Annotated in this window: 42 protein-coding genes, 2 tRNA genes and 2 pseudogenes; 11 read left to right on the top strand and 35 right to left on the bottom strand. The window is 63.1% G+C overall.

Annotation, left to right across the window (positions count from 1 at the left end; all coding sequences use genetic code 11):
- Positions 1-130: 130 nt before the first annotated feature.
- From dnaB to rnr, 7 genes are all read right to left on the bottom strand, one after another.
- The gene (gene dnaB, locus ACK1VC_RS01340) at positions 131-1,528 is read right to left on the bottom strand and encodes a replicative DNA helicase (protein WP_023046912.1); all 1,398 of its coding nucleotides are present in this window, start codon (positions 1,526-1,528) and stop codon (positions 131-133) included.
- Between the two features lie 113 nt (positions 1,529-1,641).
- The gene (gene rplI, locus ACK1VC_RS01335; RefSeq protein ID WP_012316464.1) at positions 1,642-2,088 is read right to left on the bottom strand and encodes a 50S ribosomal protein L9; all 447 of its coding nucleotides are present in this window, start codon (positions 2,086-2,088) and stop codon (positions 1,642-1,644) included.
- A 20-nt stretch (positions 2,089-2,108) separates the two neighbouring features.
- On the bottom strand, positions 2,109-2,972 hold the full coding sequence (locus ACK1VC_RS01330) for a hypothetical protein (RefSeq protein ID WP_016489435.1): 864 nt from the start codon (positions 2,970-2,972) through the stop codon (positions 2,109-2,111).
- A 33-nt stretch (positions 2,973-3,005) separates the two neighbouring features.
- On the bottom strand, positions 3,006-3,236 hold the full coding sequence (rpsR, locus tag ACK1VC_RS01325) for a 30S ribosomal protein S18 (RefSeq protein WP_003249563.1): 231 nt from the start codon (positions 3,234-3,236) through the stop codon (positions 3,006-3,008).
- Positions 3,237-3,264: 28 nt separating this feature from the next.
- Positions 3,265-3,690: a 30S ribosomal protein S6 gene (gene rpsF, locus ACK1VC_RS01320; protein WP_003249557.1), complete on the bottom strand. Its 426-nt coding sequence runs from the start codon at positions 3,688-3,690 to the stop codon at positions 3,265-3,267.
- Between the two features lie 304 nt (positions 3,691-3,994).
- On the bottom strand, positions 3,995-4,741 hold the full coding sequence (gene rlmB, locus ACK1VC_RS01315) for a 23S rRNA (guanosine(2251)-2'-O)-methyltransferase RlmB (RefSeq protein WP_016489436.1): 747 nt from the start codon (positions 4,739-4,741) through the stop codon (positions 3,995-3,997).
- Positions 4,738-7,323: a ribonuclease R gene (gene rnr / locus ACK1VC_RS01310; RefSeq protein WP_070086515.1), complete on the bottom strand. Its 2,586-nt coding sequence runs from the start codon at positions 7,321-7,323 to the stop codon at positions 4,738-4,740. The genes rlmB and rnr overlap by 4 nt, the downstream gene beginning before the upstream one ends.
- 272 nt (positions 7,324-7,595) lie before the next feature.
- Here rnr and ACK1VC_RS01305 point away from each other — a divergent pair.
- The 4 genes from ACK1VC_RS01305 to ACK1VC_RS01290 all read left to right on the top strand — a co-directional run bounded on the left by ACK1VC_RS01305 (position 7,596) and on the right by ACK1VC_RS01290 (position 10,618).
- Positions 7,596-7,682: transfer RNA gene (locus tag ACK1VC_RS01305), tRNA-Leu, on the top strand.
- Positions 7,683-7,769: 87 nt separating this feature from the next.
- Positions 7,770-7,856 (top strand) — tRNA-Leu (locus ACK1VC_RS01300).
- Between the two features lie 183 nt (positions 7,857-8,039).
- Positions 8,040-9,053 carry an extracellular solute-binding protein gene (locus ACK1VC_RS01295; RefSeq protein ID WP_016489438.1) on the top strand — a complete coding sequence of 338 codons (1,014 nt, stop codon included), beginning with the start codon at positions 8,040-8,042 and terminating at the stop codon, positions 9,051-9,053.
- Complete coding sequence (locus ACK1VC_RS01290; protein WP_016489439.1) at positions 9,053-10,618, top strand: ABC transporter permease; 1,566 nt, start codon at positions 9,053-9,055, stop codon at positions 10,616-10,618. The genes ACK1VC_RS01295 and ACK1VC_RS01290 overlap by 1 nt, the downstream gene beginning before the upstream one ends.
- 97 nt (positions 10,619-10,715) lie before the next feature.
- Here ACK1VC_RS01290 and ACK1VC_RS01285 read toward each other — a convergent pair.
- The 13 genes and pseudogenes from ACK1VC_RS01285 to ACK1VC_RS01225 all read right to left on the bottom strand — a co-directional run.
- Positions 10,716-11,231: pseudogene (locus ACK1VC_RS01285) on the bottom strand (methyl-accepting chemotaxis protein); the annotation flags it as partial.
- 342 nt (positions 11,232-11,573) lie between these two features.
- Positions 11,574-11,834, bottom strand: a pseudogene (locus tag ACK1VC_RS01280) (HAMP domain-containing protein); the annotation flags it as partial.
- A 1,075-nt stretch (positions 11,835-12,909) separates the two neighbouring features.
- A complete protein-coding gene (locus ACK1VC_RS01275; protein WP_016489441.1) occupies positions 12,910-14,202 on the bottom strand; it encodes an adenylosuccinate synthase in 1,293 nt (430 codons plus the stop codon).
- Between the two features lie 56 nt (positions 14,203-14,258).
- The gene (locus ACK1VC_RS01270; protein ID WP_016489442.1) at positions 14,259-15,446 is read right to left on the bottom strand and encodes an ATP phosphoribosyltransferase regulatory subunit; all 1,188 of its coding nucleotides are present in this window, start codon (positions 15,444-15,446) and stop codon (positions 14,259-14,261) included.
- 301 nt (positions 15,447-15,747) lie between these two features.
- A complete protein-coding gene (hflC, locus tag ACK1VC_RS01265; RefSeq protein ID WP_012274454.1) occupies positions 15,748-16,617 on the bottom strand; it encodes a protease modulator HflC in 870 nt (289 codons plus the stop codon).
- Positions 16,617-17,798: an FtsH protease activity modulator HflK gene (gene hflK / locus ACK1VC_RS01260; protein WP_016489443.1), complete on the bottom strand. Its 1,182-nt coding sequence runs from the start codon at positions 17,796-17,798 to the stop codon at positions 16,617-16,619. Before hflK ends, hflC begins: the two co-directional genes overlap by 1 nt.
- A 96-nt stretch (positions 17,799-17,894) precedes the next feature.
- Complete coding sequence (gene hflX / locus ACK1VC_RS01255; protein ID WP_016489444.1) at positions 17,895-19,196, bottom strand: ribosome rescue GTPase HflX; 1,302 nt, start codon at positions 19,194-19,196, stop codon at positions 17,895-17,897.
- A gap of 12 nt (positions 19,197-19,208) precedes the next feature.
- The gene (gene hfq, locus ACK1VC_RS01250; protein WP_016489445.1) at positions 19,209-19,469 is read right to left on the bottom strand and encodes an RNA chaperone Hfq; all 261 of its coding nucleotides are present in this window, start codon (positions 19,467-19,469) and stop codon (positions 19,209-19,211) included.
- 94 nt (positions 19,470-19,563) lie between these two features.
- On the bottom strand, positions 19,564-20,535 hold the full coding sequence (gene miaA / locus ACK1VC_RS01245) for a tRNA (adenosine(37)-N6)-dimethylallyltransferase MiaA (protein WP_023048022.1): 972 nt from the start codon (positions 20,533-20,535) through the stop codon (positions 19,564-19,566).
- 1 nt (position 20,536) lies between these two features.
- Positions 20,537-22,435: a DNA mismatch repair endonuclease MutL gene (mutL, locus tag ACK1VC_RS01240; protein WP_060516842.1), complete on the bottom strand. Its 1,899-nt coding sequence runs from the start codon at positions 22,433-22,435 to the stop codon at positions 20,537-20,539.
- Complete coding sequence (locus ACK1VC_RS01235) at positions 22,432-23,862, bottom strand: N-acetylmuramoyl-L-alanine amidase (RefSeq protein WP_016489448.1); 1,431 nt, start codon at positions 23,860-23,862, stop codon at positions 22,432-22,434. Before ACK1VC_RS01235 ends, mutL begins: the two co-directional genes overlap by 4 nt.
- Positions 23,863-23,873: 11 nt before the next feature.
- Entirely contained in the window at positions 23,874-24,347 is a 474-nt protein-coding gene (gene tsaE, locus ACK1VC_RS01230; RefSeq protein ID WP_016489449.1) for a tRNA (adenosine(37)-N6)-threonylcarbamoyltransferase complex ATPase subunit type 1 TsaE, read from the bottom strand.
- The gene (locus ACK1VC_RS01225; protein ID WP_191087041.1) at positions 24,335-25,195 is read right to left on the bottom strand and encodes an NAD(P)H-hydrate dehydratase; all 861 of its coding nucleotides are present in this window, start codon (positions 25,193-25,195) and stop codon (positions 24,335-24,337) included. Before ACK1VC_RS01225 ends, tsaE begins: the two co-directional genes overlap by 13 nt.
- A 65-nt stretch (positions 25,196-25,260) precedes the next feature.
- Here ACK1VC_RS01225 and queG point away from each other — a divergent pair, with 65 nt between their 5' ends.
- Positions 25,261-26,325 carry a tRNA epoxyqueuosine(34) reductase QueG gene (queG, locus tag ACK1VC_RS01220; protein WP_016489451.1) on the top strand — a complete coding sequence of 355 codons (1,065 nt, stop codon included), beginning with the start codon at positions 25,261-25,263 and terminating at the stop codon, positions 26,323-26,325.
- A gap of 40 nt (positions 26,326-26,365) precedes the next feature.
- On the opposite strand, the gene ACK1VC_RS01215 is transcribed toward queG, so the two are convergent.
- Both ACK1VC_RS01215 and orn read right to left on the bottom strand, forming a co-directional pair.
- Positions 26,366-26,977: a trimeric intracellular cation channel family protein gene (locus tag ACK1VC_RS01215; RefSeq protein ID WP_003249516.1), complete on the bottom strand. Its 612-nt coding sequence runs from the start codon at positions 26,975-26,977 to the stop codon at positions 26,366-26,368.
- Between the two features lie 91 nt (positions 26,978-27,068).
- Positions 27,069-27,611: an oligoribonuclease gene (gene orn / locus ACK1VC_RS01210; protein ID WP_016489452.1), complete on the bottom strand. Its 543-nt coding sequence runs from the start codon at positions 27,609-27,611 to the stop codon at positions 27,069-27,071.
- Positions 27,612-27,763: 152 nt separating this feature from the next.
- Here orn and rsgA point away from each other — a divergent pair, with 152 nt between their 5' ends.
- The gene (gene rsgA, locus ACK1VC_RS01205; RefSeq protein WP_016489453.1) at positions 27,764-28,795 is read left to right on the top strand and encodes a small ribosomal subunit biogenesis GTPase RsgA; all 1,032 of its coding nucleotides are present in this window, start codon (positions 27,764-27,766) and stop codon (positions 28,793-28,795) included.
- A 174-nt stretch (positions 28,796-28,969) separates the two neighbouring features.
- On the opposite strand, the gene motB is transcribed toward rsgA, so the two are convergent.
- Complete coding sequence (gene motB, locus ACK1VC_RS01200; protein ID WP_016489454.1) at positions 28,970-30,004, bottom strand: flagellar motor protein MotB; 1,035 nt, start codon at positions 30,002-30,004, stop codon at positions 28,970-28,972.
- Positions 30,005-30,007: 3 nt separating this feature from the next.
- A complete protein-coding gene (motA, locus tag ACK1VC_RS01195; protein ID WP_016489455.1) occupies positions 30,008-30,859 on the bottom strand; it encodes a flagellar motor stator protein MotA in 852 nt (283 codons plus the stop codon).
- Between the two features lie 130 nt (positions 30,860-30,989).
- On the opposite strand from motA, the gene ACK1VC_RS01190 reads away from it, so the two are divergent.
- From ACK1VC_RS01190 to asd, 3 genes are read left to right on the top strand one after another with little or no spacing between them, the layout of a single operon-like run.
- Positions 30,990-32,525: an HDOD domain-containing protein gene (locus ACK1VC_RS01190; RefSeq protein ID WP_023048988.1), complete on the top strand. Its 1,536-nt coding sequence runs from the start codon at positions 30,990-30,992 to the stop codon at positions 32,523-32,525.
- Positions 32,526-32,569: 44 nt separating this feature from the next.
- Entirely contained in the window at positions 32,570-33,379 is an 810-nt protein-coding gene (locus tag ACK1VC_RS01185; protein ID WP_016489457.1) for a rhodanese-like domain-containing protein, read from the top strand.
- A 9-nt stretch (positions 33,380-33,388) separates the two neighbouring features.
- The gene (asd, locus tag ACK1VC_RS01180; RefSeq protein WP_024717361.1) at positions 33,389-34,252 is read left to right on the top strand and encodes an archaetidylserine decarboxylase; all 864 of its coding nucleotides are present in this window, start codon (positions 33,389-33,391) and stop codon (positions 34,250-34,252) included.
- Positions 34,253-34,360: 108 nt separating this feature from the next.
- Here the strand turns inward: asd and serB are convergent, their stop codons facing one another.
- Positions 34,361-35,575: a phosphoserine phosphatase SerB gene (serB, locus tag ACK1VC_RS01175; RefSeq protein WP_191087042.1), complete on the bottom strand. Its 1,215-nt coding sequence runs from the start codon at positions 35,573-35,575 to the stop codon at positions 34,361-34,363.
- Between the two features lie 134 nt (positions 35,576-35,709).
- On the opposite strand from serB, the gene ACK1VC_RS01170 reads away from it, so the two are divergent.
- Complete coding sequence (locus ACK1VC_RS01170; RefSeq protein ID WP_070086513.1) at positions 35,710-37,164, top strand: AhpA/YtjB family protein; 1,455 nt, start codon at positions 35,710-35,712, stop codon at positions 37,162-37,164.
- A gap of 111 nt (positions 37,165-37,275) precedes the next feature.
- On the opposite strand, the gene ACK1VC_RS01165 is transcribed toward ACK1VC_RS01170, so the two are convergent.
- From ACK1VC_RS01165 to ACK1VC_RS01125, 9 genes are all read right to left on the bottom strand, one after another.
- Complete coding sequence (locus ACK1VC_RS01165; RefSeq protein WP_016489461.1) at positions 37,276-37,986, bottom strand: PqiC family protein; 711 nt, start codon at positions 37,984-37,986, stop codon at positions 37,276-37,278.
- Positions 37,987-38,157: 171 nt separating this feature from the next.
- Positions 38,158-40,416, bottom strand: coding sequence for a DNA topoisomerase IV subunit A (gene parC / locus ACK1VC_RS01160; protein WP_023047364.1), 2,259 nt, complete (start codon positions 40,414-40,416; stop codon positions 38,158-38,160).
- 10 nt (positions 40,417-40,426) lie between these two features.
- Positions 40,427-40,945: a retropepsin-like aspartic protease family protein gene (locus tag ACK1VC_RS01155; protein WP_060516852.1), complete on the bottom strand. Its 519-nt coding sequence runs from the start codon at positions 40,943-40,945 to the stop codon at positions 40,427-40,429.
- Complete coding sequence (locus ACK1VC_RS01150) at positions 40,942-41,928, bottom strand: esterase-like activity of phytase family protein (RefSeq protein ID WP_023047363.1); 987 nt, start codon at positions 41,926-41,928, stop codon at positions 40,942-40,944. Before ACK1VC_RS01150 ends, ACK1VC_RS01155 begins: the two co-directional genes overlap by 4 nt.
- Positions 41,925-43,829, bottom strand: coding sequence for a DNA topoisomerase IV subunit B (gene parE / locus ACK1VC_RS01145; protein ID WP_449117810.1), 1,905 nt, complete (start codon positions 43,827-43,829; stop codon positions 41,925-41,927). The genes ACK1VC_RS01150 and parE overlap by 4 nt, the downstream gene beginning before the upstream one ends.
- Before the next feature lie 35 nt (positions 43,830-43,864).
- A complete protein-coding gene (locus ACK1VC_RS01140; RefSeq protein ID WP_016489466.1) occupies positions 43,865-44,473 on the bottom strand; it encodes a YqiA/YcfP family alpha/beta fold hydrolase in 609 nt (202 codons plus the stop codon).
- Between the two features lie 240 nt (positions 44,474-44,713).
- The gene (cpdA, locus tag ACK1VC_RS01135; protein ID WP_023047362.1) at positions 44,714-45,511 is read right to left on the bottom strand and encodes a 3',5'-cyclic-AMP phosphodiesterase; all 798 of its coding nucleotides are present in this window, start codon (positions 45,509-45,511) and stop codon (positions 44,714-44,716) included.
- Position 45,512: 1 nt separating this feature from the next.
- A complete protein-coding gene (locus tag ACK1VC_RS01130) occupies positions 45,513-45,965 on the bottom strand; it encodes a DUF1249 domain-containing protein (protein WP_016501905.1) in 453 nt (150 codons plus the stop codon).
- A complete protein-coding gene (locus ACK1VC_RS01125) occupies positions 45,956-46,573 on the bottom strand; it encodes an NUDIX domain-containing protein (RefSeq protein ID WP_016489468.1) in 618 nt (205 codons plus the stop codon). The genes ACK1VC_RS01130 and ACK1VC_RS01125 overlap by 10 nt, the downstream gene beginning before the upstream one ends.
- A gap of 184 nt (positions 46,574-46,757) precedes the next feature.
- On the opposite strand from ACK1VC_RS01125, the gene ACK1VC_RS01120 reads away from it, so the two are divergent.
- Complete coding sequence (locus tag ACK1VC_RS01120; RefSeq protein ID WP_016489469.1) at positions 46,758-47,504, top strand: RsiV family protein; 747 nt, start codon at positions 46,758-46,760, stop codon at positions 47,502-47,504.
- On the opposite strand, the gene cytX is transcribed toward ACK1VC_RS01120, so the two are convergent.
- Positions 47,473-48,756, bottom strand: coding sequence for a putative hydroxymethylpyrimidine transporter CytX (gene cytX, locus ACK1VC_RS01115; RefSeq protein ID WP_016489470.1), 1,284 nt, complete (start codon positions 48,754-48,756; stop codon positions 47,473-47,475). The two genes, ACK1VC_RS01120 and cytX, sit on opposite strands and share 32 nt — an antisense overlap.
- Positions 48,757-48,799 lie beyond the last annotated feature (43 nt).

The raw sequence follows: 48,799 nt of genomic DNA, 5'->3' as shown, positions 1-48,799 counted from the left end.
CCGGCAAGCCAGACTCCCATGGGTACGGTGCAAAGCTTGAGATTTACGCAGTACCTGTGGGAGCCTGGCTTGCCGGCGATGGGCGGCGCAGCAGCACCAAAAGTCTTGAACCACTTATGACTTACTGGCGTTATTCGTCATCGTCGAAGTTGTACATGCCCGGCGCAAGGTTCTCGAAGCGGGTGTACTTGCCGATAAATGCCAGGCGTACGAAACCGATAGGGCCGTTACGCTGTTTACCGATGATGATTTCCGCAATCCCCTTGTGCTCGGTCTCGGGGTGATAAACCTCGTCCCGGTACACGAACATGATCACGTCGGCGTCCTGCTCGATTGCACCCGATTCACGCAAGTCGGAGTTCACCGGGCGTTTGTTGGGGCGCTGTTCCAGGGAGCGGTTCAGCTGCGACAGGGCGATGACCGGGCAGTTGAACTCCTTGGCCAGGGCCTTGAGCGAGCGGGAGATTTCGGAAATTTCGTTGGTGCGGTTGTCACCGGAAGAGCCCGGAATCTGCATCAGCTGCAGGTAGTCGACCATGATCATGCCGATTTCGCCATGCTCACGCGCCAGACGACGCGTGCGCGCACGCATTTCCGACGGGCTGATGCCGGCAGTATCGTCGATGAACAGCTTGCGGTCGTTGAGCAGGTTGACTGCGGAGGTAAGCCGTGGCCAGTCGTCGTCGTCCAGTTGGCCTGAACGCACCTTGGTCTGGTCGATACGGCCCAACGACGACAGCATACGCATGATCAGCGATTCACCTGGCATCTCGAGGGAGAACACCAGCACCGCCTTTTCGCTGCGCAGAACGGCGTTTTCCACCAGGTTCATGGCGAAGGTGGTTTTACCCATCGACGGACGACCGGCGACAATGATCAAATCGGCTGCCTGCAGGCCGCTGGTTTTCTCGTCCAGGTCGGTGTAGCCAGTAGAAATACCGGTGATATCACTGTCGGAGTTGAACAGCGTATCGATGCGGTCGATGGCCATGGTCAACAGCTCGTTGACGCCTACCGGGCCGCCGGTCTTTGGCCGTGCTTCGGCGATCTGGAAGATCTGCCGCTCGGCATCGTCGAGAATCTCTGCAGCGTTGCGCCCCTGCGGGTTGAACGCGTTGTCGGCGATGTCGGAACTGATGCTGATCAGCTGGCGCAGTGTGGCCCGTTCGCGAATGATCGCGGCGTAGGCCTTGATGTTGGCCACCGACGGGGTGTTCTTGGCCAGCTCGGCCAGGTAAGCCAGGCCGCCTACCTGCGAGGACAGGCCTTCCTTGTCCAACTGCTCGTGCAGGGTCACCACGTCAAATGGCTGGTTGGCATCGGCCAACTTGTGCACGGCGCGGAAGATCAGCCGGTGGTCATGCCGGTAGAAATCGCCGTCCGACACCTGGTCCAGCACCCGCTCCCAGGCCTCATTGTCCAGCATCAGGCCACCGAGCACGGCCTGTTCGGCCTCGATGGAATGCGGCGGCACCTTCAGGGCGGCGGTTTGCAGGTCAAGCTGTTCGGAGGTTGTGATCTCGTTCATGGCCACGAAAGAATTCTGGAGGATGAAAAAGACAAAGGGCACGGCCTGTATAAAACAGGACCGTGCCCGATGTTAACCGCCTGACTCGCAAGGAGCCAGCCAGTTAGCGCAGCTTAGGCAGCTACGACAACCACACGTACGGTGGCTTCAACGTCGCTGTGCAGGTGCACGGCTACGTCGTATTCGCCAACCTGACGGATGGTGCCGTTCGGCAGACGAACTTCAGCCTTGGCCACTTCAACGCCGGAGGCGGTCAGGGCGTCAGCGATATCGTGGGTGCCGATCGAACCGAACAGCTTGCCTTCGTCGCCAGCGGTGGCAGTGATGGTCACTTCCAGCTCGGCCAGTTGGGCAGCGCGGCTTTCAGCCGACGATTTACGGTCAGCAGCTGCTTTTTCCAGCTCGGCGCGACGCTCTTCGAACGCAGCCAGGTTGGCGGCGTTGGCAACGGTGGCCTTGCCGAATGGCAGCAGGAAGTTACGGCCGTAACCAGCCTTAACTTTTACTTTGTCGCCCAGGTTGCCCAGGTTAGCGACTTTTTCCAGCAGGATCAGTTCCATTTGGTAAAACCTCTTAACTTTTAACCTTCACCGTTCGCGGAGTCATTCCCCTTGGGGGACTTGCGACCGCGAAAATCAATCAGGCTGTCGACAATGGCCAAAACCACCAGCAACGGATAAATCAGCTGCATGATCAGCGGCAACGTCACGTACATGCCCACCAGCCAGAAACCGGCCAGTCGGCCCTGTGCCACCAGCCCATGCATCAAAGCGATGCCGGCCAGTACCAGTACCAGGCTCGAAGCCGATGCCAGGATGATGAACTGCGGCCCGATAAACGGAGCCACCACCATCACTGCCACCAAGACCGCCATGGTCTGTTTTGGCAGCTTCAGCGCGCGAAACTCGCGACCGAAGCCTCCAGGGTTGTACAACGCTGCCTGCCAGTAGCGCGCCAGCACCAAGGCCAGCACACTGAACAATTGCACCGTCACTGCTGTGGAGGCGACCAGCACAGGGCGGATCAGCTCACCGGAGAGTACCGGCTGCCCCTCGATTTTCGGCATGGCTTCGGCAAACGCCTTGGCCAGCACATCGAAGGTTTGGGCCAGCGCCAGATCGAGCACGAGGCTGAAAGCCACGGCGAACACGGCACTGACCAGCAACACCCGGCTCCAGGGATGCTCGGCACGCAACATGGCGGCCAGGGCCAAGGCACCCGCAATCACCAGAAAGGTGATGGGATCACCCATGACCCACACGGCCAGACCCGCCAGCAGGCCGCCGGCGATGACCGTTGTAGCATCCTTGAACCCACGCCGCAGCAGCACAAGGCTGCAGGCAGCGGCACTCAACCAGAACAGCAGCGGCAGTACCGCGCTGATGACCACCACGAGGGTGGCCTGCACACGACCGCGCATGATGAAACTTGCTAACGCTCGCATGCTAATCCCTTACTGCTTGTCGACGACCCGGTCTCAGCGGCCGTGGCTGTCGGTGTAGGGCAGCAGGGCCAGGAAGCGGGCGCGCTTGATAGCGGTAGCCAGCTGACGCTGATAACGAGCTTTGGTACCGGTGATGCGGCTTGGAACGATCTTGCCGGTTTCGGATACGTAAGCTTTCAGGGTGTTGAGATCTTTGAAGTCGATCTCTTTCACGTCTTCAGCAGTGAAGCGGCAGAATTTACGACGACGGAAGAAACGTGCCATTTAATAGGCTCCTCTAAAGGTCCGTGGATTACTCGTCAGCGTTATCGCTGGAGTCGCTGTCATTGCTGTCGTCGCCTTCGGCGGAGTCAGCATGCTCAGGACGCTCACGACGCTCACGGCGCTCGCTGCGGTTTTCTTCAGCCTTCAGCATCTCGGACTGGCCGGTAACGGCTTCGTCGCGACGGATGACCAGGTTACGGATAACGGCATCGTTGTAGCGGAAGTTGTCTTCCAGCTCGGCCAGGGCCTTGCCGGTGCACTCAACGTTCAGCATCACGTAGTGAGCCTTGTGAACATTGTTGATTGCGTAGGCCAGTTGACGACGGCCCCAGTCTTCCAGGCGGTGGATTTTGCCACCGTCTTCTTCGATCAGCTTGGTGTAACGCTCAACCATGCCGCCGACTTGCTCGCTCTGGTCCGGGTGAACCAGGAAGATGATTTCGTAATGACGCATGAATGCTCCTTACGGGTTAGTAGTCTGCCAGCGAATCTGGTCAGACAAGGAGTGAATGACACTGTATGTCTTGCACGGAGGGGAGGCACATGTGCGCCTGCCAGCTCGGCAAGGGGCGCAATTGTAGAGAAGGCGTGGCGCACAAGCAAGGTAATTGGCGAATATTTGAACAGCCTGAAACATATTCACAGGCTACCGGCCCTTTCGCGGGTAAACCCGCTCCCACAGGGCCCCCACTGCTTGTAAGCCAGTGAAAATCCTGTGGGAGCGGGCGCGCCCGCGAATGGCCCGCAACAGGGGAAGATCAGCGCTTGGCCTGACGCTGACGCACAGCCTCGAACAGGCAAACCCCGGTGGCCACCGAAACGTTCAGGCTGCTGACGCTACCGCCCATCGGCAACTTCACCAGGAAGTCGCAATGCTCGCGGGTCAGCCGGCGCATGCCTTTGCCTTCTGCGCCCATGATCATCACCAGAGGCCCGGTCAGATCTTGCTGGTAGATCTCCTGCTCAGCCTCGCCGGCGGTACCCACCACCCACAAGCCACGCTGCTGCAGCTTTTCCAGCGTGCGCGCGAGGTTGGTCACGGCCACCAGCGGAATCACCTCTGCCGCGCCGCAGGCCACCTTGCGCACAACAGGCGTAAGGGTTGCAGACTTGTCCTTGGGCACGAGCACCGCCGTGGCACCGGCCGCATCGGCGGTGCGCAGGCACGCGCCAAGGTTGTGCGGGTCGGTGACACCGTCCAGCACCAGGATCAGCGGTGGCGTTTCGGTGCGCTCAAGCAACTCCTCGAGCATCAATTCGCCCCACACCTGGCTTGGGCTCACCTCGGCGACAACACCCTGGTGAACGCCTTCGACCCAGGCATCCATCTCACGGCGCTCGGCCTGGCCAACCTGCACACGGTTTTCTGCAGCCAGCGCCAGCAGGGTCTGCAGGCGTGGCTCGCTGCGCCCTTCCGACAGCCAGATCTGCTTGACCCGCTTCGGATGGTGCTGCAGCAACGCCTGCACGGCGTGCACGCCGTAGATCTTTTCCAGCTGACTCATGACTTGCTCTTGCTCTTGCGTGGCGCACCGGACTTCGGCGGGCCTTTACGGTGCTTGGTCGGCTTGCCGGCGGGCTTGCCGCCTTTGTCCGACTTGCTGCTGGACGAGCTGCCGGTGCGGGCATCGCTCATCAGCGCCTTTTTCATTTCACGGCTTTTGCGCACTTCGGCGTTACGCTGCACGGCGTCTTTCGGGAAATACGCCTCGGAGGTTTCGCTCTTGCGGCTGCGCGGCTTCGGCGTGGCCCTGGCCTCGACCGGTGCTGGCTCGGGCTTGTCGGCTTTGTCGGCAGCCGACGCGGCGCCGCGCTGCTTGCGGCCGATTGGCGCAGCCAGCGTCTTGTCAGCCACTTCGAAGTCGATCTTGCGCTCGTCCAGGTCAACACGCATGACCTTGACTTCAATCGAGTCGCCCAGGCGGAAGCTGCGTCCGGTGCGCTCACCGGACAGGCGGTGATGGACCGGATCGAAGTGGTAGTAGTCGCCCGGCAGCGCACTGACGTGCACCAGGCCTTCCACATAGATGTCGGTCAGTTCGACGAACAGGCCGAAACCGGTCACCGCAGTAATCACACCGGGGAAGGTTTCGCCCACGCGATCCTTCATGTACTCGCACTTGAGCCAGTTGACCACGTCACGGGTGGCTTCATCAGCCCGGCGCTCGGTCATCGAGCACTGCTCGCCAAGCTGCTCGAGGGTGTTCTCGTCGTATGGGTAGATGCGCGCCTTTGGAATGCTCATGGCGCCGGCACGCTTGACGTGCGGGGTATCGACCTTGGAACGGATGATGCTGCGGATGGCGCGGTGCACCAGCAGGTCAGGGTAACGGCGGATCGGCGAGGTGAAGTGGGTGTACGCCTCGTAATTCAGCCCGAAGTGGCCGTTGTTCTCGGTGCTGTACACCGCCTGGCTCAGCGAGCGCAGCATGACTGTCTGGATCAGGTGGAAATCCGGGCGCCCGGCGATGCTCGCCAGCAGGGCCTGGTAATCCTTTGGCGACGGGTCCTTGCCCTTGTGCAGGCTCAGGCCCAGCTCGCCAAGGAAGGCACGCAGTTTTTCCAGGCGCTCCGGCGGCGGGCCGTCGTGCACGCGGTACAGTGCAGGCACGCCGTGCTTTTGCAGGAACTCGGCGGTGGCCACGTTGGCCGCCAGCATGCATTCCTCGATCAGCTTGTGGGCTTCGTTACGCACGGTCGGGCGAATTTCCGCAATTTTGCGCTCATCGCCGAAGATAATGCGGGTTTCCTGGGTTTCGAAGTCGATCGCACCCCGGGTGTGACGGGCATCCAACAGCACCTTGTACAGGTTGTACAGGTTCTTCAGGTCAGGCACGACCGCCTTGTACTCCTCGCGCAGCGCCTTGCCCTCACGGGTGCGGGCGTGCTCGAGCATGCTGCTGACCTTGTTGTAGGTCAGGCGGGCGTGGGAGTGGATGACACCTTCGTAGAACTGGTAGTCGACCATCTGGCCGGCTTTGTTCATGGTCATTTCACAGACCATGGCCAAGCGGTCGACGTGCGGGTTCAGCGAGCACAGGCCGTTGGACAGCTCTTCGGGGAGCATCGGCACCACACGCTCGGGGAAGTACACCGAGTTGCCGCGCTGCTGGGCCTCGACGTCCAGGGCCGAGCCCAGGCGCACGTAGCTGGACACGTCGGCGATGGCCACATACAGGCGCCAGCCACCGGAGAACAGGCGCAGTTTGCCCAGCGGCTCGCAATAGACAGCGTCATCGAAGTCGCGGGCGTCCTCACCGTCGATGGTGACGAATGGCAAATGACGCAGGTCGACACGCTTCTCTTTGTCTTTCTCTTCGACTTCAGAGCGGAACTTGCGCGCTTCCTTGACCACATCATCGGGCCAGACATGCGGGATGTCGTAGCTACGCAAGGCAACGTCGATTTCCATGCCCGGCGCCATGTAGTTGCCGATGACTTCTACCACATCGCCTTGCGGCTGGAAGCGCGGCGTTGGCCAGTGGGTGATCTTGATCTCGACGAACTGGCCGATCTTGGCACCACCGTTACGCCCGGCGGTCACCAGCACTTCTTGCTGGATCTTCGGGTTGTCCGGGGTTACGTAGCCGATGCCGCCTTCTTCAAAGTAACGGCCGACCACGCTTTCGTGGGCACGGGAGATGACCTCGACGATCACGCCTTCACGGCGCCCACGGCGGTCGGTACCCGACACGCGCGCCAGTGCGCGGTCTCCATCGAAGGCCAGGCGCATTTGCGACGGGCTGAGGAACAGGTCATCGCTGCCATCATCGGGGATGAGGAAACCAAACCCATCGCGGTGGCCGGAGATACGGCCGCAGATCAGGTCGAGCTTATCCACCGGGGCATAAGTGCCGCGCCGGGTATAGATAAGCTGGCCGTCGCGCTCCATGGCACGCAGACGGCGACGGAGGGCTTCGATCTGGTCTTCTTCATACAGACCAAACTCTTTCGCCAGTTCCTCGCGCGCAGCGGGCTCGCCACGGTCGGCAAGGCGTTGCAGGATCAGCTCACGGCTGGGAATGGGGTTGTCATATTTTTCCGCTTCGCGAGCGGCCTCGGGATCGAGGGATTGCCAATCGGCCATCAGAAGGGGTTCACCTTGGGGTATATAGATATGAATTCTGGCATAGGCCTATTGAAACCGGAAATGTCTGCCTTGGACAGCCCCCACTGCTGTGCATCCAGAGCAGTAATAGGCCTGTGGAATCAACAAGTTGAATTTTTTGAAATTTTTTTTGATTGGGGGGTTTACAGCCTTGGGGAGCGTCCGTATAGTGCGCACCACAACGACGGACAACCCCGACGTTGTAGTAGAGATGAACGGCGCTGTAAAGCATCTTTTAATCTCGAATGTGTGCCCAGGTGGCGGAATTGGTAGACGCGCTGGTTTCAGGTATCAGTGACCGCAAGGTCGTGGAAGTTCGAGTCTTCTCCTGGGCACCAAATATTTTCAAGTAACAGATGACCAAGGATCTGTTACTACTGTGTGAAGCGAACGATAGTCGCCTTCTACAGATGATGCAAAGCTTTGCCCAGGTGGCGGAATTGGTAGACGCGCTGGTTTCAGGTATCAGTGACCGCAAGGTCGTGGAAGTTCGAGTCTTCTCCTGGGCACCATACAAAAACCCACTAGCTTGCTAGTGGGTTTTTTCTTGCCTGCGTTTTTTGCCCCACCCTCCCCGCGCACTCCCGGTCCTGCACCATGGTCTGCCCATGAATTTCTCGTCACCCGGCCACTTGAGAAACAATTTCGTTTACCATTGTTTCCAAATATGTAGCCGTAAGCGAGGAAGTACCCGCATGACGATCCGCCCGCAACTGCTGATGCGTACTCTGGCCGCCGCCGTGCTGAGCCTGGTCATCGGCGCTCCGGCCGCCATGGCAGACGCACCGGTCACCCTGACCATGTACAACGGTCAGCATAAGGAAATCGGCGAAGCCATCGCCAAGGCCTACGAGGCCAAGACCGGCATTCACATCAATATCCGCAAAGGCAGCAGCAACCAGCTGGCCAGCCAGATAATCGAGGAAGGCGACCGCTCGCCAGCCGACATCATCTATACCGAAGAGTCGCCGCCGCTGAACAACCTGGGCGAGCTGGGCTTGCTGGCGAAGATCGACGACGCCACCGCAAACATGGTGCCCAAGGAATACGTTGGCGCCAACGGTACGTGGATGGGCATCACGGCCCGTACGCGCATCGTGGTGTACAACCCGAAGAAGGTCGACGAAAAAGACCTGCCTACCACAGTGATGGACTTTGCCAACCCTGAGTGGGAAGGCCGCGTCGGCTATGTGCCTACCAGTGGTGCGTTCCAGGAGCAGGCTGTGGCCATCCTGAAAATGCACGGTCGTGAAGCTACCGAGGAATGGCTGACCGGCCTTAAAGCCTTCGGCAAGACCTACACCAACAACATGGTCGCCCTCAAAGCCGTGGAAAAAGGCGAAGTGGCTGCGGTACTGGTAAACAACTACTACTGGTACGCGCTTGAACGCGAACGCGGCAAACTGGACACCAAACTCTACTACCTGGCCGACGGTGACGCCGGCAACCTGGTCACCATCTCCGGCGCAGCCGTGGTGAAGGCCAGCAAGCACCCGAAAGAGACCCAGGCCCTGCTCAACTGGATGGCCAGCGAAGAAGGCCAGCGCGTCATCACCCAGACCACCGCCGAGTACCCGCTGCACAAGGGCATGGTTTCTGACCGCGGCCTGAAACCGTTCGACGAGCTGCGCCCGCCGAAGATCTCGCCGGCCGACCTGGGTAACGCCGAGGAAGCCATCGAGCTTGAGCGCGAGGTCGGCCTGCTCTGATGACTGCCGCCCTGTCTGCACCGGCGCCGGTGCGCTTTGTACCGCGCCGCAAGCGCCCCTCCATCTGGGTCGTGCTGCCTGTGCTGTTCCTGGTCGCGATGAGCCTGCTGCCCCTGGCTTATGTCGCCATCAAAGCCTGGGAAGCCGGCTGGCGCGAAGCCTTGCACCTGCTGTGGCGCCCCTTTGTCTGGGGGCTGATGCGCAACACCCTGTTGCTGATGGTCGGGGTGACACTGACCTGCATGGTGGTCGGCCTGGCGCTGGCCTGGCTGCTGGAGCGCAGCAACCTGGCAGGTCGTCGACTGTGGGGCGTGGTGTTGTGCCTGCCGTTCGCCGTGCCGTCGTTCGTCAGCAGCTTCACCTGGGTGTCGCTGAGTTCGGACTTCGAAGGCCTCGGCGGGGCGATCATGGTCATGGCCCTGTCCAAGTACCCGCTGGTGTTTCTGCCGGTGGCCGCAACTCTGCGTAACCTCGATACCTCGCTGGAAGAGTCGGCGCGCACCCTGGGTTGCAGCCGCTGGGGCGTGTTCAGCAAGGTCACCCTGCCACTGCTGTGGCCGTCGATGCTCGGTGGCGCGCTGCTGATTGCCCTGCACATGCTGGTGGAGTTCGGCGCGCTGTCGATCCTCGGCCTGCAGACGTTCACCACCGCCATCTACCAACAGTTCGAACTGGAGTTCAGCAATGCCAACGCGGCCATGCTGTCTGCCGTGCTGCTGGCGATGTGCCTGGTGATGCTGTGGCTGGAACTGCGCGTACGCGGCAAAGCCCGCCATGTACGCATCGGCCAGGGCGTAGCGCGGCGGGCGCAACCGGTGCGGCTGCGCGGCTGGGCGGTGCTGGCGCAGCTGTTCTGCGTGGGCCTGGCGGTGCTGGGCAGCGGTATTCCACTGGCCATGCTCGGCTACTGGCTCAGCGTGGGTTCGTCGGCAGCGTTCCCGGTGGCGGCTATCTCCAAGGCTCTGTTTACTTCGCTGTCGGTGTCGCTTGGCGGTGCTGGCTTCTGCGTGTTGTTGGCCCTGCCGATCAGCTTCCTGGTGGTGCGCTACAAGGGTCGCCTGGCGATCTGGGCCGAGCGCCTGCCTTACCTGCTGCACGCCCTGCCCGGCCTGGTGATTGCCCTGACCCTGGTGTTCTTCGCCCTGCACTACGTGCCGGCGCTGTACCAGACCACGGCACTGCTGCTGCTGGCCTATGCGCTGCTGTTTTTGCCACTGGCGCAGTCGCCAGTGCGCACCGCGCTGAACAAGGCCTCGCCAACGCTTGAGGAAGCTGCACGCACCCTGGGTGCGAGCAGCTTTACTGCGTTCTGCCGGGTGACCCTGCCGATCATCTTCCCGGCCATGGCGGCGGCTTTCGCGCTGGTATTCCTGGATGCCATGAAGGAGCTGACGGCCACGCTGCTGCTCAGCCCCACGGGCATGACCACATTGGCCACCGAGGTGTGGGCGCATACGGCCAACGTCGAGTTCGCGGCAGCGGCGCCTTATGCGGCACTGCTGATCGTGGTTTCGGGGCTGCCGGTGTATTTGCTGACTACGCGGATGTACCTGAACAAGGCTTGAATGGTCCACCTCGATTGCTGTGCCGTTGCGTATATCGAGCGCCGCCCGCGCGGCGCTCGATCTCACAGGCGCCGAAAACCTCACGACCGCCTCCATCTCAAGCTCTAAACTGCCCCAGGCTTGCCCGTAGCTGCGCGGCCAGGTCATCCAGCACCTTGCTGCTGGCTGTTGTCTGCATCACCACTTCGGCCGAGCGCTCAGCCTGGGCATGGATAGTCTCCACCCGCCCCCGCACGGCCTGCGCCCCGCTCGCCTGCTGCTCAGCTGCGCGGGTGGCCAGGCCAATGGCCGCATGCACCTGCTCCACCGCCGCCTGCACCGACTGCTGCCGGCGCTCGTTATCACGCAGTACCAGCAGCCCTTCGCTGGCCTTGAGCCCGGCCTGGCTGATGGTCGCCACGGCTTCCTTGGCGCCCTTCTGCAGCGCCGCGATGTGCGACTGGATATCCCCTGTGGAGCTCTGCGTCTTGCTCGCCAGCGCCCGCACCTCATCGGCCACCACGGCAAACCCGCGCCCGGTCTCACCTGCCCGGGCGGCCTCGATGGCCGCGTTCAGCGCCAGCAGGTTGGTCTGCTCGGCAATGCCGTGGATCACCGTCAGCACCACTTCGATCTGCTCGCTTTGCTTGGCCAGGCGCTCGATCACCTGGGAGCCGGTCTCTACCTGGCCTGCCAGGTTCTCGATCAATCCCGCGAGCTGGGTCGAGGTGCGGCTGTTTTCGTCGGTGGCCTGGCGGATATCCACCACCTGTTTCAAGGCCGCCTGCATCGCATGGCTTTCGGCCTGGGCTTCATCGGCCATGCTCGAAAGGTCGCGCAGGCTGGCTGCCACTTCATCGCGTTGCAATGCGGCGGCAGCATCCGCGCCGGCGTTGCGCTGGGCCATCGCGCCAATCTCGACACCGGTACGCTGGGCCACCTCGCCCGCCTCACGCACGATCGGTTGCAGCTTGTCGACAAAGCGGTTCACCGCCGAAGCCATGTCGCCAATTTCGTCGCGGCTGTCGAGCGGCACGCGCTTGGTCAGGTCGCCTTCGCCCGCCGCCAGGTCGTCCAGGGCAGCAATCAACAGGCGCAGCTTGCTCAGCACTCGGCGGCCAAGCACCACGGCCACCACCAGCAGCACGCCGAGACCAACGAGCACCAAACCCAGGCCAATGCGCCAGCGCAGCTCGGCGGCGGCATCACGCACGGTCTGCGCGGTATTGGCCTGCATTGCTGCAGCACTGCCTTGCGCCTTTTCCAGGCGCTCGCGCAGGGTCTTGCCGCTGTCGGCGGCAGCGCCCACCAGGCTGTCTGCAACCAGTTGCTCACCGCTGGCAATCAGCGCCGTGAAACGCTGATCCAGGGCCTTGAGCTCCTGGTCGATACCGGCCGTAGAAACACCCATCACCACCTTGCCGATTTCCGCCCCATTAGGGTTGATCGAGGCTTCGACAAAGTACACCGCCGGGTCGCGCCGGGCGGCATCGATCACCTTGTCCAGCGCACGCTCGCCCTGGCCCTTGTCCATCAACGCCTGGTTGATCGGGTTTTGCCGGTTCAGGTAGCGGGTCAGGTGCTGGCCTTGGGCATCGTCGTACACCACGAACAGCACGTTGGGGTTACGCTGGGCACGCCGGGCAAAGTCAGAGAGCACTGGCACGTCGTTGTCCCAGATCGCCCGCGGGGCCACCGAAGCCAGCAGCTCGGCCATGTCGTTGGCAGAGTCCTTCAGGTTCTTTTCCAGGGTGCTGCGCAGTTGCTGCTGTTCGCTTTGCAGGCGCTCCGACAACCCGGCGCTCAGGCGCTGGCGGGTGCTGCTGGACAGGCTGTCCAGGCCCGAGCGCACGTCTTGCCCGGCTTGCTCCAGGTCGTTGGCCAGCTGGCGGCTGTCGTTGCCCAGGCGTTCGCCAAGGTCGGCTTCCAGGGCGGTGACCGTGCTTCGGGTGAGCGCAACGGCAACCAGCACCTGCACCAAAAGAGCGATACCAAGGGCAACAAACACAGGCCGCAAAAGGCGGCTTCGTAACAGTGAGAGGATGGCAGACACGGTGTAACCCTCGTGTTTACTGGCGCCACTATTTTGATGGCATCTACAGAAACTTCTTACAGCAAGGGTTGTGCCGAAGGCAGCAGGGATAAACGCCAAGTTTCAGGAAGAGGGTTGCCTGTACCGGCCTATCCCGAGATCTGTGGAGATGCTGTGGGAGCTGGCTTGCCGGCGATAGGGCCAGTGCAGGCATACCCCACAAATGAAAACGCCGCGGCCCCTTTCAGGGCCACGGCGTCAGATCAGCCTGGAGGGCAGATCAGGCGAACGGGTGACGCAGCACGATGGTCTCGTTGCGGTCCGGGCCGGTCGAAATGATGTCGATCGGCGCGCCAACCAGCTCTTCGATGCGCTTGATGTAGTCACGCGCAGCTTGCGGCAGCTCTTCCAGGGTTTTTGCACCCAGGGTCGACTCGCTCCAGCCTGGCATCTCTTCGTACACCGGCTCCAGGCCGATGTAGCTGTCGGCATCGGAAGGCGCGTCGATGACAGCACCGTTCTCGTTCTTGTAGCCAACGCAGATGTTGATGGTTTCCAGGCCGTCCAGCACGTCCAGCTTGGTCAGGCAGATGCCCGAGATGCTGTTGACGTCGATGGCGCGACGCAGGATCACAGCGTCGAACCAACCGCAACGGCGAGCGCGGCCGGTGGTGGAACCGAACTCGTGGCCACGCTTGGCCAGGGTAGCGCCGGTCTCGTCGAACAGTTCGGTCGGGAACGGACCGGAGCCTACGCGAGTGGTGTACGCCTTGGTGATACCCAGGATGTAGTCCAGGTACATCGGGCCAACGCCGGAACCGGTGGAAATACCGCCAGCGGTGGTGTTGGAGCTGGTGACGTACGGGTAGGTACCGTGGTCGATGTCCAGCAGCGAGCCTTGGGCACCTTCGAACATGATGTCCTTGCCGGCGCGACGCAGGTTGTGCAGCTCGGCGGTGACGTCGAGCATCATCGGCTTGAGCTGTTCAGCGTAGGCCATGCACTCGTCCAGGGTTTGCTGGAAATCGATGGCCGGCTCTTTGTAGTAGTTCACCAGCTGGAAGTTGTGGTAGTCCAGCAACTCACCCAGCTTGGCAGCGAAACGCTCGCGGTGGAACAGGTCACCCACGCGCAGGCCGCGGCGCGCGACCTTGTCTTCGTAGGCTGGGCCGATACCACGGCCGGTGGTGCCGATCTTGGCTTCGCCACGGGCTTTTTCGCGGGCCTGGTCCAGGGCCACGTGGTACGACAGGATCAGCGGCGCAGCCGGGGAGATGCGCAGGCGCTCGCGCACCGGTACGCCTTTTTCTTCCAGCTTGGTGATTTCGCGCATCAGGGCGTCCGGGGCAACGACCACGCCGTTGCCGATCAGGCACTGTACGCCTTCACGCAGGATGCCGGACGGAATCAGGTGCAGAACGGTCTTTTCACCGTTGATCACCAAGGTGTGACCCGCGTTGTGGCCCCCCTGGTAGCGCACTACGGCGGCAGCATGTTCGGTCAGCAGATCGACGATCTTGCCTTTGCCCTCATCACCCCACTGGGTGCCCAGGACGACGACATTCTTACCCATTACATTGGTCCTCATTCACGCAAACTTGGTTGCCGGCCTGTTGCCGACGCAGAAACTCACTGGGCCAGCGGCAGAACCTGCCAGCGCCCGTCTTGCTGAATCAATTGCCGATCACAATCCGCCTCGAGAGCAGCACTCAACGGCTGGCCAGGCAGGGCCTGGACCACACGCTGGCCCTCGTTGCGCAACTGGCAGACTTGCTGCCAGAGGGCCGCGTCGCCACTGTCCGGCATCCAGATGCCGCCAGTTGGCAATACGACCTCCGCTCGCCCCAGTGTGACCAGGGTCTTCAAATCCGTGGAAAAACCGGTGGCCGGGCGGGCCCGGCCAAAGTCGGCGCCGATGTCGTCGTAGCGCCCGCCCTGGGCGATCGATTGACCCTCGCCCGGCACGAACACGGCAAACACCACGCCGGTGTGATAGTTGTAGCCGCGCAGCTCGCCGAGGTCGAAGTACAACGGCAGGTCCGGATAGCGCGACGTCAGGCGATCGGCGATCGCCAGCAGGTCGTCCAGCGCCGCCAGCACGCTGGCCGGGGCACGGCCCAGGCGCACGCGGGCTTCGGCCAGCACTTCACGGCCACCGCACAGCTCGACCAATGCACGCAGCATGTTGCCCAGGTCCTTCGGCAGGTCGGCGGTCAATGCCTGCACTTCATCGACGGCCTTGCGCTGCAGGGCGTCGAACAGCTGCTGCTCGACCGCACCGGACAAGCCGGCAGCACGGGCCAGGCCGCGGTAGATACCGACGTGGCCCAGGTCCATGTGTACGTCCGGCACATCGGCCAGTTGCAGCGTGGCCAGCATCAGGCTGATGACTTCCACGTCGCTGGTCGGGCTGGCATCGCCATACAGCTCGGCGCCTAGCTGGATCGGGCTGCGCGAGGTGGACAGTGCACGCGGCTGGGCGTGCAGCACGCTGCCGGCGTAGCACAGGCGGCTCGGGCCTTCACGGCGCAGGGTGTGCGCGTCGATGCGCGCCACCTGCGGGGTGAAGTCGGCGCGGAAGCCCATCAGGCGACCGGACTGCGGGTCCACTACCTTGAAGGTGCGCTGATCCAGGTCCTGGCCGGCGCCGGTGAGCAGCGACTCCAGGTACTCGATATGCGGGGTGACGACCAGCTCGTAGCCCCAACTCTGGAACAGGTCCAACACCTGGCGGCGCGCGATCTCGATGCGCGCGGCTTCAGGTGGCAGTACTTCCTCGATGCCATCTGGCAGCAGCCAGCGGTCTACCGTTGCCATTACGCCTTTTCCCCTCTGGTCCGGGCGGCTTGCCAGCTGGCGAGCCGTCAGTAAAGCCGGTATCGCGCACAGCAGCGGGCAGCACTGATCCCAGCGCAGCCACCGTACCCGATACCCTCGAATTGCCTTGCGAGCTGACCAAACCGTCAACTGGCGCTGTGCCAATCAACCTTTCAGACGCAAAAAAGCCGGGAAATTTCCCGGCTGCCTCATCATACACCCCTTTTCATTCAGGATGCACCCCGCCTGGTGTTTTAGCTGCCAGGCGGGGCGCCGCTGCATGAAAATCAGGGCCTGAGCATCACGGCTTGCTCTTGTCCAGGTAACGGAAGAACTCGTTCTTCGGGTCCAGGACCAGCACGTCGCTCTTGCTCGAGAAGCTCTCGCGGTATGCCTGCAGGCTACGGTGGAACGCATAGAAATCAGCGTCCTGGCTGTAGGCCTTGGCATAGATGGCAGCCGCCTGGGCGTCGCCGTCACCACGGGTTTCTTCTGCTTCGCGATAGGCCTCGGCCAGCAGCACACGGCGCTGGCGGTCGGCATCGGCACGAATACCTTCAGCCAGCTCGTTACCCTTGGCACGGTGCTCGCGAGCTTCACGCTCACGCTCGGTGCTCATACGGTCGAACACGCTGCGGTTGACTTCCTTCGGCAGGTCGATGGCCTTGACGCGCACGTCGACCACCTCGATGCCCAGCTCTTTGTTGGCCATGCGGTTCAGCGATGCAGTGATGTCGGCCATCAGTGCGTCACGCTCACCGGAAACCACCTCGTGCAGGGTACGTTTACCGAACTGGTCGCGCAGGCCGCTTTCCAGACGACGCGACAGACGCTCGTCGGCGATCTGCTTCATGCCGGACGTGGCGGTGTAGAAGCGCTCGGCATCCTTGACGCGCCACTTGGCGTAGGCGTCGACCATCACCGCTTTTTTCTCCAGGGTCAGGAACCGCTGGGTCGGGGCGTCGAGGGTCATGAGGCGGGCGTCGAACTTGCGCACCTGGTTCACGTACGGAATCTTCACGTGCAGGCCGGGCTGAACATCTGCCTGGACCACCTTACCGAAGCGCAGCAGTACCGCACGTTCTGTCTGGGACACGATGTAGAAGCTGTTCCAGGCCACAATGGCCAGAACGACGGCGGCGATCAGGGCGATCAGCGATCTATTGCTCATCAGCGGCTCTCCCTAGTACGCAGCGGCTGCTGTTGCTGTTGCAGGTCCTGCGCCGCACGGGCGGCCGCATCGTTGGCCGATGGCGACACGCTGGTGGTTGGCGTGGACGGGTTGCGGCTGCCTTCGACCATCTTGTCCAGTGGCAGGTAAAGCAGGTTGTTCTGCCCGTCCTTGGTCGCCACCATGACCTTGCTCGAATTGCTGTAGACCTCTTGCATGGTCTCCAGGTACAGACGCTGACGGGTCACGTCAGGTGCCTTGTGGTACTCGGTAACCAGCTTGGTGAAGCGGTCGGCCTCACCCTTGGCCCGGGCGATGACTTCGTCGCGGTAACCGTTGGCGTCCTCGATGATGCGCTGGGCCTGACCACGGGCTTCCGGCACCACGCCATTGGCGTAGGACTCGGCCTGGTTGCGGGCACGCTGCTCGTCTTCGCGGGCACGGATCACGTCGTCGAAGGCTTCCTGCACTTCACGCGGGGCTGCCGCGCTCTGTACGTTGACCTGGGTAACGGTGATACCGGTACGGTAGTTGTCGAGGAAGCGCTGCAGACGTTCGCGGATATCCACGGCCATCTGTTCACGGCCTTCGGTGAGCACCTGGTCCATCGAGGTGGAACCCACCACGTGGCGCAGGGCACTGTCGGTCGCGTGCTGCAGGCTCACCTCAGGCTGGTCGACGTTAAGCACGAAGTCCTGCAGGTTGCTGATCTTGTACTGGACGGTCAGCGGTACCTCGACGATGTTCTCGTCTTCGGTCAGCATCTGGCCCTGCTTGGTATAGGCACGCTCACGCGTGACGTTTTCCATGTACTTGCGATCAATCGGCGGGAAGTAGATGTTCAGGCCGGGACCGACCGTCTCGTGGTACTTGCCGAAGCGCAGCACCACGGCCTGCTCCTGCTCGTCGACCACGTACACGGCACTGTACAGCCAGATGGCAGCCAGCACCGCCAGGCCTATGCCCAGCAGGCCCAGGCCACCGCCCTTGCCGACATTGCGGTCACCGCCGCCACGTTTCTTGTTACCGCCGAACATGCCATTCAGGCTGTCCTGCAGTTTGCGGAAGGCCTCGTCCAGATCCGGCGGACCTTTCTTGTCACCACCACCGCCACCGCCACCACGGCGGCCGCCCCAGGGATCCTGATTGTTCGAGTTGCCACCCGGCTCGTTCCAAGCCATAGCGCTCTCCATCTGATAAAGCAAAGACGCGCCCACGGCGCGCCGTCCAATGCTACAGAATGCCTGTCACTGCTGCCCGGCGACCTCGACGAGCATTTATTGCAAAGTGTGTTGCTCGACAAACACTTGCGGCTCCATGCCTTCGCGGCTGACCAGGCGATTCAATTCGACCCTGGGCAGTCGCACGCTCAGCAGGCTGCGCCCTTCTTCATCATGCTCTTCACTCTGCACGGCACCCAGAGCAAAGAATTGCGCGCGCAAGCGGGCAAAACGCTGCTCCAGGCACAGGGTACCGACAAACAGATCATCCCCCAGCAACTCGGCAATCGCCTGGCCAACCAGCTCCAGACCACGCCCATCACGTGCCGATACCCAGACCCGTTCCGGCTTGCCGTCGGCATTGCGCTGGATCTGTGGCTCGACATCTTCGAGCAGGTCGAGTTTGTTATACACCTCAAGGATCGGCAAGCCTTCAGCGCCAATCTCACCCAACACGGCCAGCACCTGCTCGATCTGCTCCATGCGCTCTGGCTCATGGGCGTCGATCACGTGCAGCAGCAGGTCGGAGTTGCTCGACTCTTCGAGCGTAGCCCGAAAAGCCTCGACCAGCTTGTGCGGCAGGTGGCGAATGAAGCCCACGGTGTCGGCAAGGACGATCGGCCCCAGGTCGTCGAGCTCGAGCCGGCGCAGGGTCGGGTCGAGGGTGGCGAACAGCTGGTCCGCGGCGTACACCTCGGATTCGGTCAGGGCGTTGAACAGCGTGGACTTGCCGGCGTTGGTGTAACCCACCAGCGATACTGAAGGGATATCCGCGCGCTTGCGCCCGCGACGCGCCTGCTCACGCTGGCTGCGTACCTTCTCCAGGCGTGACTTGATCTGGCGAATGCGCACCCGCAACAGGCGGCGGTCGGTTTCCAGCTGGGTTTCACCCGGGCCACGCAGGCCAATACCACCTTTTTGTCGCTCAAGGTGGGTCCAGCCACGCACCAGCCGCGTGCTCATGTGATCAAGCTGGGCCAGTTCGACCTGCAGCTTGCCTTCATGGGTACGCGCCCGTTGGGCGAAAATATCGAGGATCAGCCCGGTACGATCGAGCACACGGCACTCGAACACACGTTCAAGGTTGCGCTCCTGACTGGGCGTAAGGGTGTGATTGAAAATCACCAGGTCTACCTGTTCGGCATGGACCAGGTCGTGCAATTCCTCGACCTTGCCGCTGCCAATCAGGTATTTGGCCGTGGGCTGATGCCTTGTCACTGTCACCAGCGAGACGATGTCCGCCCCGGCCGACAATGCCAGCTCCCGAAACTCCTGCGGATCTTCGCGCGCCTCAGGGTTCTGACCTTCCAAGTGAACGAGCAACGCCCGCTCACCACCACCGTGGCGCTCAAAGAACAATGCAGGCTCCTATCAGGCGTTGCCTGGCTCGCTGTCGCCGAGGTCGGAATCGGACGGGCTTGGCAGGCGAACCGGACGGGCAGGCACTACAGTCGAAATGGCGTGTTTGTAGACCATTTGGCTGACGGTGTTCTTCAGCAGTACCACGAACTGGTCGAACGATTCGATCGAGCCCTGCAATTTGATGCCGTTGACCAGGTAGATGGATACCGGAACCTTTTCTTTTCTCAAGGTGTTCAAGTAAGGGTCTTGTAGCGAATGCCCTTTTGACATATGCCGCACTCCTGTAAGGATAAATAATAGAAAATCAAGAAAATCGATAAATTAGGCCGCCCCTTCGCAAGAATAGACGGCAATCAGCAGGGACTCAGCTCAATATGGAGATGGCCCCAAGGTATTTCAAGGTGCGGGACAGATTGTCGCAGGCCATGCTGTCAAGCCAGTGCACATCAGGCCAGCCACGCAACCAGGTGAACTGCCGCTTGGCCAGCTGCCGGGTAGCAATGATACCGCGTTCTCGCATCTCATTCTCAGTCAGCGTGCCGTCCAGGTAATCCCAGACCTGCCGATACCCCACAGCCCGTATAGACGGCAGCCCGGCGTGCAAGTCACTTCTGGCTCGCAGCGATCGGACCTCGTCAACGAAGCCCTGTTCCAACATCTGCGAAAATCGTAACGCAATTCGCTGATGCAAAATGTGACGATCTGTAGGAGCAATCGCCAAACTCGCGACAGTATAGGGCAAATGTCCGCCAGCGCCTGCGTCTGCGGCGCGACTTTCCGCGAATTGACGCTGGCGATGGGCTGTCATGCTCTCACCGCTCACCCGATACACTTCCAGCGCGCGGATTAGCCGCTGCGGGTCGTTGGGGTGGATGCGCGCCGCCGATTCCGGGTCGACCTCGGCCAATTGGCGGTGCAGTTCGGCCAGCCCCAGCGCCTCGGCTTGGGCTTCCAGGTCGGCCCGCACCGCAGCGTCAGCTGCCGGCATGTCGGCCAGGCCGTCGATCAACGCCTTGTAATAGAGCATGGTGCCGCCTACCAGCAGCGGGATCTTGCCACGCGCGGTGATGTCGGCCATGGCCTCCAGGGCATCGGCGCGAAATTGCGCGGCCGAATAGCTCTCGGCCGGGTCGCGGATGTCGATCAGCCGGTGCGGGTGGGCAGCCAGGATTTCTTTGGACGGCTTGGCCGAACCGATGTCCATGCCGCGATAGACCAGCGCCGAGTCGACGCTGATCAGCTCGCACGGCAGCACTTTGGTCAGTTCGATAGCCAGGTCGGTCTTGCCGGCCGCCGTCGGGCCCATCAGGAATATTGCAGGGGGCTTGCCGCTCATTTCATCGACCGCGCAGGAAGAGTTTGTCCAGATCGTCCAGGCCCATCTGGGTCCAGGTGGGACGGCCATGATTGCACTGGCCACTGCGCTCGGTATTTTCCATGTCGCGCAGCAGGGCATTCATTTCAGGAATGGCCAGGCGCCGATTGGCGCGCACGGCGCCGTGGCAGGCCATGGTGCCAAGCAATTCATTGAGGTGCGCCTGAATACGGTCGCTGGTGCCGTACTCCATCAGGTCGGCGAGCACATCCTGAACCAGGCGGTTGGCCTCGGCCTGCTTGAGCAAGGCCGGAATCTGGCGTATCGCCAACGTCTCGGGGCCCAGGCGCTGCAGCTCGAAGCCCAGGCGCTGGAACCACTGCGCATGCTCTTCGGCGCAATCAGCTTCACGCTGGCTCAGGGCCAGGGTTTCGGGCACCAGCAGCGGCTGGCCGCTAAGGCCTTCGCTGGCCATGGCCACCTTGAGGCGCTCGTACATGATGCGCTCGTGAGCAGCGTGCATGTCCACCAGCACCAGGCCAACCGCGTTCTCGGCCAGGATATAGATGCCCTTGAGCTGCGCCAGTGCGTAGCCCAGCGGGGGAATATCACCCTGGCTTTCGGGCAACGTCGTGACCGGTGCCGCACCGCCTTCCAGCGGTTTGTAGAACTCGCGATACACCGCCTGTGCCTCGGCGGCCGGCAGCGGCTGCGAAGGGCGTGGGGTGTATTGATACTGGTAACCGGCGCCACTGCCGCCGTTGGAGATCGCATGCTGCGGCGCCTGAGGCCGTTCAAGCACTGGCGAAGCCAGGCGCATTTCGCCCTGTGGGCCGAACTCACCGGCCTGCTGACCGGTGGGGCGGATCAGCTCAGGTACGGCGGCAGGCGCGGCCAACTGGTCTTCCGGACGCACATCGGCCAATGCGCGGTGCAGGGTGCCATACAGGAAGTCGTGCACCGAGCGCCCCTCGCGGAAGCGCACTTCGTGCTTGGTCGGGTGCACATTGACGTCGACGCCGTTGGGTTCCAGCTCCAGGAACAGCACGAATGTGGGGTGCCGACCATTGAACAGCACGTCACGGTAGGCCTGGCGCACAGCGTGGGCAACCAGCTTGTCGCGCACCGCACGGCCATTGACGAAGAAGTACTGCAGGTCTGCCTGGCTGCGCGAGAAGGTCGGCAGGCCAACCCAGCCCCACAGGCGCAGGCCGTTGCGCTCGACGTCGATCGGCAGCGCCTGCTCCATGAAACCGGGGCCGCAAATGGCGCCTACCCGCCGCGCCCGGGCCGTTTCGTCATGGGCCTCGTGCAGGCTGAGGATGCTCTTGCCGTTGTGGCGCAGATGAAAGCCGACGTCGAAACGCGCCAGCGCCAGCCGGCGGATCACTTCCTGCAGGTGATCGAACTCGGTTTTCTCGGCCTTCAGGAATTTGCGCCGCGCCGGGGTATTGAAGAACAGATCGCGAACTTCTACCGAGGTACCCACCGGGTGCGCCGCCGGCTGCACGCGCGGGGTCATGTCACGGCCTTCGGTTTCGACCTGCCAGGCCTCGCTGGCATTGGCGGTACGCGAAGTCAGGGTCAGGCGTGCCACCGAACTGATCGACGCCAGGGCCTCACCACGGAAACCCAGGCTCAATACCCCTTCAAGGTCTTCCAGCTCGCGAATCTTGCTGGTGGCGTGACGGGCCAGGGCCAGCGGCAGGTCGTCAGCAGAAATACCACTGCCATCGTCCCGCACCTTGAGCAACTTGACGCCGCCCTGCTCCACGTCCACGTCGATACGTCGGGCACCGGAGTCCAGGCTGTTTTCCAACAGCTCCTTGGCAACCGAGGCCGGCCGCTCGACTACCTCGCCGGCGGCGATCTGGTTGGCCAGCCGCGGGCTGAGCAGCTGGATGCGCGAACCGCCACTCATTGCGCGGCCAATGTGGTAGCAGGGATGTCGAGGCGCTGGCCGACCTTCAGCTCATCCGTCTTGAGGCTGTTGGTGTTGCGCAGGCTGGCCACGCTGACCTGGTAACGCACGGCGAGCATCGCCAGGGTCTCGCCAGGGCGCACTGTGTGCTCACGTGGGCCGGCGGCAAGCTTGCCGGTATCACGCAGCCAGGCAATATAGGTACCCGGCGGTGGGTTCTGCTGGAAGTACTGGCGCACACCGGTATGGATCGAACGGGCCAAGGCCTGCTGATGGCTGGCGGTGGCCAGCTTGGCGGCTTCGTTGTTGTTCGAGATGAATCCGGTTTCAACGAGGATCGACGGAATATCTGGCGACTTCAGCACCATGAAGCCGGCCTGTTCCACACGCTGCTTGTGCAGCGAGGTGACACGGCCCATGTTGCCCAGCACCTTCTGCCCCACATTGAGGCTGGAGCTGAGCGTGGCAGTCATCGACAGGTCCAGCAGCACGCCGGCCAGCATCCGGTCCTTGTCATCGAGGCTGACGTTGCCAGCACCGCCGATCAGGTCAGAACGGTTTTCCGTGTCGGCCAGCCAGCGCGCGGTCTCGGAGGTGGCGCCGCGGTCAGACAGGGCGAACACCGAGGCACCAAATGCAGCACGCGACGGCGCGGCGTCGGCGTGAATCGAGATGAACAGGTCGGCCCCCTTCTTGCGGGCGATTTCCGTGCGTTTGCGCAGCGGAATGAAGTAATCGCCCGTACGGGTCAGCTCGGCACGAAAGCCTCTTTCGCTGTTGATCTGGCGCTGGAGCTCTTTGGCAATCTGCAGCACGATGTCTTTTTCATGCTGGCCACGCGAACCGGACGCACCCGGGTCTTCGCCACCGTGGCCGGCGTCGATGGCAACCACGATTTCACGCTTGCCGCTAGGCACCGGCGGCAACTTGATGGCGGGCTGGGCCGGGGATACCGGCACCGCTGGCGTGGTCGCCGGCGTCTGCACCGGCACGGGCGCCGGAGGTGGCGCGCTGGCCGCAATGGCGTCGGCTTCCTGATCGTACAGGTCGACCACCAGGCGATTGCCGTATTGGGCATTCGGCGCCAGCGTAAAGCTTTTCGGGGTGACCGACTTTTTCAGGTCTACCACCACCCGTAGATCGGTGGGGGTGCGCTGGGCTGAACGCACGCTACTGATCGGCGTGTTGGAGGTGGCCACGTTCAATGGCGCGGCCAGCGTGGCGCCATTGATGTCGATAACCAGACGATCAGGCGCGCTCAAGGTGAAGACGCTGTGCTGCACGGGGCCAGACAGGTCGAAGACCAGCCGCGTGTTGTCTGGCGCGCGCCACAGGCGCACGCTCTTGACTTGAGTGACGGCCAGAGCGTCAACGGTCACCGTTGTCAGCAGCAGCCCAACGATGGCAACCAGTGCGCGTATGCGCATACCTACCCCACTTACTGTTTATAGTGTTTGGCCAGTGCCACGCACCAGGCCTCGCCGCGAGCCCCCTGCGGCGAAAGGATCAGCGAGCGTCCGCCCGCTTGGGGGGTCATGGTAATGGTCAGGTCAGGCTTTGGCAAAACGCCCGCACCCTTTTGTGGCCACTCGAACAGGCACAGCGGGTCGCCTTCGAAATAGTCACGGATTCCCATGAACTCCAGTTCCTCCGGATCGACCAGGCGATACAGGTCGAAGTGGAAGGCCCGCACCTCACCGATTTCGTAGGGTTCGACCACGGTGAAGGTCGGGCTTTTCACTGCACCCGTATGGCCCAGGCCACGGATCAGCCCTCGTGAAAGCGTAGTCTTGCCCGCACCCAGGTCGCCTTCAAGAAAGATCACGCCGCGACCGCCGGTCACCTCAGCCAGGGCTGCGCCAAACTTGACCGTGGCGTCTTCATCGGCCAGAAACAGGGTTATGCCAGACACGCAGAATGCTCCTCCAGAAACTCACGAATGACCGGCGCCAGATCACTGGCCGCCAGGCCTCTACCTTGTACACCCAACCGCTCCCCCGCACAGGCATGCAGCCACACACCCAGCCCAGCGGCCTGCCAGGCGTCCAGCCCTTGGGCCAGCAAGGCCGCCAGCACACCGGTCAGCACATCGCCAAAGCCGGCCCCGGCCATCGCCGGGTGGCCTCGCTCGCACAGCATCAGTTGCCCGGCGGGGTCGGCGACCAGGGTACCGGCCCCCTTGAGCACGCAGACGCTGTTGTAACGGCGCGCCAGCTTGCGCGCAGCGCCCTGGCGGTCGGCCTGCACCGCCTCGGTGGAAATGCCCAGCAGCCGCGCCGCCTCCCCCGGGTGCGGGGTGAGGATACTGCCACTGGGCAGGGCCAGGGGGGTACGCGCCAGCAAATTCAGGGCATCGGCGTCCCATACCTGCGGCTGCTCGGCGTTGGCCACTGCCGACAGCAGGCTACGCCCCCACGCCGCTTGCCCCAGCCCCGGGCCAACCACCAGTACCGAGGCGCGCTCCAGCACGCCCATCAGCTGGTTGGCCGAGCTGACACCCAGGCACATGGTTTCGGGCAGACGGGCCAGGCTCGCGCCGACATGCTCAGGGCGCGTCGCCACGCTGACCAGCCCGGCGCCACAGCGCAGGGCGGCTTCAGCGCTTAACAGCACAGCGCCGCCTGTGCCAAGGTCGCCACCCACCACCAGTACATGACCGAAGTCGCCTTTATGGGCATGCGCATGCCGTGTCGGCAGGTGCGCGACGGTCACGCTGCTGAGCAGTTGCGGGACATGGCTGGGGTGTTTGGTCTGCGGCATGGGGTCAAAGGCTCCATTGTCTGGCAGAATTATACGCACCTGAGCCCGTATTGCCTTACCCATCCATGTCCAGCTGCACACCTGACCTCGCCCAACTGGCCCAATCGATCAAGATTTGGGGCCAGGAACTCGGTTTTGCCCATGTCGGCATCGCCGGGGTCGACCTTGGCGAACACGAACACCACCTGCAGCGCTGGCTCGATGCCGGCTACCAGGGCGAAATGGAGTACCTGGGCGCGCACGGCAGCAAGCGCTCGCACCCCGACCAACTGATTCCCGGCACGGTGCGGGTGGTCTCGCTGCGCATGGACTACCTGCCCGGCGACACACAGATGGCGCAGCGCCTGGCGCAGCCGGAAAAGGCCTACATATCGCGCTATGCGCTGGGCCGGGACTACCACAAGCTGGTGCGCAAGCGCGTACAGTTCCTGGCCGACCGCATTCAGGAGGCTATCGGCCCGTTCGGTTACCGCGCATTCGTCGATAGCGCCCCGGTGCTGGAGAAGGCCCTGGCCGAACAGGCCGGGCTGGGCTGGATCGGCAAGAACACCTTGCTGCTCAACCGCAAGGCGGGCAGTTACTTCTTTCTTGCCGAGCTGTTTGTGGACCTGCCGTTGCCGGTGGACGAAGCGACCACCAGCGAGCATTGCGGGCGCTGCCAGGCCTGCCTGGACATTTGCCCGACCCAGGCATTTGTCGGGCCTTATGTGCTGGACGCCCGGCGTTGCATCTCATACCTCACCATCGAACTGAAGGGCGCGATCCCTGTCGAGTTGCGGGCAATGATGGGCAACCGGGTGTTCGGTTGCGATGACTGCCAGATCGTCTGCCCCTGGAACCGTTTTGCCAAGCACAGCCAGGAACAGGACTTCCAGCCACGGCATGGGCTGGAGAATGCCGAGTTGGCGCAGATGTTCCTGTGGGATGAACGTACCTTCCTGCGCAAGACCGAGGGCGGGCCGTTGCGGCGGGCGGGGTATGAGCGGTTCTTGCGCAACCTGGCGGTGGGGTTGGGCAATGCGCCTTCCACCATTCCTGTGATCGAGGCCCTGAAGGCCCGCCGCGAGGATGAATCAGAACTGGTGCGCGAGCATGTGGAGTGGGCTTTGGCCCGGCACAACATCCAGTAACCACCCGCCCCACAAAGACTGCATCAGGGCTGAAAATGACCTACTGCTGGTCGTTGTAGTGGAACTTGGGCATTTCCCAGTGGAAGCGGATAGCCAGCAACCGCACCAGAAACCCGCCAAACAAGGTCAGCAGCATCGCCTGCTCTGCCGGCACCTTGAAATACACGCACCCCAGGTAGAACCAGGCCGCCGCAAACGACACGCTGGCATACAGCTCACGGCGGAACACCAGTGGAATGTCGTTGCAGAAGATATCGCGCAAGATCCCACCAAACACCCCGGTGATCACCCCGCTGATCGACGCCACCAGCATGCCCTGCCCCATCTCGAGTGCAGTCATGCAGCCAATCAAGGTAAAAGCCACCAACCCCAGGGCATCGAGCACCAGAAACAGCGAGCGCAGACGGCGCATCATCGGCGCAATGAAGATGGTCAGCAACGCCGCAAAGCTGGTCAGCACCAGGTATTCCGGGTGCTTCACCCAGGTCAGCGGGTAATGCCCGAGCAGCACGTCGCGCACCGAGCCGCCACCCAGGGCGGTGACGCAGGCGATCAGCACCACGCCGAACCAGTCCATGCCGCGGCGCCCGGCAGACAACGCGCCGGTCATGGCTTCGGCGGTGATAGCGATGAGGTAGAGCATCAACAACATGGCGCGGGTCCGTGCAGGAAAGGCGCGCAGTCTAACCAGTTGCCCAAGGCACCAAAAGGGGGCGCAGATACAATATCCGCGCCTTGTGGGCTCACAGTTTGATGAAGTGCTCGCGGTAGTGACGCAGTTCGGCGATCGATTCGCGGATATCGTCCAGCGCCAAATGGGTGTTGCCCTTCTTGAAGCTGTCACGCACGCCCGGCGCCCAGCGCGCGGCCAGTTCCTTCAGGGTGGAGACATCCAGGTTGCGGTAGTGGAAGTAGTTTTCCAGGTTGCGCATGTGGCGATAGAGGAAGCGGCGGTCCTGGCAGATGCTGTTGCCGCAGATCGGCGACTTGCCTTTGGGCACCCACTGCTCGAGGAAGGCGATGGTCTGCGCTTCGGCTTCTGCCATGCTGAGCTTGCTCTCGCGCACGCGCTGGGTCAGGCCCGAAGCACCGTGGGTACGGGTGTTCCATTCGTCCATGCGCGCCAGCACTTCGTCACTGTGATGGATGGCGATCACCGGCCCTTCAGCCAGGGTGTTCAGCTCGCTGTCGGTAACGATGGTGGCCATCTCGATGATGACATCACTGTCCGGATCCAGGCCGGTCATTTCCAGGTCGATCCAGATCAGGTTCTGTGGGTTTTGCATGCAGGGGCTCCTCATATAGGCCGTCATATTAGCCTAGTGGTCAAAGCAAACCCATTCACTGCATCAAAGGTAAGCGGAATGGTCCAGCGCCTGGCGTGCTAAACTGCCAGCCGTTTTCAATGCCCTACCCGGGCCTTTCTCACGGTACCTTCATGGCCAAACGCCAGCTCAATCGCCGCCAAAACTGGCGGATCGAAAAAATCCAGGGCGAGCGCGCCGCTCGCGCCGCCAAACGCGAGCAGCATGCGCTGCAGGAACTGGAGGGCGGCGACCTGGGGCCCGAGCAACTGGGCCTGGTGATCGCGCACTTCGGCGTGCAGGTAGAAGTTGAAGCCCAGGATGGCGAAACCGCAGGCCAGGTGTTCCGCTGCCATTTGCGGGCCAACCTGCCGGCGCTGGTCACCGGCGACCGTGTCGTGTGGCGTGCGGGCAACCAGGGCATTGGCGTGATCGTGGCGCAGATGCCACGCAGTACCGAGCTGTGCCGGCCGAACAACCACGGGCAACTCAAGCCGGTGGCAGCCAACGTCGACCTGATCGTGATCGTGTTCGCCCCGGCACCGGAGCCGCACCCGAACCTGATCGACCGCTACCTGGTAGCGGCCGAGCACGCCGGCCTGCGGCCGCTGCTGCTGCTGAACAAGGCCGACCTGATCAACGACGAGAACGGCCCCGGCCTGCATGCGCTGCTGGAGGTTTACCGCGAACTGGGCTACCCGCTGCTGGAAGTATCGGCACACCAGGGCGACGGCATGCAGCGCCTGCAGCAACTACTTGACGGCCACATCAGTGTGTTCGTCGGCCAGTCCGGGGTGGGCAAGTCGTCGCTGGTCAACAGCCTGCTGCCGGACGCGGGCACCCGTGTCGGCGACCTGTCGGAATGGTCTGGCCAGGGCACCCACACCACCACCACGGCACGGCTGTACCACTTCCCTAATGGCGGCGACCTGATCGACTCGCCGGGCATCCGTGAGTTTGGCCTTGGCCATGTCAGCCGCGACGACGTGGAAGATGGCTTCATCGAGTTCCGCGACCTGTTCGGCACCTGCCGCTTCCGCGACTGCAAGCATGACCGCGAACCGGGCTGCGCGCTGCTCAAGGCACTGGACGAGGGGCGCATCACGCCGCAACGCATGAACAGCTACCGCTCGATCATCGCCAGCCTGACAGAAGACAGCTACTGAAACGCTTGAAATGAAAGTTGCCGCGATCCCCTGTGGGAGCGGCTTTAGCCGCGAACACCGGCAACGCCGGTGCCATCCACCGCGCTGGATGCTTCGCGGGTAAACCCGCTCCCACACTGATCGCGCCAGCGTTCAGGTTTTGTGTAGAACAGTCGCCCGCACAAAAAAAGCCGTTTACTGCTCCTTGGCCTCATCCATCTTCAGCGTGCCATCTTCAAAGATGTTCAGCTTCTGGCGCAGCTCACGCGGCTGCATCGGCGCTTGTTCCGCTGCCCCTGGGGCATCCGGCACGCCAGCCCCTGGCGCAGCGCCAGTGGCTGGCGGTGCAGCAGGGTCGGCGGCCGGCGCTTCGGGCGCACCCTGCTCACCCTCGATATTGCGCTGGGCCTTCTTGGTCAGCACGATGATATCGATACGGCGGTTGACCGGGTTGAACGGGTCCTTGCGGTCAAACAGCGACGACGAGGCATAACCCACCACCCGCGCCACCTGACCATCCGGGTAACCACCGGCTACCAGTGCACGGCGCGCAGCGTTGGCACGGTTGGCCGACAACTCCCAGTTGCCGAACTCGCCACTGCCGGCATACGGCTTGGCATCGGTGTGGCCGCTGATGCTGATCTTGTTCGGCACCGCCTTGATGGTGTCGGCCATGGCCAGCAGGATGTCTTCAAAGTACGGCTGCAAGCGGGCGCTACCGATGTCGAACATCGGCCGGTTCTCGGCATCCATGATCTGGATGCGCAGGCCGTCCTGGGTGATCTCGAACAGGATCTGGTCCTTGAACTTCTGCAGCTGCGGGTTCTCTTCTACCTTGTTCTGCAGCTCCTGCAGCAGCAACTCCAGGCGCTCGCGCTCGACCTGCTCGGCCATGGTCTCGACCTGGTCCTTGCTCAGCTGGGTCGTGGACTCGGGCATCGGCTCGGATTTGACTTCCGGGTTGATGGTTTTTTCCGGTGCCAGTTCAGGTGAGCCACCCAGGTCGATGACATAGGGCGTGCCGCTTTCCGAGAAGCCGATCGGGTCCTTGAAGTAGCCGGCAATGGCGATTTTCTGCTCCGGGGTGGCTGTGGACATCAACCACAGCACCAGGAAGAACGCCATCATTGCCGTAGCAAAGTCGGCAAAGGCGATTTTCCAGGCGCCGCCGTGGTGGCCGCCGCCAAAGCGTTTGACGCGCTTGACGATGATGGGCTGGTTGTTTTCCATGACTCAGCGACCGCGAACCGCTTGTTCCAGCTCGGCGAAACTTGGGCGGTGCATGGGGTACAGCACCTTGCGCCCGAACTCGACGGCCAGCGAAGGCGGCATGCCCGAGGCCGAGGCGACCAGCGAAGCCTTGATCGATTCGTAGAGGTTCAGCTCCTCCTTGGCATCGTGCTCCAGGCACTTGGCCAACGGGCCGAAGAAGCCATAGGCAGCCAGGATACCGAAGAAGGTACCGACCAGCGCCGCACCCACGTGCATGCCGATGGCCGCCTGGTCGCCCTCGCCCAGCGAGGCCATGGTCACCACGATACCCAGTACCGCCGCGACAATACCGAAACCGGGCATGCCGTCAGCGATGCCGGTCACCGCATGGGACGGGTGCTCCAGCTCTTCCTTCATGCTCAGCAGCTCCATGTCGAACAGGCCCTCGAGTTCGTGCGGGGCCATGTTGCCGGTGGACATGATGCGCAGGTAGTCGCAGACAAACGCGGTCATGCGCTCATCGGCCAGTACTGTCGGGTACTTGGCGAAGATCGGGCTGGCGGCGGCGTCCTCGATGTCGGCCTCGATGGCCATCATGCCTTCGCGACGGCTCTTGTTGAGGATCTCGTACACCAGGCCCAGTACCTCCAGGTAGTAGGCGTGGGTGAAGCGCGAGCCGAACATCTTCATCGACTTCTTGATGACGTGCATGGTCATGTGGCCAGGGTTGGCCTGCAGGAATGCACCAAAGGCGGCACCGCCGATGATCAGAACTTCGAACGGCTGGATCAGCGCCGCGATCTTGCCGTGGGAGAGCACGTAGCCGCCGAGCACGCTCGCGAATACGACGATGATGCCGATAATTTTAGCCATAGGTTCAAAGCACTTGCTGTCGTGGTCAGGGGAAGAGACGGGAGCTTTAAAACTCTTCTTCTACTTATCGGCAGAACTGCGCCAGACTATAGCCACTCAATGCGAAAAGCCAGTTCGGACTGATGTCAAAATGCCAATCGAAACCAAGGTGCCCGCTCAGGCCCCGCGTACGCTAGAGGCCTGGGTAAAGCTGCTAGAGAGTGTTCGCATCCCCGTGCCGAAGCACAGCTACGACCGGGTCATGGCTGCCATTCACGACAGCCGCCGCTCGCTGCGCGATATTGCCGAACTGATGCAAGATAGCCCGGCGCTGGTGCTTTCGGTGATGCGCGAAGCAAACCATCCCACCAACGCCAGCCAGGCCGAGCCCGCCGAAAGCCTGGAGGTGGCCCTGAATCGCCTGGGGCTGGAGCGCAGCGAGCAACTGCTCAAGCGCCTGCCCGCGCTGCCCGTCGAAGAAATACCGCCCGTACTGAGCCAGTTCCAGCTGATCAGCCAACACGCTTCGCAGCAGGCCAGCGGCCTGTTTGCCAGCCGCCTGGCACGCCTGTGGCAGGAAATTCACTGGGGAAGCCTGCTTTTCCTGTCTCCACTGTGGCCGCTGGCACTGGCCTACCCCAAGCTGCTTGACACCTGGGAGCTTCGGGTTATCCACAAGGGCGAGGACGCCGCCCTGGTAGAGGATGAGCTGTTTGGCGTGCGCATCATGGCGCTGTGCCAGACCATGGCGGAGTACTGGCGCCTGCCGCAGTGGGTGACACAAGGTTACCGCCTGCTGCTGGAAGAACGCGATCAACTGGCCCTGGTGCTCAACATCGCCCGCGACGAAGACCTGCTCAGCCAGCAACACCGCCTGGACGCCGAGCCTGGCCTGCGCCGCTGGTTCAACCAGCCGGCCAACACCGTGCTGCTGGCCAACAACCTTGCGCTGGCGGCGCAAGTGGGCTGGGACAACCCGCACCTGCTGCGCTGGCAGCTGCTGACTGCGCTGTACCTGCAAACTTCGCTGGAAGATGTGCAGCAGCAAGTACACCAGCAGGCTGCCGCCAGCGCCCGCCGCCACGCCAGGCATGCCCTGTTCCACCCGGCCGAGGCCCTGATCTGGCCCTGGCACCAGCGCCGCCCGCACCCGGACATGCTGGCGCCGCCACCGCCCAGCAGCGACGACCTGGCGCGCTGGCGCAAGCTGTGCCAGGACTTGTTGGCACAGCCCAGCCCGTTCACCAACACCGTGCACCTGGCTACCCAGGCCCGCGAAGCCCTGCTGGCCTGCGGCATGCAACGCATCATGCTGCTGAGCCTGGACAAGGCCAGCGACAGCCTGCGCGTGCAGCAGATTGCGGGTCTACCCAACGAGGCAGGTGCCTTGGCCTTGCCGGTGTCACAAAACAAACTGCTGCAAAAGCTGATGGCCCAGGCCGGGCAACTGCGCATCACTCCGGAAAACCACAGCCAGTTCTCGGCCTTGCTGCCAGCCCCGCTACGTGCCCTGTTCCGCAGCGAGCACGTGCTGCTGCGCTCGCTGGCGGTGAATGACCAGGTTCTTATGCTGATGGTGGCCGACCAAGGCTGCCGGCCTTTGGCCGACATCAGCGTGCAGGCCTTCGGCAAGACCGCACAATGCACCGAGCGGGCACTGTCGGTGTTTGCCAACCGCAAGGGCTGAGCCTTGCGCTACAATCGCCCCTCTTTCCACACTGGAGACCGTGGATGACTGACTTTTCCGGCCTGCCCCTGGTGATCGAAGCGGCTGACCTGCTGCCACGCCTGGGTTCGCCACAGCTGATCCTGGTCGACCTGAGCAGTGCCAACCGCTATGTCAGCGGGCACATCCCCGGCGCACGCTTTGTCGAAGGCAAGCGTACCCAGCTTGGCCAGCCTCCTGCCCCCGGCCTGCTGCCGCCGCAGGGCGAGCTGGAAAAACTGTTCAGCGAACTCGGCCACCGCGACGACGCCGTCTATGTGGTGTACGACGATGAAGGCGGTGGCTGGGCCGGGCGCTTCATCTGGCTGCTCGACGTGATTGGCCACAAGGCGTATCACTACCTCAATGGCGGTATCCAGGCCTGGCCGGCAGACACGCTGTCCACCGAAGTGCCCGCCAGCAGCAACAGCCCGGTGCACCTGCGTATCGACAACGCGCCCACCGCCACCCGCGAGTACCTGCAAAGCCGCCTGGGCGCCGATGACCTGGTCATCTGGGACGCTCGCGGCCCGCAGGAATTCAACGGCGAGAAGGTACTGGCAGCCAAGGGCGGTCACATCCCCGGCGCTATCAACTTCGAGTGGACAGCCGGCATGGACCTCAACGACAACCTGCGCATTCGCCAGGACATCAAACAAGTCCTCGCGCAACTGGGCATCACTCCTGACAAGGAAGTGATCACCCACTGCCAGACCCACCGCCGCTCCGGCTTCACTTATCTGGTGGCCAAGGCCCTGGGCTACCCACGCGTCAAGGCCTACGCCGGCTCGTGGAGCGAATGGGGCAACCACCCGGACACGCCTGTAGAAGTTTAAGGAACCTGCATGAAATCCCGTTTGTTCATCATCAGCCAGTACCTGCTGCCGCACCACCTGCTGTCGCGGCTGGCCGGCTGCATTGCCGAGTGCCGCGTGCGCTGGTTCAAGAATGCCTTTACCGCCTGGTTCGCCAAGCGCTATCAGGTCAACATGTCTGAAGCCCTGGTCGAGGACTTGAGCGCTTATGAGCACTTCAATGCGTTCTTCACCCGCGCCCTGAAGCCGGGCGCCCGCCCGCTGGACGAAACCCCAGGCGCCATCCTGTGCCCGGCCGACGGTGCCGTCAGCCAGCTCGGCCCGATCGAGCACGGTCGCATCTTCCAGGCCAAGGGCCACGGTTTCAGCGCGCAAGAGCTGCTGGGCGGCGACCCGGCCATGGCAGCGCCGTTCATGGGCGGCGAGTTTGCCACGATCTACCTCTCGCCCAAGGACTACCACCGCGTGCACATGCCGCTGGCCGGCACCCTGCGCGAAATGGTCTATGTGCCGGGCCGTCTGTTCTCGGTCAACCAGACCACCGCAGAGAACGTTCCCGAGCTGTTTGCCCGCAACGAACGCGTGGTCTGCCTGTTCGACACCGAGCGCGGGCCGATGGCCGTGGTGCTGGTGGGTGCGATGATCGTCGCCTCGATCGAAACCGTGTGGGCTGGATTGGTGACGCCGCCCAAGCGTGAGCTGAAGACCTTCCGTTACGACGAAGCCAGCCGTGCGCCGATCCACCTGGAGAAAGGTGCCGAGCTGGGCCGCTTCAAGCTGGGCTCGACCGCCATTGTGCTGTTCGGGCCGGAGCAGGTGAAGTGGGCTGAGAACCTGGGCGCTGGTTCTGCAGTGCGCATGGGGCAGCTGTTGGCGGCGCCTGCACAGGCTTGACCGTGGTTTCTGCTTCGAGGTGATTGGCGCGGTTTCTCCAGCGCCTGTGAGATCGAGCGCCGCGCGGGCGGCGCTCGATCTCACAGGCGCTGAAGATTAAACGGCAAACTAGCCGCGGGCGTCGCGGTCGCGCAGGCCCAGCAGGTACAGCACGCCATCCAGCCCCAGGGTGGAAATCGCCTGCTTGGCAGACTGGCGCACCAGCGGCTTGGCGCGGAACGCTACGCCCAGGCCGGCCAGCGACAGCATCGGCAGGTCATTGGCGCCATCGCCCACGGCAATGGTCTGCTCCAGCTGCAAGCCTTCTTCGTGGGCCAGCTTTTGCAGCAGCTCGGCCTTGCGCTGGGCATCGACGATCGGCTCGACAGCTACGCCGGTCACTTTACCGTCGACCACTTCCAGCTCGTTGGCAAACACATAGTCGATGCCCAGGCGCGCCTGCACCTGGCGAGCGAAGTAGGTAAAGCCACCGGACAGGATCGCGGTCTTGTAACCCAGGCGCTTGAGCTCGGCGAACAGGTTTTCGGCACCCTCGGTCAGGCGCAGCGAGGCACCGATTTCGTCCAGCACACCCACATCCAGGCCCTTGAGCAGCGCCATGCGCTCCTTGAAGCTGGCGCGGAAGTCCAGCTCACCGCGCATGGCCCGCTCAGTGATGGCCGCCACCTGCTCACCCACGCCGGCCGCCTTGGCCAGTTCGTCGATGACTTCGGCTTCGATCAGCGTCGAGTCCATGTCGAACACCGCCAGGCGGCGGTTACGGCGGAACAGGTCGTCCTTCTGGAAGGCGATATCGACGCTCAGCGCTTCGGCCAGGGCAAAGAAGTCGGCACGCAGGGCCTGGGCATCGCTCGGTGCGCCACGCACGGAGATCTCGATGGCCGCCTTGCCTTTTTCGGTATTGGCATCCAGCGCCACGCGCGCAGACAAACGCTCGATGCGCTCGATGGTGAGCCCGTACTGGCTGATCACCGCACTCACCCGCTGCAGTTGCTCGGGGGTGATCTTGCGGCTGAGCAGGGTGACGATGTGGCGCGCTTCGCCTTGGCCGTCAGCCCAGTGCTGGTAGTCGGCCTCGGAAATAGGCGTGTAGCGGGCCTGCAGGTTCAGTTCGTGGGCCTTGGCCTGTACGCTTTGCAGCAGGGCGGTAGCCACTTCGTTGTCGGGGATGTCGACCAGGATACCGAACGACAAAGTGCCGTGCATGACTGCCAGGCCTATGTCGAGGATGCTCACACCGCCCTGCAGCAGGACGCCGGTGATTGCCGCAGTGAGACCGGGACGGTCCTCACCGGTGATGTTGATCAGGACGATTTCGCGCACAACCTGGCTCCGACTTCGATGAAAAATGCGCATTCTACCGATTTTCCGTGACCATCGGGCGCCAACGATACTTTGCCGACAAAACCGGGGTCGCTATACTGCCCCACACTTTCTGCCATTAAGAGCCGAGCTCAGTGAACCGGCCCACGCCCGTCAAACCAGACAATTTCTTCCTGATGATCTATCGTGCCCTGAGTCAACGCCGCGTGCCGCTGGCATTGCGCATCGCCTGCACCAACATCTTCCTGGTCGCGCTGGCGTTGGTGATCTATGCCTGCGTGATGGGCCTGCAGTTCAAGCAGGCCATGCACGAGCAGGCCGATGCCCTTGGCCAGAGCCTGACCACCCAGACCGCCACCTCGGCGACCGAGCTGCTGGTGTCCAACGACATCCTCAGTCTCAATGTGCTGCTGGGCAACCTGGTGAAAAACCCGCTGGTGGCCCACGCGGCTATCTATAGCGTGGACAACCGTATCCTCGCCGAAGCCGGCCAGCGCCCGCGCAATAGCCTGCTGGGCGAGGCCGAGGGCCTGTACCAGACCAAGATCACCTTCCAGGACGTGACAGCCGGGCAACTGCGCATCAGCCTGGACATGAGCCAGTTCCAGCAACCGATGCTGATCAGCCTGCAGAGCATGGGGATCATGGCGGCCATTCTGCTGGCCCTGGCCCTCAGCCTGAGCCTGCGACAGGGCCGTTTCATCACCCTGCCGCTGCTGCAGTTGCGGGTGTGGCTGCGTGACCCGCAACCCTATACCCCGGCCACAGACCGCCAGGACGAGATCGGCGACATCGCGCGCCAGCTGCATGCGCGCCTGGCCCCGCCGCCACCGCCGGAGCCAGAGCTTGAGGAGGAGGACGACGAGCATTTCGACGACGTCCACGACACTGCACCGGCCTCCACGGCTGCGTCGCGTCCCAGGGTTGCCGCATTGGCTGAGGAGGATGACGACGCCTTTGCCGGCCTGCTGGACGACGACAGTGCGCCCAAAGCCGCCCCGGTCGAGTCTGACGAGCCGCAGTACAGCGCCGTACTTGCCGTGCAACTGGGCTCGCAGGAACAACTGCGCCGTTTGCCCCGTACACGCCTGACCGAGCTGACCGAACGCTACCGCGATTGCCTGGAGCATGCAGCCTCGCTCTATGACGGTGAAACCCACACGCTCAACGACGGCAGCACCTTGGTGCTGTTCCACAGCCGCGACTGTGGCGAGGACTACCTGACCAACGCCATCTGCTGCGGTGAGCTGTTGCGCGCCTTGGGTCATGCCCTGCAGATCGAAGTGGCTGACAGCGGCATCACCCTTCAGCTGCAGCTGGGCCTGGTCCTGGGCAACGACCTGCAAGGGCTGGAGCTGGTGGACCTGCTGATGACCGAAAAGGCCCAGGATGCCCTGGCGCTGTCGCAGCACAGCCGCAACCTGTTGCTGGTGGAGCGGCAGATCAGCGATGACGCGCTGATTCGCCAGCGCGCCCGCATTCGCCCGATTGCCAGCCCTGAAGGCGCCTGCTGTGTGGAGCGCTTGATGGAGCCTTACCCGTCGATGCTGGAGCGCCAGCTGGCCCGCATGCACGAACGCCGCGCCTGACAGTTTCCCCCTGTGGGAGCGGGCACGCCCGCTCCCACAAAGTCCGCATCTATCCTTTAGATACAAAAAAGCCCGCAACCTATGCGGGCTTTTTTGTGGATGGCTGTTGAATCAGAACCGATAAACTTCCATGTCGGTGCGAATCGGCGAGGCCATCGGAATCTTGGACTTCTCCGGTCCTTTCTTCACCTGCACCGGTGCAGCGGGCTTTTTCGGGGCTTCTTCGGCAATCGCCGGCTGGTTGGCCAGCGGCTTGACTGCGGTGCTCAGCTGTTCAGCCAGCTTCTGCAGCAGTTGGCCCTGAGCCTGTACCTGCGACGACTCGCTACCCTCATGCTGCTGCTCGAGGTGAACGATACGGTTGTCACGCACATGGCCCCGGCGGTCCAGCAGACGCCACTGGGCATCCAGGATGGCCGGCTGGTTTTTGCCCGAGTCCAGGCGCGTGATCGACAACAGTACCTGCACGTCCGGGCTGAAGCCAGCGGTCGCCGGCGCCAGCACAACGCGCTGGCTGTCCAGGCGCCAGGCCAGTTGACGCACCAGCAACTGGTCGATATCCGACGAAAGGCTACCCGCCCAACGGCCGTCAGTCGCCGCGCTCAGGCTGCCATCGGCTTGACGCTGCAGGAACGTCTCACGCTGCAGGTAATCGGCTACCGATACCGGGCCGAGCACCACGGCCATGCCTGCACTCTGCGAAGGCTGGCCAGGATCACCACTGTCGAGCTGGTACAAGGCAACCGGCTGATGCATGGTGCACCCGCCAAGGCCCAGCAGGCCAGTCATCAACAGCGCAAATGGAAGGCGCAGAAGTTTCATCATCCCATCCAGGCGGTCGCCTATAGGCCACCGCAGTGATACATATAGATTCAAACGGGCACACGACTACGTCGGCACCGCAAGGGCCATATCATCCGCGAAATAACCGTCCGACTCCAGCATTTCTGCCCGGAACGGCGCTGAAATTGCCGTTCCAGACATTTCTGCACGTTACGCCGGCACTTCCACCTGCAACCCATCGACGCGCTGGAAGCCGCGTGGCAGCTTGCTGCCTCGCCGTCCGCGCTCGCCCTTGTAATGCTCCAGGTCGTCCGCTTTCAGAGAAAGGGTACGCTTGCCGGCTTGCAATACAAGGGTCGCACCTTCGGCAATAACGGCCAGATCGGTGACATATTCTTCACGACTGGCCACCCGGTCGCCCGGCACGCCAATGATCTTGTTGCCCTTGCCCTTGCCCAGCTGCGGCAAGTCGCTGACCTTGAACACCAGCAAGCGACCTTCGGTGGTCACGGCTGCCAGCCAGTCCTGCTCGCGATTGGCCACCGGGCGCGGGGTCATGACCTTGGCACCGTTGGGCAAGCTGAGCAAACCCTTGCCGGCCTTGTTCTTGGCCTGCAAGTCTTCACCCTTGACCACAAAGCCGTAGCCCGCATCCGAGGCCACCACGTACAGCGCGTCGTCGTCCGGCAACAGCACGCACTCGAAGGTGGCCCCTGGCGGTGGCGTCAGGCGGCCGGTCAGCGGCTCGCCCTGACCACGTGCCGACGGCAAGCTGTGAGCAGCCACAGAGTAGCTGCGGCCCGTAGAGTCGATGAGCACGGCAAACTGGTTGGAACGCCCGGCCGCAGCGGCCTTGAAGCCATCGCCGGCCTTGTACGACAAGCCGGTGGCGTCGATGTCGTGGCCTTTGGCGCAACGCACCCAGCCCTTCTCCGACAGCACCACGGTGACCGGCTCGGTCGGCATCAGTTCGTTTTCCGAAAGGGCCTTGGCTTCGACGCGCTCGACGATGGGCGAACGGCGCGCATCGCCGTAGGTTTCGGCATCCTTGATCAGTTCGCTGCGCACCAGCTTGCGCAGCTTGGCCTCGCTGCCCAGCAGCGCCTGCAGCTTGGCCTGTTCCTTGAGCAGTTCGTCCTGCTCGCCGCGGATTTTCATCTCTTCCAGGCGCGCCAGCTGACGCAGGCGGGTCTCGAGGATGTACTCAGCCTGGATTTCGCTCAGCTCGAATCGGGCAATCAGCGCCTGCTTGGGGTGCTCCTCGGTACGAATGATGTGAATCACTTCATCCAGGTTGAGGAATGCGGTGAGCAAACCGTCCAACAGGTGCAGGCGCCTTTCCACCTTGTCCAGGCGATGCTGCAGCCGCCGGCGAACAGTGTTGGTGCGGAACTCCAGCCATTCCACCAATATTGCACGCAGGTTCTTCAACTGCGGGCGGCCGTCCAGGCCAATGATATTGACGTTGACCCGGTAGCTGCTCTCCAGGTCGGTGGTGGCGAACAGGTGCTGCATCAGTTCGTCGGCATCCACACGGTTGGAGCGCGGGATGATGACGATGCGGCACGGGTTCTCGTGGTCGGATTCGTCACGCAGGTCCGCCACCATCGGCAGTTTCTTGGCCTGCATCTGTGCGGCGATCTGCTCCAGCACCTTGGCCCCGGAGACCTGGTGTGGCAGTGCAGTCACAACGATATCGCCATCCTCGACGCGGTAAACGGCACGCATGCGGATCGAGCCGCGGCCGCTTTCGTACATCTTGAGGATTTCTGCCCGCGGCGTGATGATTTCCGCCTCGGTGGGGTAGTCCGGCCCCTGAATGTGCTCGCACAGCTGCTCGATGGTGGCCTTGGGCTCGTCGAGCAGGCGCACGCAGGCGCTGGCCACCTCACGCAGGTTGTGCGGCGGCACGTCGGTGGCCATGCCCACGGCGATACCGGTGGTACCGTTGAGCAGGATGTTGGGCAGGCGCGCCGGCAGCACGGCCGGCTCCTGCAGGGTGCCGTCAAAGTTCGGTACCCAATCCACGGTGCCTTGGCCAACTTCGCTGAGCAGCACTTCGGCGTAGCGTGACAACCGCGCCTCGGTATAACGCATGGCGGCGAACGACTTTGGATCGTCCGGCGCACCCCAGTTACCCTGGCCGTCGACCAGGGTGTAGCGGTAGCTGAACGGTTGCGCCATCAGCACCATGGCCTCGTAGCAGGCCGAGTCGCCGTGGGGGTGGAACTTGCCGAGCACGTCACCGACGGTGCGCGCCGACTTCTTGTGCTTGGCATCGGCATCGAGCCCCAACTCGCTCATGGCATAGACGATGCGTCGCTGCACCGGCTTCAGGCCATCGCCGATGTGCGGCAAGGCGCGGTCCATGATCACGTACATGGAATAGTTGAGGTAGGCCTGTTCGGTGAAGTCAGCCAGCGAGCGGCGTTCGACACCGTCCAGGCTGAGTTCCAGTGAGTCGCTCATGCGGGCCTCGTCATTTCAGGTTCTGGCGTAGCAGCATGGTGCCGCCGCGCTGGGTAAATTCAAGTTGTTTCAGGGCACTCATGCCCAGCAGTACGGTTTGCCCGTCCAGCCCCGGCACCACGATGGCGCGCACATCCTGCAGGCGGATATCGCCCAGTTGCAGGCTGACCAGGCGTGTGCGGTAGCCTTCGGTGCGGCCATTGGCGGTGCTGAGCAACACCGGGCTGCCGCGCTCAAGGTTCAGGTCACGGGCCAGCGCCTCGGGGATCGCCACATCGGTGGCACCGGTGTCGAGCATGAAATGCACCGCCTGGCCGTTGATCGCGCCATCCACCATGAAGTGGCCCTGGCCGTTGCCCAGCAGGCGCACTTCGACAAAGCCTTCGCCGTGCTCGGACTGCACCTGGGCATTAGGGTTGCGCTGGCTGTCTTCCCACTGGCCGAAAAAACGCGTGGCGAGGAACAGTGCCGCCGCCCAGGCGACGATCATCAGTACCCTGCCCGCCCGCTTGCCCGGCGCCTGGCTCATGGTTTGGCGCTCCAGCCACCTTCCGGTGCAGCGAAGCGCCAGACAATCGGGCGCGTCTCGCCATCGGCCCGGGCGCCGTTGTTGTTGTCCAGGCCGATCCATGCGCCCTTGGCATCAATCACAAGGGCTTCGGCCAGGCCGAATGGTTGCGGGTATCGGCGCGCCTCGGCCAGGGCGTCGGCCGCAAACGACCAGCAGCGCTCGACCTGACCGCTGTCGGTATCACGCCGGCAGACCCGGTAAGCATTGCGTTCGAGGGTGAAGAGCTTGCCCTCGAACCAGGCCAGGTCGGCAAAATCGCGCGACAGCGCCCTGGCATTGGGCATTTGTGCAGGCTGCATCTCGACTCCGGCCTCGCTCAGCAGCACACAGCTGCGTCCGCAGGTCCACACCGATTGCTGGCGCTCGATGGCCACCAGGCCACGGCGCTCGCGTTCGGCGGCCAGCCACAGGCGGTCGCCCGCCGGGTTGATCGCCAGGCCTTCGAACAAGGCATTGAAGTTCAGCAGCATGCCGCTGGCGCGGGCCTGGCGCACCATGGCCGGGTCGATCTTCAACCAGTCCGGCTCGCCTTGTACCGGTAACTGCAATACGGCGGCATGGGCTTCACTGGCCAGGTACAGGTTACCCGCCTGGTCACAGGTGATACCTTCGAAATCCAGCTCGCCCCCGCGAATGTACGAGGCCGCCCAATTACGCGATTTCAGGCCCCATGGCAGGCCGCTTTCCGGAGGCGATGGCGGGGTAAAGGTTAGCGGTTGCGCGCGCCACGTCGGGTTCTGCTGGTCGAAGCGGTAGATGCGGTCGTCGTCGCGGTCGGACACGCCCCACAGCCCGCCCCGGCATTGCGCCAGGCCGGACAAGTTGCCACCGCGCATGCCGTCAATCGGGTGCTCGGCAGTGAGCTTCAGCTCGGGCCAGTTACCCGCCAGGGCAGGCAGGGCAACCAACGCAACGCAAACGGCAAGAACGTGCCGAATCAAACCATGACCTCGGCCAGGTTGCCTTTGGTTTCCAGCCAGCTCTTGCGGTCACCTGCGCGCTTCTTGGCCAGCAGCTTGTCCATCAGCTCGCAGGTGGCCTCGACGTCATCCAGGGTCAGCTGCACCAGGCGCCGGGTGTTCGGGTCCATGGTGGTTTCACGCAGTTGCGGCGGGTTCATCTCACCCAGGCCCTTGAAGCGGGTAACCTGCGGTTTACCGCGCTTCTTCTCGGCCACCAGGCGGTCGAAGATGCCGTCACGCTCGGCTTCGTCGAGGGCGTAGTAGATTTCCTTGCCCAGGTCGATGCGATACAGCGGTGGCATGGCCACGTACACATGCCCCGCCTCCACCAGCGCACGGAAGTGCTGGACGAACAGCGCACACAGCAGCGTGGCGATGTGCAGGCCGTCAGAGTCGGCGTCGGCGAGGATGCAGACTTTGCCGTAACGCAGTTGCGCCAGGTCTGTGGCACCCGGGTCAACACCGATGGCCACGGCGATGTTGTGCACTTCCTGGCTGGCCAGAACTTCGCCACCGTCCACTTCCCAGGTGTTGAGGATCTTGCCGCGCAGCGGCAGGATCGCCTGGTATTCCTTGTCCCGTGCCTGCTTGGCCGAGCCACCCGCCGAGTCACCCTCGACCAGGAACAGTTCGGCACGCATCGGGTCCTGGCCGGCGCAATCGGCCAGCTTGCCCGGCAAAGCCGGGCCCTGGGTGATGCGCTTGCGCTCGACCTTCTTGCTGGCCTTCAGGCGGCGCCCGGCGTTGCTGATGGCCAGTTCTGCCAGTTGCATGCCCAGCTCGGGGTGGGCGTTGAGCCACAGGCTGAAGGCGTCCTTGACCACGCCGGAGACAAAGGCAGCCGCCTCGCGCGACGACAGGCGCTCTTTGGTCTGCCCGGAGAACTGCGGCTCCTGCATTTTCATCGAGAGCACGAAAGAGATGCGCTCCCACACGTCCTCCGGCGCCAGCTTCACCCCACGCGGCAGCAGATTGCGGAACTCGCAGAACTCGCGCATGGCATCCAGCAGGCCCTGACGCAGGCCGTTGACATGGGTGCCGCCCTGCGCAGTGGGGATCAGGTTGACGTAGCTTTCCTGGACGCTGTCGCCGCCTTCTGGCAACCACAGCAACGCCCAGTCTGCGGCTTCCTTGTTGCCCGCCAGGCTGCCGCAGAACGGCTCGTCAGGCAGGCGCTGGAACTCGCTGACCGCATCGACCAGGTAAGAACGCAGGCCGTCTTCATAGTGCCACTCGACCTTCTCGCCGCTGGCTTTGTCTTCAAAGCTTACCAGCAGCCCCGGGCACAGCACGGCCTTGGCCTTGAGCACATGCTTGAGGCGGCTGATGGAGAACTTGGGTGAGTCGAAGTACTTCGGGTCTGGACTGAAGTAGACGCTGGTACCGGTGTTGCGCTTGCCGACCGAGCCGACCACTTCCAGCTCGCTGGCCTTGAAGCCATCGGCGAAGGTCATCTGGTATTCGTTGCCGTCGCGCTTGACGCGCACACGTACCTGGGTCGACAGGGCGTTGACCACCGAGATACCCACACCGTGCAAACCCCCGGAGAACTGGTAGTTCTTGTTGGAGAACTTGCCGCCGGCATGCAGCTTGGTAAGGATCAGCTCGACACCGGACACGCCCTCTTCCGGGTGGATGTCCACCGGCATGCCGCGGCCATCGTCGCTGACCTCCAGCGAATGGTCGGCATGCAGGATGACCTGCACAGAACGGGCGTGGCCAGCCAGGGCTTCGTCAACACTGTTGTCGATGACTTCCTGGGCCAGGTGGTTGGGGCGGCTGGTATCGGTGTACATGCCCGGCCGCTTGCGGACCGGGTCAAGGCCCGAGAGGACTTCGATGGCGTCTGCGTTATAGGCGCTAGCGCTGGGATTGGCCATAGGGTCTCGTCGTCAGTCTGGTGAATGCAAAAAGGTCAAAATACAGAAAAATCGAGCGCCGCGTAGTGCCCGCGAGCAATGCCGGCAAACGCCAGCAGAGCCGGCAGGCGCTCGGCAAAGCCCTGGAAGCTGTGATCGCCACCGGCCTGGATACGCAGGGCGCATGCACGGTAATAACGCTCGGCATGGCGATAGTCCAGGGTCTCATCGGCGGTCTGCAGCCACACTTGATAGCGGCCGGCATCCACCGGGGCCGGCACTTCCAGCTCGGCCAGGGCCTGTACGTGATCGTGGGTCAGCTCCCAGGTTTCACCGCTGTAGTGATTGCGCTGAGTGCCCAGGTACCCGTCGAAATGCTTGTGCGGCGTTACCGCAGGGTTGACCAGCAGGGCCTTGAGGCCATGGCGCTCGGCCAGATGGGTGGCATAGTAGCCGCCGAGCGAACTGCCCACCAGCAGTGGCGCACCCAGTTCGGCGATGGCCGCTTCAAGCTGGGCGATGGCCTGCCGCGGGTGGTGATGCAAGGCGGGCACACGTAGCTGGGCCGACAGGCCCAGTTGCTGCATCACGGCGTCGAGCTGGCGCGCCTTGGTCGACAGCGGCGAGCTGTTGAAGCCATGGATATAGAGGATGGAACCCGACATGCTGCCCCCGAAATCTGTGGCTTCGCGCCTGATGATGTGGGCGCAGGGACGCGCAGTGTAGCGCGTTCGCCGGGTTTTGGCGCCGCACCGTGGTTTTAGCAACAAATTCTTCAACAGACTTGAAAGTACCGGGGGCGCTCTGCGCCCATTCGCGGCACAAGGCCGCTCCCACAGGGATTGCCGATCTCCTGTGGGAGCGGCCTTGTGCCGCGAATGGGCTGCGCAGCAGCCCCAAGATCCTCAATACCCCGGGCTATCAAAGTCGAGTTTCACCGCAAAATCCGTGGCCCGCTCCACCCCGGTTTCCAGCCGCCCGTCGGCGTGCAGGCGCAACCAGCGGTACCCGGGCTGCTCCTCGCTCACCTTGAAGTCTTCGCTGCGCGCCGCGAACTGAATACAGGTTGAAGGCGTGGCCAGCAGGCGCCGCCCGTCGCGCACCTCATCCCATTCCTGATGCACATGCCCCCACAGCAACGCCCGCACCTGTGGATAAGCCTCGACGATATCGAACAGAGCCTGGGCATTGCGCAAGCCGATCGGCGCGATCCAGGCGCAGCCGATGTCTACCGGCTGATGGTGGAAGCACACCAGGCAATGCCGCTCGCCCGCCTCGTTCAAGGCGGCCTCCAGCACCGCCAGCTGGTCGCTCTCCAGCAGACCGTGTGTCGCCCCCTGCACCGCAGTGTTGAGCATGACAATACGCCAGGCCCCAACATCAGTTACCGCTTGCACCAGCTCCGGGGCCACTTCTGCCATTATCCGGGCCTCGTCGTGGTTACCCGGCAACCAGCGGGTGGGCACGGCTAACGGCGCCGTCAGCTCCCGGAACGCCTCATAAGAGGCAACGCTAGCGTCCTGGGACAGATCACCTGTACACAACAGCAGGTCGATAAGCGGTTGCTCGCGCCGCACCTGGGCCACCACATGGCGCAGGCTGTCACGGGTATTGAGCCCCAGCATGCTGCCGGCCGGATCGGCGAAAAGATGGGCGTCGGTCAGTTGCAGCACATGTACAGGGCGCGTCTGGTCTGGATGCATGTCAGCGAACGCTTGCCAGTTCGTGGCCGCAGGCCAGGCAGTGGCTCAGCCATTCACCCAGGAACAGGTTGAGCTGGGCCTTTTCGTCCGGCTGGTGCATGGCCTCGTTCGGATACGGGTAGATACTGCGCAGGCGCCGGGTGTGTTCGGCGCTGACCACTTCGGCCATGCGTGCATCGTGGTACACCTGCACTTCCAGGTGCGGCACCGGCAGCCACGGCAGGCTGTGCTCCTGACGCACATGCAAGGTGGTGGTGTACGGGCAGGCCAGCACCACGTCCAGCACCAGCACGCCGAGCATCTGGTCGCCCTGGGTCATGCCGATGCGGCGCGAGCTCTGGGTGGTGCGCATGTCGGGCAACAGGCGCATCAGCCGGGCGTAGTTGGCCTCGCAGGCGGCCTGCAGCCCGACCAGGTCGACTCGATAGCGCTCGCGCAGCAGGTTCACTTCCACATACCTCGTACTTCGTCACGGTTCAGCGCCAGCCATTGCAAGCCGATAATAGTCGCCGCGTTGCAGATGCGCCCATCGCGTACCGCCTGCAAGGCATCCTCGAACGACCACACGCGCACGCGGATGTCTTCGCCCTCTTCTTCCAGACCATGCAGCCCTCCCGCGCCTTCGCTGCTGCAACGGCCAAGGAACAGGTGAACGTATTCGTCACTGCCGCCGGGCGACGGGAAGTAGCGGGTCATCGGCCACAAGGCACTGAACGTCAGGCCAGCCTCTTCCTCGGCTTCGCGATGGGCGACTTCCTCGGGTTCTTCATCCTTGTCGATCAGCCCGGCAACCATCTCGATCAGCCAGGGGTTACCGACCTTGTCCAGTGCGCCGACGCGGAACTGCTCGATCAGCACCACTTCATCACGCAACGGGTCGTAAGGCAGCACACACACTGCATCGTGGCGCACAAACAGTTCGCGGCTGATCTCGCGGCCCATGCCACCGGCAAACAGCTCGTGGCGCAGGTGCACCTTGTCGAGCTTGTAGAAGCCCTGGAAGCAATTGTCCCGCTTGACGATCTCGACCGCCTTGGGCACCGAATTCAACGTGTCTGACATGGAAATCCTCGTTACCTCAATTACCGCATCGCGCCATCCTACTCTGCACGCTTGCCCGTTTCACCCCTTTCCGGCAACCGTTCGCACACTCGGGACAGCGCGTCTTCACTCTGTTAGCTTAGTGGCGAACTGAAGGCCGCGCAGACGGTCAAAGGCCGACTTTCCCTGTTCTGCAAGGATCACCATGACACTTGTCAAACTGACTTCCGTGGCTGTGCTGGCACTGGCTCTGGGCGCCTGCCAGAGCCTGTTCACGCCCAACTACCGGGCCCCGCTCGAGGTCAAGCGCGACGCCTGGGAGCATGTCAAACCCGGCTGCAGCGAAAGCGACTGCCCGCTGGTGAACATCGACACGGTCCACTTCCCCGCCCTGCCCGCGCTCGACGGCATCGTCGAAAAGCGCCTGCTGCAACTGACCGAAGACAATCAGCATGGCACCGCGCCCAGCACCTTGCAGGCCTACGAACAGCAATACCTGGCCAGTGCCGACAAACGTAACAGCAGTTATTTGCAAGCCAAGGTACGCGAGCAGCATGACGGGCTGGTGATCATCGAATTGTCCAGCTACCTGGACAGTGGTGGCGCGCATGGCATGCCCGGGCGCGGCTTCATCAACTACTCGCGCAAGCTGGACAAGGTGCTGACCCTGCAGGACATGCTGGTGCCAGGCCAGGAGGAGACCTTCTGGAAAACCGTCGAGGAGTCGCACCGGGCCTGGCTGATGAGCGTGGGCATGGACAAGGACGCCGAGTTCGTCAAGACCTGGCCGTTCAAGAAGTCGCCGCACATCGCCCTGACGTACGGCGCGGTAGTGGTCAAGTACGAGGTCTACGCCATCGCGCCCTATTCCATGGGCCACGTGGAACTGAAGATCCCCTACCCGCGCCTGAATGGCGTACTCAAGCCTGAACTGTTTCCCGGCCGCGGCTGAAGCTCAGCAGCCCGTGCAGCACACCTGCCAGTAACAGTGCTGGCAGGGTAGCCCCCAGCTCTGGAGCGTTGGCGGCAATCAGGTGATAGGCCGCCACCCCCGCAAACCAGGCCACCAGTGCCTGCCAGTGCAAGCCACCCACCTGCGCCGGCAGGCGACGACGACGGATCACGTAGTGGTCCATCAGCACCACGCCAAACAGCGGCGCGAACACCGAACCAATCAGCAGCAGGAAGTTTTCGTACTGCGCCAGCGGGGCCAGCAGGGCGATCAGGGTGCACAGTACGCCAATGCCCAGCGCCAGGTGCTCAACCTTCACAGGTACGAGCACGCCGGTGGAAACAGCCGCCGAGTGGATGTCGGCAAAGGCCTTTTCCGACTCGTCCAGCAGAATGAGCAGCAGCGGAATACCCATGCCTGCGCCCGCCAGGGCCAGCAGCAAGGCATTGACTTCGCCACTGGCGGCAAAGGCCAGGGTGTAGGCCACGCCCAGGCTCATCAGCCAGGTGTTGCCGATGAAATAGCCAAGTACCGTGCCGCCGAACACGTGCTTGCCGTTGCGGGCGAAGCGCGAGTAGTCGGCGATCAGCGGCAACCAGGACAGCGGCATGGCGATGACGATGTCAAAGCCCACGGCCAACGACATCGAACCGTCACCGGCGCGGCCCCACAGTTCAGCCAGGTCGGCCTTGGCGAACAGGTTCCAGGTCAGCCACAGGCAGGCGCCCAGCAACACCCAGATACCCCAGGCACGCAGCACCTTGCGCACGAAGGCCAGCGGCCCGCTGACGGCCAGCAGGGTGGCCAGAGCGCCGAAACACAGGGTCCAGAGCATCGGGCTGTTCCAGGCACTGCCTTCGCCGAACGCCCGCGCGCCCAGCAGGCTGGCGGCATCGCGCATGACAATGATCTCAAATGCGCCCCAACCTACCAGTTGCAGCAGGTTGAGCACAGCCGGCAAGCGCGCACCATGGCTGCCCAGGCTGAGTTTCAGGGTGCCCATGGCAGAAAGGCCGGTGTCGCTGCCGATGACACCGGCGGCGCCCAGCAACAGCACACCCACGCCGGTGCCCAGGGCGATGGCCAGCACCGCGCTGGCAAGGCCAAGGCCTGGGGCGAGCATGGCGCCGACTTGCAGCACCATCAGGCCGATGCCGAGGGAGAACCACAGCGAGAACAGGTCGCGGGCGCCGAAGATGCGCTGGTGGGTGGGGACCGGGTGGTCGGGGGAGAATTGGCTGGGGGTGGTCATTGTCATGTTCGCCAGAGGAATGGATGGGGCTTCGCCGAGCCAT

It is taken from the genome of Pseudomonas sp. XP2, assembly GCF_053557975.1.
This window is presented reverse-complemented; position numbering and strand designations above follow the sequence as displayed.

Coding starts and splice junctions, on each gene's coding strand:
- dnaB (WP_023046912.1), bottom strand. CDS start 1,528: ATGAACGAGATCACAACCTCCGAACAGCTTGACCTGCAAACCGCCGCC.
- rplI (WP_012316464.1), bottom strand. CDS start 2,088: ATGGAACTGATCCTGCTGGAAAAAGTCGCTAACCTGGGCAACCTGGGC.
- ACK1VC_RS01330 (WP_016489435.1), bottom strand. CDS start 2,972: ATGCGAGCGTTAGCAAGTTTCATCATGCGCGGTCGTGTGCAGGCCACC.
- rpsR (WP_003249563.1), bottom strand. CDS start 3,236: ATGGCACGTTTCTTCCGTCGTCGTAAATTCTGCCGCTTCACTGCTGAA.
- rpsF (WP_003249557.1), bottom strand. CDS start 3,690: ATGCGTCATTACGAAATCATCTTCCTGGTTCACCCGGACCAGAGCGAG.
- rlmB (WP_016489436.1), bottom strand. CDS start 4,741: ATGAGTCAGCTGGAAAAGATCTACGGCGTGCACGCCGTGCAGGCGTTG.
- rnr (WP_070086515.1), bottom strand. CDS start 7,323: ATGGCCGATTGGCAATCCCTCGATCCCGAGGCCGCTCGCGAAGCGGAA.
- ACK1VC_RS01295 (WP_016489438.1), top strand. CDS start 8,040: ATGACGATCCGCCCGCAACTGCTGATGCGTACTCTGGCCGCCGCCGTG.
- ACK1VC_RS01290 (WP_016489439.1), top strand. CDS start 9,053: ATGACTGCCGCCCTGTCTGCACCGGCGCCGGTGCGCTTTGTACCGCGC.
- ACK1VC_RS01275 (WP_016489441.1), bottom strand. CDS start 14,202: ATGGGTAAGAATGTCGTCGTCCTGGGCACCCAGTGGGGTGATGAGGGC.
- ACK1VC_RS01270 (WP_016489442.1), bottom strand. CDS start 15,446: ATGGCAACGGTAGACCGCTGGCTGCTGCCAGATGGCATCGAGGAAGTA.
- hflC (WP_012274454.1), bottom strand. CDS start 16,617: ATGAGCAATAGATCGCTGATCGCCCTGATCGCCGCCGTCGTTCTGGCC.
- hflK (WP_016489443.1), bottom strand. CDS start 17,798: ATGGCTTGGAACGAGCCGGGTGGCAACTCGAACAATCAGGATCCCTGG.
- hfq (WP_016489445.1), bottom strand. CDS start 19,469: ATGTCAAAAGGGCATTCGCTACAAGACCCTTACTTGAACACCTTGAGA.
- miaA (WP_023048022.1), bottom strand. CDS start 20,535: ATGAGCGGCAAGCCCCCTGCAATATTCCTGATGGGCCCGACGGCGGCC.
- mutL (WP_060516842.1), bottom strand. CDS start 22,435: ATGAGTGGCGGTTCGCGCATCCAGCTGCTCAGCCCGCGGCTGGCCAAC.
- ACK1VC_RS01235 (WP_016489448.1), bottom strand. CDS start 23,862: ATGCGCATACGCGCACTGGTTGCCATCGTTGGGCTGCTGCTGACAACG.
- ACK1VC_RS01225 (WP_191087041.1), bottom strand. CDS start 25,195: ATGCCGCAGACCAAACACCCCAGCCATGTCCCGCAACTGCTCAGCAGC.
- queG (WP_016489451.1), top strand. CDS start 25,261: ATGTCCAGCTGCACACCTGACCTCGCCCAACTGGCCCAATCGATCAAG.
- ACK1VC_RS01215 (WP_003249516.1), bottom strand. CDS start 26,977: ATGTTGTTGATGCTCTACCTCATCGCTATCACCGCCGAAGCCATGACC.
- orn (WP_016489452.1), bottom strand. CDS start 27,611: ATGCAAAACCCACAGAACCTGATCTGGATCGACCTGGAAATGACCGGC.
- rsgA (WP_016489453.1), top strand. CDS start 27,764: ATGGCCAAACGCCAGCTCAATCGCCGCCAAAACTGGCGGATCGAAAAA.
- motB (WP_016489454.1), bottom strand. CDS start 30,004: ATGGAAAACAACCAGCCCATCATCGTCAAGCGCGTCAAACGCTTTGGC.
- motA (WP_016489455.1), bottom strand. CDS start 30,859: ATGGCTAAAATTATCGGCATCATCGTCGTATTCGCGAGCGTGCTCGGC.
- ACK1VC_RS01190 (WP_023048988.1), top strand. CDS start 30,990: ATGCCAATCGAAACCAAGGTGCCCGCTCAGGCCCCGCGTACGCTAGAG.
- ACK1VC_RS01185 (WP_016489457.1), top strand. CDS start 32,570: ATGACTGACTTTTCCGGCCTGCCCCTGGTGATCGAAGCGGCTGACCTG.
- asd (WP_024717361.1), top strand. CDS start 33,389: ATGAAATCCCGTTTGTTCATCATCAGCCAGTACCTGCTGCCGCACCAC.
- ACK1VC_RS01165 (WP_016489461.1), bottom strand. CDS start 37,986: ATGAAACTTCTGCGCCTTCCATTTGCGCTGTTGATGACTGGCCTGCTG.
- parC (WP_023047364.1), bottom strand. CDS start 40,416: ATGAGCGACTCACTGGAACTCAGCCTGGACGGTGTCGAACGCCGCTCG.
- ACK1VC_RS01155 (WP_060516852.1), bottom strand. CDS start 40,945: ATGAGCCAGGCGCCGGGCAAGCGGGCGGGCAGGGTACTGATGATCGTC.
- parE (WP_449117810.1), bottom strand. CDS start 43,829: ATGGCCAATCCCAGCGCTAGCGCCTATAACGCAGACGCCATCGAAGTC.
- ACK1VC_RS01140 (WP_016489466.1), bottom strand. CDS start 44,473: ATGTCGGGTTCCATCCTCTATATCCATGGCTTCAACAGCTCGCCGCTG.
- cpdA (WP_023047362.1), bottom strand. CDS start 45,511: ATGCATCCAGACCAGACGCGCCCTGTACATGTGCTGCAACTGACCGAC.
- ACK1VC_RS01125 (WP_016489468.1), bottom strand. CDS start 46,573: ATGTCAGACACGTTGAATTCGGTGCCCAAGGCGGTCGAGATCGTCAAG.
- ACK1VC_RS01120 (WP_016489469.1), top strand. CDS start 46,758: ATGACACTTGTCAAACTGACTTCCGTGGCTGTGCTGGCACTGGCTCTG.
- cytX (WP_016489470.1), bottom strand. CDS start 48,756: ATGACCACCCCCAGCCAATTCTCCCCCGACCACCCGGTCCCCACCCAC.